The 55,834-nt window shown below is 70.0% G+C and carries 54 protein-coding genes and 1 riboswitch (2 of these 55 only partly in view); of the genes, 29 read left to right on the top strand and 25 right to left on the bottom strand.

The genetic code is table 11. The annotated features are described in order from the left end of the window. Nucleotides 1-1,538 carry the 3' portion of a methyl-accepting chemotaxis protein gene (locus J2W78_RS01250; RefSeq protein WP_253367309.1) on the top strand. 139 nt of this gene lie to the left of the window's left edge, so the window shows 1,538 of its 1,677 coding nt (coding positions 140-1,677); its start codon lies beyond the left edge, outside the window; it ends in the stop codon at nt 1,536-1,538. A gap of 254 nt (nt 1,539-1,792) precedes the next feature. Here J2W78_RS01250 and J2W78_RS01245 read toward each other — a convergent pair whose 3' ends face one another. From J2W78_RS01245 to fliI, 5 genes are all read right to left on the bottom strand, one after another. Then, a complete protein-coding gene (locus J2W78_RS01245; RefSeq protein WP_253367307.1) occupies nt 1,793-1,933 on the bottom strand; it encodes a hypothetical protein in 141 nt (46 codons plus the stop codon). Nucleotides 1,934-2,164: 231 nt separating this feature from the next. Further along, the gene (locus J2W78_RS01240) at nt 2,165-3,220 is read right to left on the bottom strand and encodes a lysylphosphatidylglycerol synthase domain-containing protein (protein ID WP_253367304.1); all 1,056 of its coding nucleotides are present in this window, start codon (nt 3,218-3,220) and stop codon (nt 2,165-2,167) included. A gap of 280 nt (nt 3,221-3,500) precedes the next feature. Beyond that, nucleotides 3,501-4,037 (bottom strand): hypothetical protein, encoded by a 537-nt coding sequence (locus tag J2W78_RS01235; protein WP_253367303.1) that lies wholly within the window; start codon nt 4,035-4,037, stop codon nt 3,501-3,503. Nucleotides 4,038-4,383: 346 nt separating this feature from the next. Next, a complete protein-coding gene (fliJ, locus tag J2W78_RS01230; RefSeq protein ID WP_003599595.1) occupies nt 4,384-4,788 on the bottom strand; it encodes a flagellar export protein FliJ in 405 nt (134 codons plus the stop codon). A gap of 95 nt (nt 4,789-4,883) precedes the next feature. After that, on the bottom strand, nt 4,884-6,239 hold the full coding sequence (fliI, locus tag J2W78_RS01225; protein WP_253367302.1) for a flagellar protein export ATPase FliI: 1,356 nt from the start codon (nt 6,237-6,239) through the stop codon (nt 4,884-4,886). Between the two features lie 438 nt (nt 6,240-6,677). Between fliI and ctrA the strand changes: the two genes are divergently transcribed. Further along, a complete protein-coding gene (ctrA, locus tag J2W78_RS01220; protein WP_003599593.1) occupies nt 6,678-7,379 on the top strand; it encodes a response regulator transcription factor CtrA in 702 nt (233 codons plus the stop codon). Between the two features lie 70 nt (nt 7,380-7,449). Here the strand turns inward: ctrA and J2W78_RS01215 are convergent, their stop codons facing one another. The 3 genes from J2W78_RS01215 to J2W78_RS01205 are packed head-to-tail and all read right to left on the bottom strand — an operon-like array spanning nt 7,450 to nt 8,681. Then, nucleotides 7,450-7,731: a hypothetical protein gene (locus tag J2W78_RS01215; RefSeq protein WP_253367297.1), complete on the bottom strand. Its 282-nt coding sequence runs from the start codon at nt 7,729-7,731 to the stop codon at nt 7,450-7,452. Between the two features lie 38 nt (nt 7,732-7,769). Continuing rightward, nucleotides 7,770-8,021 (bottom strand): DUF3297 family protein, encoded by a 252-nt coding sequence (locus J2W78_RS01210; RefSeq protein ID WP_253367295.1) that lies wholly within the window; start codon nt 8,019-8,021, stop codon nt 7,770-7,772. Nucleotides 8,022-8,054: 33 nt separating this feature from the next. Beyond that, nucleotides 8,055-8,681: a CatB-related O-acetyltransferase gene (locus tag J2W78_RS01205; protein ID WP_253367293.1), complete on the bottom strand. Its 627-nt coding sequence runs from the start codon at nt 8,679-8,681 to the stop codon at nt 8,055-8,057. A gap of 75 nt (nt 8,682-8,756) precedes the next feature. On the opposite strand from J2W78_RS01205, the gene J2W78_RS01200 reads away from it, so the two are divergent. Both J2W78_RS01200 and J2W78_RS01195 read left to right on the top strand, forming a co-directional pair. Beyond that, on the top strand, nt 8,757-11,090 hold the full coding sequence (locus J2W78_RS01200; protein WP_253367291.1) for an NADP-dependent malic enzyme: 2,334 nt from the start codon (nt 8,757-8,759) through the stop codon (nt 11,088-11,090). A 63-nt stretch (nt 11,091-11,153) separates the two neighbouring features. After that, nucleotides 11,154-12,593, top strand: a complete 1,440-nt coding sequence (locus J2W78_RS01195; RefSeq protein ID WP_253367289.1) for an acetamidase/formamidase family protein — start codon at nt 11,154-11,156, stop codon at nt 12,591-12,593. A 114-nt stretch (nt 12,594-12,707) separates the two neighbouring features. Here J2W78_RS01195 and J2W78_RS01190 read toward each other — a convergent pair whose 3' ends face one another. The 5 genes from J2W78_RS01190 to J2W78_RS01170 form a co-directional block, all read right to left on the bottom strand. After that, complete coding sequence (locus J2W78_RS01190; protein WP_253367287.1) at nt 12,708-13,592, bottom strand: hypothetical protein; 885 nt, start codon at nt 13,590-13,592, stop codon at nt 12,708-12,710. Beyond that, on the bottom strand, nt 13,589-15,664 hold the full coding sequence (locus J2W78_RS01185) for a glycosyltransferase (protein WP_253367285.1): 2,076 nt from the start codon (nt 15,662-15,664) through the stop codon (nt 13,589-13,591). The genes J2W78_RS01190 and J2W78_RS01185 overlap by 4 nt, the downstream gene beginning before the upstream one ends. Nucleotides 15,665-15,667: 3 nt before the next feature. Beyond that, the gene (locus tag J2W78_RS01180; protein WP_253367283.1) at nt 15,668-17,689 is read right to left on the bottom strand and encodes a glycosyltransferase; all 2,022 of its coding nucleotides are present in this window, start codon (nt 17,687-17,689) and stop codon (nt 15,668-15,670) included. Further along, nucleotides 17,689-18,375, bottom strand: a complete 687-nt coding sequence (locus J2W78_RS01175; RefSeq protein WP_253367281.1) for a hypothetical protein — start codon at nt 18,373-18,375, stop codon at nt 17,689-17,691. Before J2W78_RS01175 ends, J2W78_RS01180 begins: the two co-directional genes overlap by 1 nt. Before the next feature lie 185 nt (nt 18,376-18,560). Continuing rightward, nucleotides 18,561-19,946 (bottom strand): dipeptidase, encoded by a 1,386-nt coding sequence (locus tag J2W78_RS01170; protein WP_253367279.1) that lies wholly within the window; start codon nt 19,944-19,946, stop codon nt 18,561-18,563. 390 nt (nt 19,947-20,336) lie between these two features. Between J2W78_RS01170 and J2W78_RS01165 the strand changes: the two genes are divergently transcribed. From J2W78_RS01165 to crcB, 4 genes are all read left to right on the top strand, one after another. Further along, nucleotides 20,337-20,861 (top strand): (2Fe-2S)-binding protein, encoded by a 525-nt coding sequence (locus J2W78_RS01165; RefSeq protein WP_003599579.1) that lies wholly within the window; start codon nt 20,337-20,339, stop codon nt 20,859-20,861. After that, nucleotides 20,858-21,874: an FAD binding domain-containing protein gene (locus J2W78_RS01160; protein ID WP_253367277.1), complete on the top strand. Its 1,017-nt coding sequence runs from the start codon at nt 20,858-20,860 to the stop codon at nt 21,872-21,874. The genes J2W78_RS01165 and J2W78_RS01160 overlap by 4 nt, the downstream gene beginning before the upstream one ends. A gap of 9 nt (nt 21,875-21,883) precedes the next feature. Beyond that, nucleotides 21,884-24,145, top strand: a complete 2,262-nt coding sequence (locus J2W78_RS01155; protein ID WP_253367275.1) for a xanthine dehydrogenase family protein molybdopterin-binding subunit — start codon at nt 21,884-21,886, stop codon at nt 24,143-24,145. 188 nt (nt 24,146-24,333) lie between these two features. After that, a complete protein-coding gene (crcB, locus tag J2W78_RS01150; protein ID WP_301288498.1) occupies nt 24,334-24,702 on the top strand; it encodes a fluoride efflux transporter CrcB in 369 nt (122 codons plus the stop codon). A gap of 78 nt (nt 24,703-24,780) precedes the next feature. Here crcB and J2W78_RS01145 read toward each other — a convergent pair whose 3' ends face one another. After that, complete coding sequence (locus J2W78_RS01145) at nt 24,781-25,650, bottom strand: NAD-dependent epimerase/dehydratase family protein (RefSeq protein ID WP_253367273.1); 870 nt, start codon at nt 25,648-25,650, stop codon at nt 24,781-24,783. A gap of 199 nt (nt 25,651-25,849) precedes the next feature. On the opposite strand from J2W78_RS01145, the gene J2W78_RS01140 reads away from it, so the two are divergent. From J2W78_RS01140 to J2W78_RS01130, 3 genes are all read left to right on the top strand, one after another. Next, on the top strand, nt 25,850-26,500 hold the full coding sequence (locus J2W78_RS01140; protein ID WP_253367271.1) for a M15 family metallopeptidase: 651 nt from the start codon (nt 25,850-25,852) through the stop codon (nt 26,498-26,500). A gap of 158 nt (nt 26,501-26,658) precedes the next feature. Continuing rightward, nucleotides 26,659-26,946, top strand: coding sequence for a hypothetical protein (locus tag J2W78_RS01135; RefSeq protein ID WP_253367270.1), 288 nt, complete (start codon nt 26,659-26,661; stop codon nt 26,944-26,946). Then, the gene (locus J2W78_RS01130; RefSeq protein WP_253367268.1) at nt 26,943-27,269 is read left to right on the top strand and encodes a hypothetical protein; all 327 of its coding nucleotides are present in this window, start codon (nt 26,943-26,945) and stop codon (nt 27,267-27,269) included. The genes J2W78_RS01135 and J2W78_RS01130 overlap by 4 nt, the downstream gene beginning before the upstream one ends. Nucleotides 27,270-27,390: 121 nt before the next feature. On the opposite strand, the gene J2W78_RS01125 is transcribed toward J2W78_RS01130, so the two are convergent. Beyond that, entirely contained in the window at nt 27,391-28,050 is a 660-nt protein-coding gene (locus J2W78_RS01125) for a MarR family winged helix-turn-helix transcriptional regulator (RefSeq protein ID WP_253367266.1), read from the bottom strand. Nucleotides 28,051-28,296: 246 nt separating this feature from the next. On the opposite strand from J2W78_RS01125, the gene J2W78_RS01120 reads away from it, so the two are divergent. Genes J2W78_RS01120 through J2W78_RS01095 form a run of 6 tightly spaced genes read left to right on the top strand, consistent with a single transcriptional unit; the run spans nt 28,297 to nt 35,149 of the window. Continuing rightward, nucleotides 28,297-30,474, top strand: a complete 2,178-nt coding sequence (locus J2W78_RS01120) for a glycosyltransferase family 2 protein (RefSeq protein WP_253367264.1) — start codon at nt 28,297-28,299, stop codon at nt 30,472-30,474. A gap of 31 nt (nt 30,475-30,505) precedes the next feature. Beyond that, complete coding sequence (gene rfbF, locus J2W78_RS01115) at nt 30,506-31,273, top strand: glucose-1-phosphate cytidylyltransferase (protein WP_253367262.1); 768 nt, start codon at nt 30,506-30,508, stop codon at nt 31,271-31,273. Continuing rightward, nucleotides 31,273-32,367: a CDP-glucose 4,6-dehydratase gene (rfbG, locus tag J2W78_RS01110; protein ID WP_253367260.1), complete on the top strand. Its 1,095-nt coding sequence runs from the start codon at nt 31,273-31,275 to the stop codon at nt 32,365-32,367. The genes rfbF and rfbG overlap by 1 nt, the downstream gene beginning before the upstream one ends. Continuing rightward, nucleotides 32,364-33,593: a methyltransferase domain-containing protein gene (locus J2W78_RS01105; RefSeq protein WP_253367258.1), complete on the top strand. Its 1,230-nt coding sequence runs from the start codon at nt 32,364-32,366 to the stop codon at nt 33,591-33,593. The genes rfbG and J2W78_RS01105 overlap by 4 nt, the downstream gene beginning before the upstream one ends. 6 nt (nt 33,594-33,599) lie before the next feature. After that, nucleotides 33,600-34,133, top strand: a complete 534-nt coding sequence (locus J2W78_RS01100; protein ID WP_253367256.1) for a dTDP-4-dehydrorhamnose 3,5-epimerase family protein — start codon at nt 33,600-33,602, stop codon at nt 34,131-34,133. Then, nucleotides 34,130-35,149, top strand: a complete 1,020-nt coding sequence (locus J2W78_RS01095) for an NAD-dependent epimerase/dehydratase family protein (RefSeq protein WP_253367254.1) — start codon at nt 34,130-34,132, stop codon at nt 35,147-35,149. Before J2W78_RS01100 ends, J2W78_RS01095 begins: the two co-directional genes overlap by 4 nt. Here J2W78_RS01095 and J2W78_RS01090 read toward each other — a convergent pair. From J2W78_RS01090 to J2W78_RS01065, 6 genes are all read right to left on the bottom strand, one after another. Beyond that, nucleotides 35,124-35,522, bottom strand: coding sequence for a response regulator (locus J2W78_RS01090; protein WP_253367252.1), 399 nt, complete (start codon nt 35,520-35,522; stop codon nt 35,124-35,126). The two genes, J2W78_RS01095 and J2W78_RS01090, sit on opposite strands and share 26 nt — an antisense overlap. Nucleotides 35,523-35,746: 224 nt before the next feature. Next, the gene (locus tag J2W78_RS01085) at nt 35,747-36,997 is read right to left on the bottom strand and encodes an adenosylmethionine--8-amino-7-oxononanoate transaminase (protein ID WP_253367250.1); all 1,251 of its coding nucleotides are present in this window, start codon (nt 36,995-36,997) and stop codon (nt 35,747-35,749) included. Nucleotides 36,998-37,076: 79 nt separating this feature from the next. Continuing rightward, nucleotides 37,077-39,923 carry an aminomethyl-transferring glycine dehydrogenase gene (gcvP, locus tag J2W78_RS01080; protein ID WP_253367248.1) on the bottom strand — a complete coding sequence of 949 codons (2,847 nt, stop codon included), beginning with the start codon at nt 39,921-39,923 and terminating at the stop codon, nt 37,077-37,079. Nucleotides 39,924-40,115: 192 nt separating this feature from the next. After that, entirely contained in the window at nt 40,116-40,478 is a 363-nt protein-coding gene (gene gcvH / locus J2W78_RS01075; RefSeq protein WP_253367246.1) for a glycine cleavage system protein GcvH, read from the bottom strand. A 26-nt stretch (nt 40,479-40,504) separates the two neighbouring features. Next, entirely contained in the window at nt 40,505-41,683 is a 1,179-nt protein-coding gene (gene gcvT, locus J2W78_RS01070; RefSeq protein WP_253367244.1) for a glycine cleavage system aminomethyltransferase GcvT, read from the bottom strand. A gap of 147 nt (nt 41,684-41,830) precedes the next feature. Continuing rightward, nucleotides 41,831-41,932, bottom strand: a riboswitch (glycine riboswitch). Nucleotides 41,933-41,991: 59 nt separating this feature from the next. Further along, entirely contained in the window at nt 41,992-42,222 is a 231-nt protein-coding gene (locus J2W78_RS01065) for a hypothetical protein (RefSeq protein WP_253367243.1), read from the bottom strand. A gap of 107 nt (nt 42,223-42,329) precedes the next feature. Here J2W78_RS01065 and J2W78_RS01060 point away from each other — a divergent pair, with 107 nt between their 5' ends. Continuing rightward, nucleotides 42,330-43,481, top strand: a complete 1,152-nt coding sequence (locus J2W78_RS01060) for an aminotransferase class I/II-fold pyridoxal phosphate-dependent enzyme (RefSeq protein WP_253367242.1) — start codon at nt 42,330-42,332, stop codon at nt 43,479-43,481. 6 nt (nt 43,482-43,487) lie between these two features. Here the strand turns inward: J2W78_RS01060 and J2W78_RS01055 are convergent, their stop codons facing one another. Continuing rightward, entirely contained in the window at nt 43,488-44,348 is an 861-nt protein-coding gene (locus J2W78_RS01055; protein WP_253367241.1) for a C40 family peptidase, read from the bottom strand. 311 nt (nt 44,349-44,659) lie between these two features. Between J2W78_RS01055 and J2W78_RS01050 the strand changes: the two genes are divergently transcribed. Further along, on the top strand, nt 44,660-45,031 hold the full coding sequence (locus tag J2W78_RS01050) for a hypothetical protein (RefSeq protein ID WP_253367240.1): 372 nt from the start codon (nt 44,660-44,662) through the stop codon (nt 45,029-45,031). A 16-nt stretch (nt 45,032-45,047) separates the two neighbouring features. Here the strand turns inward: J2W78_RS01050 and J2W78_RS01045 are convergent, their stop codons facing one another. From J2W78_RS01045 to J2W78_RS01035, 3 genes are all read right to left on the bottom strand, one after another. Beyond that, the gene (locus tag J2W78_RS01045) at nt 45,048-45,734 is read right to left on the bottom strand and encodes an SDR family NAD(P)-dependent oxidoreductase (protein WP_253367239.1); all 687 of its coding nucleotides are present in this window, start codon (nt 45,732-45,734) and stop codon (nt 45,048-45,050) included. A gap of 200 nt (nt 45,735-45,934) precedes the next feature. Further along, entirely contained in the window at nt 45,935-46,120 is a 186-nt protein-coding gene (locus tag J2W78_RS01040; protein ID WP_253367238.1) for a hypothetical protein, read from the bottom strand. 62 nt (nt 46,121-46,182) lie between these two features. Continuing rightward, the gene (locus tag J2W78_RS01035; protein WP_253373938.1) at nt 46,183-46,899 is read right to left on the bottom strand and encodes an MgtC/SapB family protein; all 717 of its coding nucleotides are present in this window, start codon (nt 46,897-46,899) and stop codon (nt 46,183-46,185) included. A gap of 287 nt (nt 46,900-47,186) precedes the next feature. Between J2W78_RS01035 and J2W78_RS01030 the strand changes: the two genes are divergently transcribed. The 10 genes from J2W78_RS01030 to J2W78_RS00985 form a co-directional block, all read left to right on the top strand. Then, entirely contained in the window at nt 47,187-48,182 is a 996-nt protein-coding gene (locus tag J2W78_RS01030; protein WP_253367237.1) for an AAA family ATPase, read from the top strand. Nucleotides 48,183-48,187: 5 nt separating this feature from the next. Continuing rightward, complete coding sequence (locus J2W78_RS01025; protein WP_253367235.1) at nt 48,188-49,117, top strand: DUF58 domain-containing protein; 930 nt, start codon at nt 48,188-48,190, stop codon at nt 49,115-49,117. A gap of 123 nt (nt 49,118-49,240) precedes the next feature. Further along, nucleotides 49,241-49,702, top strand: a complete 462-nt coding sequence (locus J2W78_RS01020) for a DUF4381 domain-containing protein (RefSeq protein WP_253367233.1) — start codon at nt 49,241-49,243, stop codon at nt 49,700-49,702. 5 nt (nt 49,703-49,707) lie between these two features. Then, nucleotides 49,708-50,727, top strand: a complete 1,020-nt coding sequence (locus J2W78_RS01015) for a VWA domain-containing protein (RefSeq protein ID WP_253367231.1) — start codon at nt 49,708-49,710, stop codon at nt 50,725-50,727. Nucleotides 50,728-50,738: 11 nt separating this feature from the next. After that, nucleotides 50,739-51,662, top strand: coding sequence for a VWA domain-containing protein (locus J2W78_RS01010; protein WP_253367229.1), 924 nt, complete (start codon nt 50,739-50,741; stop codon nt 51,660-51,662). Then, nucleotides 51,662-52,612 carry a tetratricopeptide repeat protein gene (locus J2W78_RS01005; protein ID WP_253367227.1) on the top strand — a complete coding sequence of 317 codons (951 nt, stop codon included), beginning with the start codon at nt 51,662-51,664 and terminating at the stop codon, nt 52,610-52,612. Before J2W78_RS01010 ends, J2W78_RS01005 begins: the two co-directional genes overlap by 1 nt. Further along, nucleotides 52,612-53,928: a hypothetical protein gene (locus tag J2W78_RS01000; protein WP_253373937.1), complete on the top strand. Its 1,317-nt coding sequence runs from the start codon at nt 52,612-52,614 to the stop codon at nt 53,926-53,928. Before J2W78_RS01005 ends, J2W78_RS01000 begins: the two co-directional genes overlap by 1 nt. Before the next feature lie 88 nt (nt 53,929-54,016). Beyond that, on the top strand, nt 54,017-55,093 hold the full coding sequence (locus J2W78_RS00995; protein WP_253367225.1) for a catalase family protein: 1,077 nt from the start codon (nt 54,017-54,019) through the stop codon (nt 55,091-55,093). Nucleotides 55,094-55,217: 124 nt separating this feature from the next. After that, complete coding sequence (locus J2W78_RS00990; RefSeq protein ID WP_253367223.1) at nt 55,218-55,550, top strand: hypothetical protein; 333 nt, start codon at nt 55,218-55,220, stop codon at nt 55,548-55,550. A 50-nt stretch (nt 55,551-55,600) separates the two neighbouring features. Further along, nucleotides 55,601-55,834 carry the beginning of a DMT family transporter gene (locus J2W78_RS00985; protein WP_253367222.1) on the top strand. 747 nt of this gene lie beyond the right edge of the window, so 234 of the gene's 981 nt are visible here — the first part of the coding sequence; its start codon is at nt 55,601-55,603; its stop codon lies beyond the right edge, outside the window.

Below are 55,834 nucleotides of genomic sequence, written 5' to 3'. Positions count from 1 at the left end.
TGACGGAATCGGCCGTCAACCTGATCGACCACCATCGCCAGCGTGTCGAGAAAGGCGAGATGACGGAGGCTGCGGCCCGAGCCGCCGCCTATGCCGCCGTCACATCGATGCGGCACGGCAAGGACGGCTACTTCTTCGTCTACGACCGCGACATCAACGTCGTCGCCCATGCGACGTCGAAGCTCATCGGCCAGAGCTTCCGCGACCTGAAGGACACGACCGGCTTCGCCTTCATCGCCGACGTATTGCCGCGCGCCGTGCGCGATGGGGTCGCCTCCATCGTCTACACGTGGAAGCGCACGCCGGACGCCGAGGCGACGCCGAAACTCGGCGTGTTCCGGTTCTACGCGCCGTGGGGGCTCTACATCGGCACCGGCGTCCATATCGACGACCTGAAGGCGACGCTGTGGGAGCAGATCGAACGCCTCGGCGTCATCGCACTCGGCATCCTCCTCGTCCTCGGCGCGGTTTCCTGGGCGATCATCCGCTCGATCGTGCGCCCGATGAACGCGCTGCAGGCGACAATGGGCCGGCTCGCCGAGGGCCGTACCGACATCGCCCTGCCCGAGGCCGAGCGGAACGACGAGGTGGGCGCGATGGCGCGCGCCGTGGCGGTGTTCCGCGACAACGCCGTCGAGCGCGAACGGCTGCAGGGCGCCCAGGATGCCGATCAGGCGCTGAAGATGGAGCGTGGGGAGCGGCTCAATGCCCTGATCCAGGGTTTCGAGGGCACGATCACCGGCATCGTCACCACCATCGGCGGGGCCGCCTCGCAGCTGCAATCGACCGCGCAGGGCCTCGCCGGCACCGCGAACCAGACGGCCGAACAATCGACCGCCGTCGCCGCGGCCGCCGAGGAGGCGACCACGAACGTCAACACCGTGGCCGCCGCCGCCGAGGAACTCGGCACCTCCGTCCAGGAGATCGGCCGGCAGGTGGACGGGTCGGCCGCCCTCTCCCGCACCGCCGTGGACGAGGCCGGCCAGACCGGGCAGCTCGTCCAGGATCTGAGCGAGGCCGCCGCCCGCATCGGCGACGTCGTGGCGATGATCTCCGACATCGCCGGCCAGACCAATCTGCTGGCCCTCAACGCGACGATCGAGGCGGCGCGCGCCGGTGAAGCGGGCCGCGGCTTCGCCGTGGTGGCGGCGGAGGTGAAGGAGTTGGCAAGCCAGACGGCGCGGGCGACGACGGACATCTCAGAGCAGATCGCCCGCATCCAGCGCTCCACCGATACGGCCGTGAGCGCGATCGGCGACATCACCGGGCGAATCCGCGAGATCAGCAGCGTCTCCACCTCGATCGCGGCGGCGGTCGAGGAGCAGAGCGCGGCGACCCAGGAGATCGTCCGCAACGTGGCCCAGGCCGCGACGGGCACCAGCGAGGTCACGCACAACATCACCGGCGTCGCCCGCGCCTCGGAGGAGACCGGGACGGCCGCCGCACAGGTGCTCGGCGCCGCCTCGGAGCTGTCGCAGCAATCCGATCACCTGCGGGCCGAGGTCCGGCGCTTCCTGGCGACGGTGCGGGCCGCCTGAAGCCTGACGCGCTCGCCGACGGCCCTACGAAAAGAGCCGAGCCGACCCCGATAAGGTCGGCTCGGCTTTTCGATTCATGCGCGCGGTCCCCTCGGAGAGCCGGCATCGCCAGGGGGCAGGTAACCGCCTCGGCTCCGTGAGCATCGTCCTGGATACCGGATCCAGGACGATGCTCCAGCCTTTTGATTTTGCATCATCTTTTCCTGAAAAGCCGGAAGCCACCTTTCGGGATGATGCGCTAGGCCGGCCGCCGGTCAGGCATGCCCCTCGATGGCGCGCAGGACGGCGACCATCTGGTCGGCCTGCGAGCGGGTGAGCCCTTTGCTGATGATCGTGCCGTCCCGGCAGATCGAACAGGTGCCGTCTTCGGCGACCCGAATCTTGATCGAAGCCATGATACCCATCCGGAGCCGGAACGGCTCCTCATTCCGTCGAAGCTTAACCGTTCCTGAAAGGCCCGCAACCCTGCGCGTCCCACTCATCCACGGAAGCGGTGTGAGGTAAGGATCGGCGATCCTGCCGTCACTGCGACGAAATGTACTCGAAATCCAAAGCCAGTGACCCGAAACGCAACCGGCGGCTCGCTCCATGGAGCGGCCGCCGGCAGACGTTTCAAAGGTGGTGGATCAGACCGCCTTCTTCTCGAGCCGACGCTCGATCACATGGTTGTCGAGGCCCGGCGCGACGAGCGGCGGCTCCGGCGCGGCCTTGCCGTCCTTGCTGCCGAGCGCGTTCGTGAGGCGGGAGCGCTCGAACAGCAGCACCACGACGATGGCCACGGCGAAGGGGATGATCAGGTAGAACAGGCGGAAGATCAGGACCGCGGCGAGAACCGGCGCTTTCTCGGCATCGGTCTGAAGCTGCATGGCGGTGAAGAACACGAGCTCGAACACGCCGAGGCCGCCCGGCGCGTGCGAGGCGAGCGCGACGGAGAACGAGGCGAGGAAGATACCGAGCACCGGGATGAAGCCGGGGTTCAGGGCATCCGGCAGGGCGAAGTAGATGATGCCGGCGGCACCCAGCAGCTCCAGCGGCGCCGCGATGAGCTGGCGCACCATGATTCCGGGCCGCGGATACTCGATTTTGAAGTTGCGGATCGTCAGCGGGCGGAAGCGCAGCACCGAGCCGAGGACGTAGAGCGCGACGAAACCGAGCAGACCGAAGCCGACCAGCCGCGAGGTCGCAGGATTGGTCAACACCGCCGGCAGCAGGTTGTCGAGCCGCGCGAGGAGGTTCGGATCGTAGACCAGCACGAAGCCGCCGAGCAGGATCGTGCCGAGACCGAAGGTGAAGGAGCACAGGGCTACCAACACCGCGACCTGCGCCGCCGAGAGGCCTTTCGAGGTGTAGGCCCGGTAGCGCACTAGGGCGCCGGAGAAGACCGAGGCGCCGATGTTGTGCGAGAGGGCGTAGGTCGTGAACGAGCACAGCGATACGAACAGCCACGAGATGTGGCGCACACCCAGATGCAGCAGCGCAATCCGGTCGTACCAAGCGAGCGCGGCGTAGGCGACGAGGGTGGAGAGGGCGGCCAGCAGGAAGTGATGGAGCGGGATGGCAGCAAACGCCGCTTCGATGCTCGCCCAGGAGAGGGTCTTCAACTGTCCCCAGAGCAGGTAGCAGGACACCGCCACTGCGGCGAGGCCGATCAAGCCCCAGAAGACTTCACTGATTTTTTTCATGGATGTCCGCCGCCTCTCTCGGGAGCGGTCTCTCCTGCGCCACGACCGCGCGCATCGCAAGCGGGACTGGGCGACCGTCTCGATGGGGCCGGCTCTTGCCGTTAGATCATGACGCTTTCATGCCGAACAACGCGGCCCTGACCGATTCGGCGGGGCTGGCGTGCATCGTATCCAGTGCGGCTCGAGCGGTCGGGAATGGCCCCTCGATGGACGCGGCGATCGATCTGGCAGGAAAGCACGGCTCGGCGGGGAGCCGTGCGGATCGGGCTCGCCCCCTGCCCTACCGCGAAGGCGTGACCTGATCGATATAGGCCGCGTTGGATCCTCTCGAGGGCGGAGGGCTCACCCGTTCGCGGCGACCGGAGGATCGACCCCTGATCGACCCCGGGATCGGGCCTGCGGCGTCGAGCAGCTCCTCGTCCGTGATCAGGCCCGGGCGACGCGTGCTGGTGCGAGGCCCCGGTCCCAAACGCTGTCCCTCGTAGAGGTTGATACAATCGCGCAGGGCAATCGGGTCTCGAATGAAGGTGCAGTCATTCACATTCGGAACAGGCGCCGCCCCGTTCGGAGTGACGAGGTTCTGCGCTACCACGGCCGGCGATGCGGATGTCGGCCCGAGCGTATCGACCCGATAGGCGATGCCGTCCGGCGTGACGGTGTTTCGCGCCGTCGCAACGGATGGCGCGGCATCCCAATCCCACGCGATCGTCCGAGACCCGCTTCCATCCAGTGGGATGACGCGCTGCGCAAAGGCGGCGGAGGGGATGAGGCCGGCGACACAGACCGCGAGCAGGACCTTGGTTCCAGACTGCAGCATGTCGCACCTATGCAGGAGCGGCGCGCGCCAGAATGCGGTTCGCTGCCGACTACATCGGTAAAAACTTCGTTTCCTATTCGGGGTTCCCGCCCAGGCCGACAGGCCGGCACCGGCTGTCATCCGGGCCCGCCCGACAGGATCGTGGCATGCGGTTCCTAAGGGGTGACAGCGGGGAACCGTGGACGCGCCCGCATCACCGGCCTCGTGCCGCCGAGGCGCTCGACAATCCTGCCGACAGCCGTCTCCGACCCGATGGCATCAGGCCGGCGCCTCTCGGTCCTTGTTGACGCGCTTTCCCTCGACGAACCGGCACACTTCGTCGGAATGCGCCTGAGGATCTCGCCTCTCAGGCCCGAGCCCGAAGTCCGATCGCGTCCATCTCGGCCTGCTCGCGGGCGGCTTCGGCCGCACGCTCGGCGGAGCGCTCGCGATCCTCCAGGATCTCGACCTTCTTCAGTTCCTCGAACGCCTCGCCGAGCTCTGCCTTGGCCTCGGCGAGCTGCCCCTCGAGGGCGGCGGCCGACTGGCGCATGTTGTCCCGGCGGCCGGTGGCGGCGCGGGCATAGGTCGGATAGGCGAAATGGGCCGGATCGGAGATCCCGGCACGGGCCTCCTCCTGCGAGACTTCCCGGTCGAGTTCGGCCGCCATGCGGTTGAAGTCGGCCATCATCATCTCGATCTGCGCCACCCTGCGGCGCTTCTCATCCACCTGGAACCGACGCAACCGGATCAGCGTGTCACGCGATTTCATGTCGGGCCATCCACTCCACGCTACGCCGGGACGCAACCCGATCGGCGCGGGCGGTCCACACGGACCGTTATCCCGACGCGCTCCTCGAAGCCGCCTCACGCACCGCCGACAATGGCGGCCAACCGGTCGTAACCCTCGCCGATGGAGGTTGCTTCTTCCTTACCCTGCCCCAGAAAAGCCGTCAGATCGGGCATGAGAGCGACCGCCTCATCCACCTCCGGCGACGAGCCGGCGCGATAGGCTCCGAGCCGGATCAACTCTTCCATGTCGGCATAGGTCGCCAGCACCTTTCGCGCACGGCGGACGGTGGGAAGATGGGCCGGGTCGCAGGCTCGCGGCATGGTGCGCGAGACCGAGCGCAGCACGTTGATCGCCGGGTAGCGCCCCTGCTCGGCGATCCGCCGCTCCATGACGATGTGCCCGTCGAGGATGCCGCGCACCGCATCCGCCACCGGCTCGTTGTGGTCGTCGCCCTCCACCAGCACGGTGAACAGGCCGGAGATCGCCCCCTCCCCCACGCCCGGCCCGGCCCGTTCGAGCAGGCGCGGCAGTTCGGAGAAGACGGTGGGCGTGTAGCCCTTGGCCGTCGGCGGCTCGCCGCCGGCCAGTCCGATGTCGCGCTGGGCCATGGCGAAGCGGGTGATCGAATCGATCATGCACAGAACCTGTGCGCCCTGATCGCGAAAGTACTCGGCCACCGCCAGGGTCACGTAGGCGGCGTTGCGGCGCATCAGCACCGGCTCGTCCGAGGTCGCCACCACCACAACCGAACGGGCGAGCCCCGCCGCGCCGAGGTCGTCCTGGAGAAACTCCTGCACCTCGCGCCCGCGCTCGCCGACGAGGCCGATCACCGCCACGTCGGCGGCGGTGTAGCGGGCCAGCATCGACAGCAGCACCGACTTGCCGACCCCGGAGCCGGCGAAGATGCCCATGCGCTGCCCGCGGCACATGGTGAGGAAGGTGTTGATGCAGCGAACCCCGAGATCGAGCGGCGGCCCGACGCGCCGTCGTCCGTGCGCGGGAGGCGGATCGGCCCGCAGGGGATAGATTGCGGGCCCCTGCGCGAGAGGGCCGAGGCCGTCGATGGGCCGCCCGAGGGCATCGACGGTGCGGCCGAGCCAGGCGGCGGAGGGGCGGATCGCGCCGGCCGCCTCGTCGCGCACCAGGGCCGGGCAGCCGCGGCGCACGCCTTCGAGGGAGCCGAACGGCATGGCGAGCGCCCGGTCGCCGGCAAAGCCGATCACCTCGCACGGCACCGTCGAGGCCGCGACCCCGGCGCCTTCCACCAACACGTCGATGCGCCCGCCAAGCCGCATCGCGGAGACTGGCCCGGCCACCTCGACCAGAAGGCCGCGGATCGCCGTCACCCGTCCGAAGGTCTCCAGGGTCTCGACGGTCGAGAGCGCGGCGAGCGCCGCCGCCAGCCCCCCGGAGCCGCGCTCCTGCGTCATGTGCTCCGACCCCGTTAACCGCGTCCCGCCACCGAACCGGCCGATGTCTTAACACCGCCGGACCGCTCGCCAAGGCTCCCGGCCGGCTGACCGGATGGCGATGCCGCCGCTCGCGGGAATGGGAACGGCGACGAATGGCCTTCGTCACCTTTCCGCAACAGAAGGGCCAACCTCAGACAAATGAAGGGGTTAGCGGGGGAGGCTCACTCTCGGCTTCGGGAGAGCGCGCACCGCTGGAGAACAGATCGCCAACGATAGGGAGAATCGCTGCCGGACTCGAAAGAGACAGTGCTTGCAAGCGGGATTCGGGTTTTGTTAACGGTTAAGGAATAGCGTTTCGAAAGTGGGAATGAGGGAGCGTCCGCCGTGGCCGTCGGCGGACGACCGGCGGCGGCTTGTCTCAAGCGCCCCGAAACGGCTTGTCCGGTGGGGATCACGATGCGCGTACTTCTGATCGAGGACGACAGCGCCACGGCGCAGAGCATCGAATTGATGCTCAAGTCCGAGAACTTTAACACCTACACGACCGACCTCGGCGAAGAGGGTGTCGATCTCGGCAAACTCTACGATTACGACATCATCCTTTTGGATCTGAACCTGCCCGACATGTCGGGCTACGAGGTGCTGCGCTCGTTGCGTGTCGCCAAGGTGAAGACCCCGATCCTGATCCTGTCGGGCATGGCCGGCATCGAGGACAAGGTGAAGGGCCTCGGCTTCGGCGCCGACGACTACCTCACCAAACCCTTCCACAAGGACGAACTGGTGGCGCGCATCCACGCCATCGTCCGCCGCTCGAAGGGCCATGCTCAGTCGGTCATCACCACCGGCGACCTGATCGTGAACCTCGATCAGAAGACCGTCGAGGTCTCGGGCTCGCGGGTCCACCTCACCGGCAAGGAGTACCAGATGCTGGAACTCCTCAGCTTGCGGAAGGGCACCACGCTGACCAAGGAGATGTTCCTCAACCATCTCTACGGCGGCATGGACGAGCCGGAGCTGAAGATCATCGACGTGTTCATCTGTAAGCTGCGCAAGAAGCTGGCGAACGCTTCTGCCGGCAAGAACTACATCGAGACCGTGTGGGGCCGTGGCTACGTGCTGCGCGAGCCGGTCGAGGGTGAAGACCGCATGGCGGTCTGAGATCTATGGCGGTCTGAGATCTGTCGCCGGAACCGTACCGACGAACCCCGCTCCGGCGGGGTTCTTTCGTTCAGGGTCCGGCGATCCGCGGGCCGAGGGCCTGAACGAGGGATCGGGCGTTGCGGGAGGCGGTCGCCGCGTCGGCCGCCAGCGAGCGGATCGTCGGCAGGTCGCTCTCGCACGCGGTACAGAGAAGCGTCAGCCGATCCGTCTCGGCCCGCCCCGAGAAGCGACCGCCCGGCGCGGCCTTCGCCTCGGCAGCGAGCGTGCCGAGATCGCGGACAGCGAATCCTTCGGCGAAAGCCGGCAGGGGCGCGAGGCCGAGAAAGACGGCAACGGCCCGTCGCCGCATGCGCCCCCTTCCCCCGCGACCGCGAACGAACCGCCGAATCAGGCCTCGGCCGGCTCCTCGCGGAAATACGGCTCGACGGCACCCTTGAGCTTGACCGTCATCGGATTGCCGGCCCGGTCGAGTGCCTTGCCGGCCGAGAGCCGCACCCAGCCTTCGCTGACGCAGTACTCCTCGACATTGGTCTTCTCGGCACCCTTGAAGCGGATGCCGACGCCGCGGGCGAGGACCGCCTCGTCGTAATGGGGGCTGTTCGGATTGACCGAGAGGCGGTCGGGGGGCGTTTCGGACATGGATGGTGCGTTCCTGGAAATCGTGCCGGCCGGTTACGGCAATCGCGGCGCGCCCGCAACGGCACGCTCGGCCCGCGCCGCATCGATCAACTCCGCCACCCGCCCGCTTTGGAGGAGCGGAATCCACCGCATCACCGTCTCATGCGGAAAATCCCACCACGCCGCCTCGACGAGTGCGGCCGTCGTCGCCTCGTCGAAGCGGCGGCGCACGATCCGCGCCGGGTTGCCGGCGACGACCGCGTAGGGCGGTACATCCCGCGTGACGACGGCATGGGCCGCCACCACCGCGCCAGGCCCGACGGTCACGCCCGACAGAATCATGCAGCCCGATCCGAGCCAGACGTCGTGGCCGATGATCACGCCGCCGCGCGAGGAATGGTAATCCTGGGGTGCGTCCGCTCCCGGCCACAGGCCGGTCATCGCGGCGAACGGATAGGTCGAAACCCAGTCGAGCCGGTGGTCGCCGCCGAGCAGGATCTCGACCCGATCCGCGATGGAACAATACCGGCCGATCGTCAGCCGCTGGCCGGATTCGGGGAAGCGCACCTTCGGTCGGCCGTAAGAGTATGCGCCGATTGAGAAATTCCAGCGCCGGGCCAGCTTTTCCAGATGCAGCCGCGTCTCGTTGTGCGGGTTGCGCCCCCGCCGCAGCCGTTGCAACAGATGCCTCAACAGTGCCCCCCGCGAGAAGAGGGTGCGGGCGCGCAAAAACGAGCGGAAGAGGACGGCATCGCCATGGCCGACAATATGTCCGAGGATCTGAAGTCCGGGGCGCTCGTCTACCACCGACTGCCGAAACCCGGAAAGCTCGAGATCCAGGCCACCAAGCCGCTCGGCAACCAGCGCGATCTGGCCCTCGCCTATTCTCCCGGCGTGGCCGCCGCCTGCATGGCGATCTACGACGACCCGCAGGAGGCCGCCACCCTCACCATCCGCCAGAATCTCGTCGCCGTGCTCTCGAACGGCACGGCCGTGCTCGGCCTCGGCGATATCGGCCCGCTGGCCTCCAAGCCGGTGATGGAGGGCAAGGCGGTCCTGTTCAAGAAGTTCGCCGGCATCGACGTCTTCGACATCGAGGTGGACCAGAAGGACGTCGACAAGCTCGTCGACGTGGTCTGCTCCCTGGAGCCGACCTTCGGCGGCATCAACCTCGAAGACATCAAGGCGCCGGAATGCTTCGAGGTGGAGGAACGGTGCCGGGAGCGGATGAACATCCCGGTCTTCCACGACGACCAGCACGGCACGGCGATCATCGTCGCGGCCGCCGTCCTCAACGCACTCGAACTCGCGGGCAAGCAGCTCTCGGACGCCAAGATCGTCACCTCGGGTGCGGGTGCTGCGGCCCTGGCCTGCCTCAACCTCTTGGTCTCGCTCGGCGCGACCCGTGAAAACATCACCGTCACCGACATCAAGGGCGTGGTCTACAAGGGCCGCGCCGAGCTGATGGACCGCTGGAAGGACGTCTACGCGCAGGAGACCGAAGCGCGGACGCTCGCCGAGGTGATCCCCGGCGCCGACGTGTTCATCGGCCTCTCGGCGGGCGGGGTGCTCAAGCCCGAATATCTCGAGAAGATGGCCGAGAAGCCGCTCATCATGGCGCTCGCCAACCCCTATCCGGAGATCATGCCGGACTTGGCCGAGCAGGCGCGGCCGGACGCGATGATCTGCACGGGGCGCTCGGACTTCCCCAACCAGGTCAACAACGTCCTCTGCTTCCCCTACATCTTCCGCGGCGCGCTCGATGTCGGCGCCCACAAGATCAACGAGGAGATGAAGAAGGCCGCCGTGAAGGCGATCGCGGCGCTCGCCCGCGAGGCGCCTTCCGACGTGGTGGCCCGCGCCTATGGCGGCGAGGCCCGTCCGTTCGGGCCTCGCTCGCTGATCCCGAGCCCGTTCGATCCGCGCCTGATCCTGCGTATCGCCCCCGCGGTGGCCAAGGCGGCGATGGATTCGGGCGTCGCCGGGCGACCGGTGGAGAACATCGAAGCCTATGCGGAGTCGCTCGACCGCTTCGTGCACCGCTCCGGCTTCATCATGAAGCCGCTCTTCTCCAAGGCGAAGGCCGATCCGAAGCGTGTCATCTACGCCGAGGGCGAGGACGAACGCGTGCTGCGCGCCGCGCAGGCGGTCGTCGAGGACAAGGTGGCCCGGCCGATCCTCGTCGGTCGCCCGCGGGTGATCGAGACCCGCATCAAGCGCTTCGGCCTCGACCTCAAAGCCGGCGAGCATTTCGACCTGATCGATCCCGAGGACGATCCGCGCTACCGGGCCTATGTCGCCAGCTATCTCGAGATCGCCGGGCGGCGCGGCATCACCCCGGATCTCGCGCGGACGCTGGTGCGGACCAACACCACAGTGATCGCGGCCCTCGCGGTGCGCCGCGGCGAGGCCGACGCGCTGATCTGCGGCCTGGAAGGCCGGTTCGAGACGCGCCTGCGGGTCATCCGCGACATCATCGGGCTCTCGCCCGATTCGCTCGATTTCGCCGGCATGAGCCTGATCGTGACGAAGAAGGGTGCCTTCTTCCTCGCCGACACCCATGTCCGCCAGGATCCGAGTGCGGAAGAGATCGCCGACGTCGCCATCGCCTGCGCCAACCATGTCGGCCGCTTCGGTCTCACGCCGAAGATCGCGCTGTTGAGCCACTCCGATTTCGGCCAATCGGATTCCGCCTCGGCGAAGAAGATGCGGCGGGCGCTCGAACTGATCCAGGCGCGCGCGCCCGACGTTCAGGCCGACGGCGAGATGCAGGCGGATTCGGCTCTGTCCGAACTCGTGCGCGACCGGGTGCTGCCGAGTTCGAACTGGAAGGGCGCGGCCAACATCCTCGTCTTCCCGAACCTGGACGCGGCCAACATCGCCTTCCAGTTCGCCAAGGTGCTCGCCGACGCGCTGCCGGTCGGCCCACTGCTGATCGGCCCGGCCAAGCCGGCGCACATCCTCACACCCTCGGTCACCGCTCGCGGCATCGTCAATGTCACCGCCGCGGCGGTGGTGGAGGCGCAGGCCATGGCGCCGCTGCCGGTCGCGCCGGAGGCCGAACCCGGCGTGGGACCGATCTCGGAGTAACGCCCCGAGCTTGGCTGTGATTTTGCATTCAGTTCCGGGCGTTGAACGCGTCCGGAGTCTGCAATGTGCCTTGGTGATGATCCGACCTGTGCCGCCTTCGCCGAACATCGGCTGCGCTACCGGCGCGACATGGAGCCGGAGCGGCGTGCCTTCCTGAAGAGCAGCTTCGTCGCCACCGGAGGCGCTGCGGCACTGGCGGCGGGCGGTCTTTCGCTCGTGAGCCCGGCCCTGGCCCAGAGCAGCGCGCTCCGTCTGAAACAGACCGCCCATTACCACCTGCCGGCCAATGCCGAGACCATCCACTGGGGCTACTTCTCGAAGACCCTCAAACCCCAGGTCGAGATCGAGTCGGGCGACTTCGTCACCATCGAGACCCTGACCCACCACGCCAACGACGACGCCGAGCGGATGGTGACGGGTGATCCCGGCGCCGAGAGCGTGTTCCTCTGGACCAAAGAGAAGAAGGGCGTCGCGCGCCGCGGCGCCGGACCGGAGGATTCCAAGCTCGGTCCCGGCGGCGGGCTCGGCGTCCATATCTGCACCGGCCCGGTTGCGATCCGCGGCGCGGAGCCCGGCGACGTGCTGGAGGTGCGCATTCTCGATGTAGCCCCGCGCCCCTCGGCCAACCCGAAGTTCAAGGGCCGGACCTTCGGCAGCAACGCGGCGGCGTGGTGGGGCTACCACTACAACGACATGCTGGGGGGCAACAAACGCGAGGTGCTCACCATCTACGAGGTCGATGCCTCGGGCGAGCGCGACTGGGCCAAGGCCGTCTACAGCTTCCCCTGGCCGGGCGTGACCGACCCGGACGGCCGCGAGCACCCGACGATCGACTATCCCGGCCTGCCGGTCGATCACACGAAGACAAAGCGCAGCTTCGACGTCTTGAAGGGCATCCGCGTGCCGATCCGGCCGCATTTCGGCACGATGGGCGTGGCGCCGGCCGAGGCGGAAATGGTGAACTCGATCCCGCCGAGCTACACCGGCGGCAACATCGACAACTGGCGCATCGGCAAGGGCGCGACGATGTACTACCCGGTCGCCGTGCCGGGCGCGCTGTTCTCGGTGGGCGATCCCCATGCGAGCCAGGGCGATTCCGAACTCTGCGGCACGGCGATCGAGTGCTCGCTCACCGGTACCTTCCAGTTCGTCCTGCACAAACGGGCCGATCTCGCCGGCACCTCGCTGGAGGCCCTCGACTTCCCGATGATCGAAACCACCGACGATTGGGTGCTCTCGGGCTTCAGCTACCCGAACTACCTCAAGGATCTTGGGGCCGACGCGCAGAACGCGATCTTCCAAAAATCCTCCCTCGACCTCGCCATGCGCGACGCCTTCCGCAAGATGCGCCAGTTCTTGATGCAGGCGAAGGGGCTGACCGAGGACGAGGCGATCTCGCTGATGTCGGTCGCGGTCGATTTCGGCATCACCCAGGTGGTCGATGGCAACTGGGGCGTCCACGCCATCGTCAAGAAGGCGATCTTTTCGGAGCGGACGGTCTGACGGCAGCGCGGGGCCGCGCCTCCCATCCACCGCCCTCATCCTGAGGTGCGCGGATGGAGAAGGGGGGGCTCGTCGCCGGGTTATGACCTTTCGGAACGATGTCCCGAGCGGGGCTCAGACCGCTGGCCACCCCTCCCCTTTCGCCAGCGTCCGCGCGGAAAAATGGCCGCCGGGGAACACGGCCGCCACGCCGGGCCGCTTGAGGCGCAGGTCCCAGGCGCGCACTTCCGCGTAGCGCAGATGCAGCACCCGGCCGTAGCCAGAGCGCGAGACGAAGCAGCGCTCGAAGGCGAGGAGTTGCGTCGGCATCGGCGGGTGCGGGCCGGCGCCTGTGTCGATCTCCAGGGCGAGTGAGGCCTGCGCCCCCGCCTCGAAGGCGCGGAACGCGTCGAGCAGGGCGTCGTACTCGACGCCGTCGACGCAGAGCTGGAGGCAGAAGCGCGGCGCGAAATCCGCGGCGCGGTCGAGCGGGCTGTCGCGCAGCAGCGTCAGGGCGAAGCGCCCGCCCTCGGCCGCCGGCAGGGTGACGCTGTGATCCTCGGCCACGCCGTCGAGCGCCCGCAGGCGGTCGGGCTCGATCGGCGAAGGCGCCGCCTCCCGCCCCTCCGCCCGGCCATCGGTGCGGAAGTGCAGGAGTGGGTTGATCCCCGCCGCGACCACATCGGGATAGCGGGCGAGATAGAGGCTGGTGCTGAAGCCGGGGCTCGGGTCGAGGCCCTGCGCCGCGCCGACCTGCCCGTAGTGGCGCAGGGGGTCGAGCCGGGTCCGGCCGCTCTGCCGGCGATAGAAGGCTGTGTCGAAATCCGCGTTCGGGTTCCGGTCCCGGCGGGCACCGAACCACGCGTAGTGCAGGAACGGGTCAAGGCCGCTGCGTGCCACGCCCGGATTGCGCTCGCGGTAATAGGCGGCATCGAACAGCTTCGGGACGCGGCCGATCACGGCGCGGCGCAGGAGCCCGCTGGCAAGGCCGACGAGGCGGGCGATGGGGGATGCGCTCATGCCACCACCTGCGCCTCGCACAGGGCCCGGATCGCGGCTGTGAAGGCCTCGGTGTCGCAATCCTCGGCGATTTTTTCGCTGCCCTTCGCTCGGACGCCCTCCCACAGGGCGGCGTCCTCGTGCAGCGCCACCAGCGCTTCGGCGAAGGGTGTCGGGTCGCGCCAGTCGCGCACGAGGAAGCCGGCGCCGTCCGCCCAGCCGACCTGATCGGCGAGAATCGGCGTGACGACGCAGGGCAGACCGCGCGCCACCGCCTCGTGGACCTTGTGCGGAATGCCGGCGGCGAAGCGCGTCGGCGCCAGGAACACGCGGGCGGCGTCGAGATAGGGCTCGGTCTGCGGCACGCGGCCGGTGACCTGCACACCCGGCTCACGCGCATAGCGATCCCGGATCTCCGGCGCGATCCCACCGACGATTGTGAGTTGCGCCGCCGGCAACCGCGCACGCACGAGCGGCCAGACGCTCGCAAAAAACCAGTCGAGGGAATCCACGTTGGGCTGCCCCTCGCGGGCGAGCGCGCCGACGAAGACGAGGCCCGCGCGCCCGGCAAAACCCGGCGTCGGCGCCTCGGGCCGGGTCAGGGCGTGGCCGAGCACGGTCGCGTTGCAGGCGCTGTAGCGGGCGAGCACCCGCGCTTCTGCCGGAGAGACGCAGACCACCGCGTCGGCGAGCCCGAACAGGCGCGTCTCGCGCTCGGCCTGCCACGCCAGGTCGGCGGCGATCGCGCTGCCCGCCGTCGCGGCCTCCGTCACGAAGTCGCGCAGCGCGAACAGGGCCTCGGAATCGAAGATCACCTTTGATCGCACGAAGCCGCGCGGATCGAGCCCGGCGGCGTGGAGCGCCTGCGTCACGAACAGGATGTTGTGCGGCCGGCTCACCCAGAGCACGTCGTAATGGTCGCGCCGCTCGGCGATCAGGCGGGCGAACCCCTCGTCGCCGCTGGCGTAAGAAATCTCGATGCGCTCATCGAGGTCGCGGTAGCGCCGCGCCTCCTCCGCATCCGCCTCGTAGTTCGGGAAGAACGTCACCGCGTAGCCGAGCCCCGCCATGGCGTTGAGGATGGCGTTGGCCCGCGGCAGGCCGGCGCCGAGATCGAGATGCGGCACCCGATCATCGACATAGAGCACCCGCAGGCGCCAGGGATCGTGGTCGAGGAGGCCACCTCCCCGCGGCTGCGGCCCCTGCGCGAACAGGCTCTGCCGGTGGCGGTCGAGGAAGCGGGCGCGGTTGCGGTCGAGCAGCACCTCCACGTCCTCGCGGCGGGCGCTGGTGGCGTTCTCGTAGTGGATCGCCGTGGCGCGCGGCTGCACGATGACGCGACGCCCGGCCTGATGGCAGCGCAAGCAGAGGTCGGTGTCCTCGAAATAAGCCGGGGCAAAGAGCGGGTCGAAGCCGCCGAGCGCCTCGAACAGCGCCCGCTCGATCATCAGCACCGCGCCCGAGACGTAGCCGACATCGCGGGTCGCGGCGTGTTCGGGGGCGAAGGGGTCGGCGTTGCCGCGGCCGTGCGGGTGGGTGAGCTGCGCGTCGTCGCGAAAGCCCGCACCGGATTCCTGCAGTACGCCGCCGGGGAAGACGAGGCGGGCGCCGACGATGCCGGTGCCCTCGTGATCGCGGAAGGTCGCGACCATCGCCGCCAGCGCGCCGGGAAGGAGATCGACATCCGGATTGAGGAACAGGATGAACCGTCCCCGCGCCCGCGCCGCGCCGGCATTGCAGGCGGGCCCGAAGCCGGTGTTGGTGGCGTTCTCGATCAGCGTCACCCCGTCGAGATGCGGGTAGAGCGCGCGGGTCTCTGGGGCAGAGGCGTTGTCGACCAGCACGACCTCGAAGGTCACGCCCGCGAGCGCTTGGCTCGCGCAGAGGCGATAGAGGGTGAGCGCCAGGAGGTGGCGGGCATCGCGGGCGACGATGACGATGGAGACGTCCGGATCGGGCTGCGGCGCGAAGGCGAGGCGCACGCCGTTGCGCTGGATCGCCTCGACAATCAGCGCGGCCTCGGCCAGCGCGGCGCGGCGGCCCGTGCCGGGATCGACGGTGTCGAGCAGGGAAACGGCGGGGGTTTCGCTCATGGGTTAGGCCGCGCCCTCCGGCAGGATGATCCGGCCGATCCCGTCATCGCTGAGGAACAGGAGGCATCCGCCCGCCGGGGGCGTGGCCGCCGTGCGGAACGACAGGCTCACGGGAAGCGGTGCCGGCAGACGGCTGGTGAGGTCGGCATAGGTCTCGATCTTGCGCCGGTGGAGGGGCGTGACCCGCTCCAGGCGCCATTCGAAAGCGCCCTCCCCCGCGATCAGGAAGACGGCCGCCGGATGGGTGTCGTTGACGAGCACGCCGGGGAGCAGGGTTTCGATCTCGATTCGATCGCCTGTGCTGCCGACGATGCGGCCCTCCGTTTCCCAATCCGCCTGCATCCGGGCGAAGGCGCGGGCGAGCGCCGCGCGGGTCGCGGGCGGCAGCTTTCGGTCGCGCACCCATTCGGGTGACAAGGCGACGTCCAGCGCGTCGAGATCGGGTGGATTGCCCTCGGCGGACGCCTCGGCACGGGCGAACCAGCGCTGCCGCTGCGGCGCGTAGACAGCCGCTGTGCCGTGGCCCGGGCGCCGCTCGGTGGCCACCAGCACACCGAGATCGGGGTCGGCGGCGGGCCGGGAGCGGGCGGAGGTTTCACAAGTCAGGACGAGACCGCCGCCGCGGACGACAACCGACTCCGCATCCGGGTGAGCCTCCCCTCTCCGCACGCGTGGGGAGAGGGCTCTGCCGACCTCGTCGTCGGCAGAGCGAGCCGGCAGGCGAGGGTGAGGGGGCGTAGACGAACGAGGCTCACTCTGAACCGCCCCCTCACCTCCGCTACCGCTCGTCGCGACGACGACAGGGTCGTCGCGACCCTCTCCCCGCATGCGGGGAGAGGGGGATGCGCGTCCACGTTGGTGCTCTTCCAAGAGGTCAATCAACTCTGCCTCCGCCGCCAGCGCGGTCTCGGCGTAGCGCGTGAACAACCTCTCGCTCGCCCGCGTCAGCCGCGCCAGCGTGTCGGCATCGCCTGCAACCGCCAGCACCGCCTCCTTGACCGCCTCTGCATCCCGGCAGCGATGGGCCGGCTCGACCGGCTCGAAACCTTCGAGGCCGATCTCGGTGCCGATCACCGGGCGGCCGAAAGAGAGCGCCTCGCCAACCTTCATCTTCAGCCCGGAGCCCATCAGCATCGGCGCCACGACGAGATCGGCCTGGGCGTAGAAGTCTTCGAGACGGTCGAGATAGCCGAGCAGGCGCACGCCGGGTCCTTCGACACCGGGCAGGCTGCGGCAGATCTCGCCGGCGATGACGAGTTCGGGGCGATCCGGGGTCCAGCCGTCGCGCCAGGCCCGGATGAAGCGGCCGATCGAGAACAGGTTCGGATCGTTGCCGTGGCCGAGAAAGCCGATGCGCGCGACGCGCTCCGGCACGGCGAACGGCTTCTGGGCCGGGAAATGCGGCGGCAGCAGCAGGACGCGGCTGTCGGTCAGGTCCGCGAAAGAGGCGGCTTCCGCCGCTTGGATCGCCAGCACGACGTCGGCGCGGGCGAGACCCGCCGCCTCGCCGGCCGCGTCGGTGTAGAAGAAGTTCGGCTCGGCGCGGAACGGGCGGTACTGGTTCTGACGGCCGGCGAAGCGGTCGTGGGTGTCGATGAGCCGGAGCACGCCCGGCGGCACCCGCTCCAGGGCGCGCGACAGAAAGACGTAGTTCACCAGCACGGCGCCGGTCTCAGGGTAGGCAGAACCGTACCACGCCACGAAGTCGCCGACCTCGTCAGGGCACCATTCGTCGATCCCGAAGGCGCTGGAGCGCGTCTTGAGCGGGATCACGGTTCGCGCCTCGATCAGGAAGACGTTGCGGAACGTCTGCTCCATCGCCGAAAAGTCGGTCGGCGGGTGCTGGCCGAAGCGGCGGTAGATCTGATCCTCGTGGGCGTAATAGGCGAGATCGATGGCAAAGCCGCCGCGGGTCAGCGCCTCGCAGGTGGCTGCCAACCGGCGCCGGTTGCCGGCGCTTACGGGTGCCGCCGGCATCGGCGCGAGAACGAGGATCGCGGGCTTGTCCGCGCGGTCAGGTGACATCACGAGGCCCATGTCGTCAGCGCCGTGAAGCCGTGGGCGTGGAGCGCGAAAGAGCGCTCAGGCAGGCCCTCCGGCGCCGCGCCCCAGACGGGTTCGAGCGCGAGGTGCTGACGCGGGTGTTTGCCGAAGCGCAATCGTGCCCCGGCCACCCGCGCACAGCCCCAGCCGGCGCGGCCGCGAAACAGCAGGCCGTGCGGGATCGCAGTGCCGCCGAGGGTCCAGCCGTGATCCTCGTCAGCGAGGTCCGGCGCATCCTCGGCGACCGGTAACGCGGCGACCGCCGTCTCGATGAGGCCGAACAGGCGCCCGAGCGGCGCGAGGCCGGTCGTACCCGCCGAGAGCAGCGCCCGCGCGAGCAGGGTCCGCTCGGCCAGGGGTAGGACATCGTTCGCGGCCCGCTCGGGCCGCACCGAGAGATCATGAAAATGCGTGGCGACGCTCACGCTCTCGGGCAGCGCGGCGCTCTCGGCTTCGAGCGCCAGCAGGCAGATGGGCCCGTCCGGCGCGCCCGCGTCGAGGCCGGAGAAGACCCATGTCACCAGCCGCACATTCTCGGGCGCCCCGATATGCAGCGGAATCGGCAGCGAGGGCGGCAGGGGAAAGCGCAGCACGCAGGCACCGGGCGCGGCCTCGATGAGCCGGCCGGGAACGGGCTTCGCCAGCTGTGACAGCGCAACGCTGCTCATGCCGTCACGCCGTCGGCCGGGGAGACCATCGAGCCTTCCGCCCACGGCCTCATTCCGAGGTTCCGCACGGCCTCGAAGGAACGCCCAGGGATCACGCGGGATCTGAAGCCCCCTTCGATGCCCGCTGTCGCGGGCACCTCACGATGAGGGGAGCAGGCGGGAATCTCCGCGTGCATCGCCACCGCTTACGCCTGCGCCAGCGCCGAGAGGATCCGCGCCCAGGAGCGCGTGCCCTTGTGGAAGCTCGTCAGCTCGTACTTTTCGTTGGGCGAGTGGATGCGGTCGTCGTCGAGGCCGAAGCCGATCAACAGAGTGTCGAGGCCGAGGAGGCGCTTGAAGTCGCCAACGATCGGGATTGAGCCGCCGGCCCCCACCGCCACCGCCGCGCGGCCCCACTCGGCCGAGAGCGCGGCTTGCGCCGCAGCGAGTTGCGGCATGTCATAGGGCAGCGCCACCGCCCGCGAGCCCTTGTAGCAGATCACCTCCACCGAGCAGTCGGTGGGGATGCGCTCGCGCACGAAGGCCTCGAAGGTCTTCGAGAGCTGCTCCGGGTCCTGGTCGTCCACGAGGCGGAACGAGACTTTTGCCGAGGCTTGGCTCGCGATGACGGTCTTCGTCCCCTCCCCCGTGTAGCCGCCGATGATGCCGTTGACGTCGCAGGCCGGGCGCGACTGGATCAGCTCGATCGGCAGGCGCCCGCGCTCACCCGCCGGCTCCCTGAGGCCGATCGGGCCGAGAAACTTCTCGGGCGTCAGGCCGAGGCCGCGCCACTGCTCCAGCAGCTCGGGCGGAGGCTCGCGCACGCCGTCGTAGAAGCCCGGCAGGGTCACCCGGCCCTCGCTGTCGTGCAGGTCGGCGAGGATCCGCGACAGCACGTGGATCGGGTTCGCCGCCGCGCCACCGAAGAAGCCGGAATGGAGGTCGCGGTCGGCGCAGGTCACCTTCACTTCGTAATAAGCGAGCCCGCGCAGCGAGGTGGTGATCTGCGGCGTCTCGCGATCCCACATGCCGGTGTCGCAGACGAGCACCACGTCCGCCTTCAGCCGCTCGCGATTCGCCTCGACCCATTCGGGCAACCCCTGAGAGCCGTTCTCCTCGGCGCCCTCGATCAGGATGGTGACGCCGACGGGGAGGTCGCCGTTCATCGCGAGATGCGCCCGGCACGCCTCGACGAAGGTCATGACCTGACCCTTGTCGTCGGACGCGCCGCGGGCGACGATGCGCTTGGTGCCGTCCGCCTCCTCGATACGCGGCTCGAACGGCGAGGTGCGCCACAGGTTCAGCGGATCGACCGGCTGCACGTCGTAATGGCCGTAGAACAGCACGTGCGGCGCCCCCGGCTTCGGGCGGTGCGCCAGCACGACGGGATGCAGCGAGGTCTCCTCGACGCTGGTCTCGAAGCCGAGCGCCGTCAGGTTTCCTTCGAGCCACTGCGCCGCCTCGCGGCAATGGCCGGCATAGGCGGAATCCGTCGAGATCGAGGGGATGCGCAGCCACGCGAACAGCCGCTCCAGGCTGTTGTCCAGATCGCGGTCGATGTCATTGAGGACGGGGGCGAGTGCATCGGCCATGGCGGCTCCTCGAAGTCGGCGTGCGGGGCAAGCGTTAGCGCATCATCCCGAGAGGTGGCTTCCGGCTTTCGGAAAAAGATGATGCAAAAACAAAAGGCTAAAGCATCGTCCCGGATAGCGGATCCGGGACGATGCTTTAGCCGAGCTTCTCGCCCCGCGGAACCCCGGCCGTCCGCGAAGCGCGTCCAAGCCTCGCCGGTCCGTGATCGCGCGGCGGCACCCCTCCACAGGACGAGCGGAACAGGGCCACCTTGGAATGGTTATCGACACGACCCGGTGCGGGCCCCGAGCCCGCGCCCTTCCAAGACGCGCTCCCCGTCCGGCCCCTCGCGAAGCCTTCCGCCTCGCGTTCCGTCCGTGCGGAGCCCGTGCCTCATCACGGATGTAACTATGCTCATCGACAGCGGTTCGCCCGGCGCCGTCGGGACAATCGGCATCACGCTCACCATCAACGGTGAGCGGCGCGCGCTTCAGGTGGCGCCCTGGACCACGCTGCTCGACCTCCTGCGCGAGCGCCTCGACCTCACCGGCACGAAGAAGGGCTGCGACCACGGCCAGTGCGGCGCCTGCACCGTGCTGGTGAACGGCACCCGCATCAATTCCTGCCTCACGCTCGCGGTGATGAAGGACGGCGCCGAGATCACCACCGTCGAGGGGCTCGCGGGCCTCGCCCATCGCGAGGGCAAGAACAGCCTTCACCCGATCCAGGAGGCCTTCGTCGAGCACGACGCCTTCCAGTGCGGCTACTGCACGCCGGGCCAGCTTTGCTCGTCGGTCGGCCTTATGAACGAGGGCCACGCCAAGACGCGCGACGAGATCCGTGAGGCAATGAGCGGCAACATCTGCCGCTGCGGCGCCTACACCAATATCGTCGATGCGATCGAAGAGGTGATGCACCAGGGAGACGCCCGATGAACCGCTTCGATTACGTTCGCCCCAGCACGGTGGCGGAGGCGGTGCAGGCGCTGGGTAGCGATCCGGCGGCCCGCTTCATCGCCGGCGGCACCAACCTCATCGATCTGATGAAGTACGATGTCGAGCGGCCGGGCAAGCTCATCGACATCACCCGCCTGCCGCTGGCTGAGATCGAGGAGCGCGACGGCGGTCTGCGCATCGGCGCCCTCGTGACCAATGCGACGCTGGCCTACGACGCCCGCATCCGCGAGCGCTACCCGCTGCTCGCCGACGCGATCCTGGCCGGAGCCTCGGCGCAGCTGCGCAACGCGGCCTCGACCGGCGGCAACCTGTTGCAGCGCACCCGCTGCTACTACTTCTACGATACGGCCACGCCCTGCAACAAGCGCGAGCCCGGCACCGGCTGCTCGGCCATCGGCGGGGTCGATCGTATCCACGCGATCCTGGGCACCAGCGAGCACTGCATCGCCACCCACCCGTCCGATATGTGCGTGGCACTCGCCGCCCTGGAGGCGACGGTGCAGGTGAGCGGGCCGCAGGGCGACCGCGCGATCCCATTCGCCGAGTTCCACCGCCTGCCCGGCGACAATCCCGCCAAGGACACCAACCTCGCGGCCGGCGAGATCATCGTCGCCATCGATCTGCCGGCCAAGGGCTTTGCCGGCAAGCACCACACCTACCTGAAGCTGCGCGACCGGCTCTCCTACGCCTTCGCACTGGTCTCGGTCGCCGCCGCCCTCGAACTCGACGGTGAGACCATCCGCACCGCGCGCCTCGCGCTCGGCGGCGTCGCCCACAAGCCCTGGCGCAACACCGAGGCCGAGGCGCTGCTGCAGGGCAAGCCCGCCACCCGCGAGACCTTCAAGGCCGCGGCGGATCTCATCCTGCGCGAGGCCAAGCCGCAAACGACCAACGGCTTCAAGATCGAGCTGGCGCGCCGCGCCATCGTCCGCGGCCTTGAGCAGGCCGCCGCCGGCACGCCCCAGTCCCAGTCCGACAAGCGCATCCAGTAAGGAGCAGCCATGACCGTTCAGATCAGCCCGGCGGCTGGCCGCGACCGTTTCGTCGGCAGCGCCGTCAGCCGCGTCGATGGCCCGGCCAAGGTCACCGGCCTTGCCAAATATGCCGGCGAGTTCGCCGCGCCCGACCTCGCCTACGGCGTCGTCGTGTCGAGCGCCATCGCCAAGGGCAGCATCCGCAGCATCGACGCTTCCGCGGCCGAAGCGGTGCCCGGCGTCATCAAGGTGATCACCCACGAGAACCGCCCGGCCACCTCCGACAAACCGGAGGATTACCAGGACGCGGTGGCCCCCCCCGGCGCGCCGTTCCAGGCGCTGGCAACGAACCGCATCATGTTCTCCGGCCAGCCGGTGGCCCTCGTCGTCGCCGAGGATTTCGAGACGGCGCGCTACGCCGCCTCGCTGGTGCGGGTCGATTACGGGGTCGTGGCGCCGCGCACCGACCTCGAAGCGCAGGCGCCCGAAGCCTACGATCCGCCGATGAAGCGCTCCGGCATCAAGCCGCCTCCGGAGCCGTGGGGCGATGCTTCGACGGCGTTCGATGCGGCCGAGATCCGTGTCAACGGCCAGTACCGGATGGCCGACGAGCACCACAACCCGATGGAGCCACACGCTTCCACCGTCGTCGTGGAAAAGGACGGCACCTACACGGTCTACGACAAGATCCAGGGCGTCTCGAACACCCACGACTACATCGCGGGCGCCTTCGGCCTGAAGCCGGAGCAGGTGCGGGTGTTGAACCCCTATCTCGGCGGCGGCTTCGGCTCGGGCCTTCGGCCGCAATACCAACTCTTCCTGGCGATGCTGGCGGCCAAGGATCTCGGCCGCTCGGTGCGGGTAACGCTGACCCGCGACCAGATGTGGTCCTTCACCTACCGTTCGGAGGCGCTCCAGACCGTCTCGCTCGGCGCCGACCGCTCGGGCAAGCTCACCGCGCTCAAGCACGACGCCGTGCAGGGCACCTCGGCCTACGAGGATTATCAGGAGGTCGTCGTCAACTGGTCGGGCGTGCTCTACGATTGCGACAACGTCGCGCTCACCTACAGCATCGCCAAGCTCGACACCCCAACGCCCGGTGACATGCGCGCGCCGGGCGCCGTGACCGGCGTCTACGCCATCGAGACCGCGATGGACGAGCTGGCCTACGCCATCGGCCAGGACCCGATCGCGCTTCGCCTGAAGAACTACACCGAGAGCGATCCGACGGAAGAGAAGCCGTTCGGCTCGAAGGCGCTGAAGGACTGCTTCCGCCAGGGCGCCGAGCGCTTTGGCTGGAGCCGGCGCACCCCGGAGCCGCGCTCCATGCGCGAGGGCCGGGAACTGGTCGGCTGGGGCATGGCCACCGGCATCTGGGAATCGATGATGATGCAATCGAGCGCGCATGCCGTGCTCACCGCCGACGGCCGGCTCGAGGTCGGCAACCAGACGGGCGACATCGGCACCGGCACCTACACGATCCTGACCCAGATCGCCGCCGACACGCTGGGCCTGCCCCTCGACCACGTCACGACCAAGCTCGGCGACACCAAGCTCGCGTTGGCCCCCGTGGCGGGTGGCTCGTGGACGGCGGCCTCCTCCGGCACCGCCGTGATGAAGGCCTGCCGCGACATCGCCGAGCAGGCGTTCAAGCTGGCCCGCGGCATGGAGAACTCACCGCTCGCCAACGCCGATTTCGAGCGCGTGGTGTTCACGAACGGCCGCATCGAGGTGGCGGGCGATCCCTCCAAGAGCGTGGCGCTCACCGACGTGCTGAAGGCGACCGGAACGCAGAAGCTGGAGGCGACCGGCGAGGCCGCCCCGGACAAGGACTTCGCGAAAGAATACGAGGCCTACACCCACTCGGCGATCTTCGTGGAGGTGAAGATCGACGAGGAACTGGGCCAAGTGCGTTGCACCCGCGTGGTCTCGGCCATTGCGGCGGGCAAGATCCTCAACCCGAAGACGGCGCGCAGCCAGATCCTCGGCGGCGTCGTCATGGGCATCGGCTCGGCCCTTCACGAGGAATCGATGCTCGACCACCGCATCGGTCGGTTCATGAACCACAATCTGGGCGAGTACCACGTGCCGGTGCATGCCGACATCCACGACATCGACGTGATCTTCGTCGACGAGGAGGACAAGGCGAACCCCCTCGGCGTGAAGGGCCTCGGCGAGATCGGCATCGTCGGCGTGGCCGCCGCGATCGCGAACGCGGTCTACCACGCCACCGGCAAGCGCATCCGCCACCTGCCGATCACGCCCGATAAGATTTTGGGCGAGGGCTGAACCACCCCGTCGAATCGAAGACAGAAGCCCCGCCGGCCCCGTGCCGGTGGGGCTTTCTTTTGAGAGCCGGCTCCAACGGTCCGCGCACCGGGTTCTGATGAGGCGCGCCTCAGTCCGCCCAATGCGCTAGATCTGCACACGCCTTGCAAGCCCGCGCTGTTGCCGCTTTCGATCCCGAGCCCCAAGTCTTGAACAGTCTCCTCGTCTTCCTCGGTGCCGGCCTCGGCGGCGTGATGCGCCACGGGGTCAACTTCTGGGCCGTGCGGCTCGGGGCGAGTTTCCCGTGGGGCACGCTCGGCATCAACGTTTTCGGCTCGGTGCTGATGGGGGTCGTCACCGGCTGGTTCGCCCTGCGCGGCGGGCCGCCGCAGGCGCGGCTGTTCGTGGCCACCGGAATCCTCGGCGGCTTTACCACCTTCTCGACCTTTTCCCTCGAAGCCCTCACCCTGATAGAGCGCGGCGATTGGGTCGCGGCGCTCGCCTACGTGCTCGTCTCGGTGCTGGCGGGCATTGGCGGGCTGGCTCTGGCGCTGATCGTGATGCGGCAGGTGCTTTAGTGCTTCTCACAAAACGCCCGCTGCGCCGAGATGCCCAGAGGGGCGACGATCGGTGATCGGGCGTTTAGTGAGGCGCTTTCAACCACGGCGGGCGAGGGCTGCCATCGCCTCCGTCTCGTTCACGACGTCCGCGTAGCCGAGTTCCGAACGGATGCGGCTCGTATCCTGCACGATGGGCTGAGCGTAGTCGAAATCGGGCGGCGGCGGGTGGTTCTTCCGCGGCGTCAGGCGCGCCAGGCGCTCGCCCATGGTCGGCGTTCGGTCCTCTCCGATGTTGTAGATCGAACGGGCTGCCGCCGGATGGCACGCGGCCAGGGCGATGGCCGCCGCGACATTCCCCACATAGCCATGGGTCCATCGCCAGTTCGGCCGATCCGCGAAACCGTAGACGGTGGCGAGATCGGCGTTGTCCTCGGGGCCGTAGACCTTTGGCAACCGCAGCACCGTCCAGGGCAGCGCCGCGCCTCCCATGACCACCCGCTCGGCCAGGATCTTGTCGTAGTCGCGGACATAGTCACCGAGCGCCGCTTCCTGGTCGCGATAAGGGAACCGGGTCTCTCGCAGAGGTGCGTCCTCCTGCAGGGGAACGGGATCGGGTGGGCCCGGCTCCCTGCGCAGCAGGCGACCGAAGGCGCGGTAGACGTCGGCGCTCGAAATCATGACGAGGCGCCCGGCGCGGCCGGCGAAGGTCTCGACGGCACAGTGCGCATCGGCCTCGCCCATGAGCACCATGTCGATGACGATGTCCCAGTCGGCCGCCGCAGCGGCGCGGGGAAAGCGGATGATGGGATAAGCCGCGTCCGGATCGTGCAGGCGGCGCACCGGCGGCAGGATCGGATTGTCGGTCCGTCCGCGGTGAAGCAGCGTCACGTCCTCGCCCTGCTCGTGCAGTCTGCGCGCGAGGTGGGCACCGATGAACCGCGTGCCGCCGACGACGAGGATGCGCACGGTCCCTCCCGCGATCGGGCGTGACGGCCGTGTCACGCTGCTTCTCCCCTACAATCCTAGGGTGCCGGCGGACTTCCTCCACCGCTCCTCCTGCGCTCGACAGACCCGCAGCCGCACCGCTACCAAGTCGGTGTGCCTCATTCGTGGAAGTGGAGCCTTGAGCACCTCCCCTTGGTCCGGTCGATGCAGGGTTCTGCTCATGGCACTCCTCACCACCGTGCGACCAGTCCCCGCCAACTCGGGAGAAAACCCCTTCGTCGATGCCGCCCGGCACGTGCCGGGGCTCGCCCTCGACATGCGCTATGCCGGCTCCGACAACTTCGTCGGCCGGCCCATCGCCGGCTACAAGGCGCCGCGCTGCCTGCTGACTCCGCAGGCCGCCCGCGCGCTGGCTCGGGTGCAGGCCTCGCTCGCACCGGACGAACTCGGCCTCAAGGTGTTCGACTGCTACCGCCCGCGTCAGGCGGTGGCCGACTTCGCCGCCTGGGCGCGCGACCCCGCCGACACGCGCATGAAGGCGGCCTACTACCCGCGGACCGACAAGGCGGATCTGTTCCGCCTCGGCTACATCGCCGAGCGCTCCTCGCATTCCCGCGGCTCGACCGTGGACCTGACGCTGATACGCCTCGGCGGCGGCACCGAACTCGACATGGGCACGCCGTTCGACCTGTTCGATCCGGCCTCGGCGACGGATTTTCCCGGCGTCAGTTCCGTCCAGGCGCACAACCGCCACCGCCTGCGCGACGCGATGATTCGCGCCGGCTTCGCTCCCTACGCGCAGGAATGGTGGCACTTCACCCTCAAGGGCGAGCCCTACCCCGATACGGCCTTCGACCGCCCCGTTCGCTGATCGCCCGCACCAAGCCGAGATACCGCCGCGATTTTTTGGAGCGGGTTGAATTGTTCTAAATCGATAGTATGGCCCGCAAAAACAGAACCCAATTAAAGCATTTCCAATGTTTTGAAGATCACTTGCGTAATATCGACAGATAGAGCCATGATGAACGCATGGCACACCTTCTGACATTTCCGAACGCTTCACACGTCAGCACGTGGCCCTCGCGGGCCGATACGCTGTCCTCGGTCCGCGAGGGCTCCGGCGGCTTGGCCGGTTTGCTCGCGGCCCTCGACGCGCTGCTCGAATCCGTGCGCCTCGCGTGGTGGGACGGCTCCTCCCTCGGCTTGAGCCGGGGTGGGCTCGAATCCCTGGTCGGGCTGGAGCCGGGCGACGCGACACCGCCGCGGTTGGTGCCGATCGAAGCTCGGGCAAGGGCTCGGGGAAAGGTGCAGGCATGAGCGCCGGTCTCGTCACGGCCCCGCCCGACGCGGGCGAGCGGCACGCGCAAGGGTCGTTGGAGCGGGCGCTCACGACCGCGTTCTGGCAGGCGCTTCAGCGCGAGCCGATGCACGTCATGGCCGCGCTCGAAGCCGCGGCGCGCACCGTCGGCACGCTCTACCGGCAGGTCGCTGCCGCGCACGGCCCCGACGGGCACTGCCCCTGCGGCTGGGAGCCCGACCCGGAAACCGACCTCATCGTGCTGGAAGCAATGCTGGCCGCCGCCCTCTCCCACCCGGCCCATCGGGATCTCGCCGACATGGTGCCCGCCGGGCGGGCGTGAACCATCAAGCAAGGGGGACGTCGCTTCGAGAACCGGCCGTCGAACATAGGAGGCGGCTGGCCGTACTGTGAAGCGGCGAGGCGGCCACTCTCCACAGGTGCCGCGCGCAGTCGGCTGCGCCTTAGGACCGGACCACCACGCTCGCCGTGCCCGACTCCAGCAAAGCTTCGTCCTCGTCCTCGGCCTCGCCGTCGATCTCGGCATCGGCCTCCTCGTGGCCGGTGACGCCCGCGGCTTCCGCGAGGCTGCGAGCGACGCGGCGCAGGAGCTTGCGCAGGCGGCGGCGCTCCTTGTTGTCGAAGTCGTCGAGCAGTTCGGCTTCAACCTCGTCCCAGATCCGCTCGATCGCGGCGGCTTTTGCAAAGCCCGTCTCGGTGAGGCGCACGCGAACGATGCGCCCGTCGCCGGCCTCGGCCCGGCGCTCGACGAAGCCGAGGGCGGCAAGCCGCGAGATCGTCTTGGAGGCGGTCGGCGGGCGCACCCGCAGGGTCGCGGCAAGATCACCCATGGTCATGCTGCCGGCCGCTGCCAGCGCCTGCACCACCTGCTCCTGGCCGGCGAACAGGTCGAGTTCGGCGAGCCGATCGCCGATCCGGGCGCGGTGCAGCCGCGCTGCCTGGACCAGCGCCCAGCCGACACTCTTGGCCGCCGGGGGGCGCAGCCGCTTGACGGTCTTGTTGACGGTCTTGCCCGCCTTGTCCTTCGGTGCGCTTCGACCGCCCGGCTGAGCGGGGGCTTCATCGTGTGCCGCCACGGCGACCACTTCGTTTGCCGCCGACATGCTCCGGTTTCCCTTCACGGACATGCGGGCTCCTGAACGCTGCCCGAAAAGAGTGCCCTCCGGGCGGCCCGCAGGGCAAGCATCTGCCGATTGGCGATGAAACTTCGATGACAGAAACCCTTCGCTTTGCCGCCACGGGGCCGACAACACACCGCTTTTGCGAGAAACCGCTTCACGGCGCGGCCGATTTCGTGGATTCCCGCGCCGCATGAGCTTCGACCGGAACCGAGACGACGGGCTGTTCGCATGAAGCGCCGCGAGGCGCTCGGCCTCTATCCCCTACGCGACCTGCGCCGTTGTGCGGACGACGCTTGGAACGCGACCGGCCCCGATCCGGTCTTCGCGCTCGGCCCCGCGGACGCGGTGTCGGCCCTGTCGGGCCAGCGCATCCGCGTCCGCTGCCGGCCGGATTCGGTGCGGCCGGTGCTCGCGGTCGAGGCGCGGGGCGAGGCCGAGCCGCGCCGCTACCGGCTCACGGTGCGGGCGGACGGCACCGACGATCTGATCCGCCTGCCGCCCGGCACACGCGCGCTGCACCTGGAAGCCGCCGAGGCAGGCCCGCGCTTCCGCCTCGATGCGGTGCGGATCGCGCCGGCGGGCCGGATCGAGGCGGCGCTCCTGTCCGCCCAAAAGATCATCGAACGGTTGCCGCCGCAGGAGCGTCGGCCGCTGCGCCTCCTGCGCCGCGCCGTCGGCCTCCTGCGCAGCGTGCCGCCCGGCGAAATCTGGCGCCGCCTCACACGCGCCGCCCAGACCCACCGTCCGCCCGCCAGCTACGCCGCCTGGATTCAGGCGGTGGAAGCCAAGGCTCTGCCCTCCATTGAGACGATGCGCGCGCAGCTCGGAGCCCTGCGGGAGCGCCCCTTGATCTCCCTCCTCATGGTGGGCGGCGGCGATCCGATCCAGCTTGGGGAAACGGTCGCGAGCCTGCGGGCGCAGATCTACCCGGATTGGGAATTGTGCCTCGCGGCGGCGCCATCGGCCGCGCTCGACGCGCTGGCGGCGGAGGACGACCGCATCCGTCTGTTCCCACCCTCCGACGGCACAGCAGCCTCCCTTGATGCGGCTCTGGCGCAGGCGCGCGGCCCCACTCTCGCGACGTTGGAGCCCGGCACCCGGCTCGCGCCGCACGCCCTCCTCGCCCTCGTCCGGCGGCTCGCCCGCGAGCCCGATCTCGACCTGCTCTATTCCGACGAAGACCGGATCGGGCCGGACGGCGAGCGCTGCGATCCGTACTTCAAGCCGGACTGGTCGCCGGAGACCCTAGAGAGCAGCTTTTACATCGGCGGGCTTGCCCTCTATCGCACCGCCCTGGTGCGGGCGGTCGGCGGCTTTCCGGCGGACAGCGAGGGCGCGCACGACTACGACCTCGCACTCCGCGTGACTGAGCGGAGCGAGCGCATCGGCCACGTCGCCCAAGCGCTCTGCCATCGCCGCGTCGCCACGCCCGACTCGGAGGCCGCCGCCCGCGCGCTCGCCGGGCGCGCCCGGCGCACCGGCGGGCTCGAGACCGTTCGCGCGCTCGGCCCTGAGCGTTTCGCCCTGCGGCGCACCCTCGCGACGCGCCCGCTCGTCTCCGTCATCATCCCGACCGCCGGGCGCGACAGCGTCATCGGCGGGCGCAGCATCGATCTCCTCGCCGCCTGCCTCGCCAGCATCCGCGAGACGAGCACCTACGAAACCATCGAGATCGTGGCGGTCGACAACGGCGACCTGCGCCCGCAGACGCGCGCGGCGGTCGAGCGGTTCGGCGCGCGCACCGTGACCTGGGACAAGCCGGTCTTCAACGTCGCCGCCAAGATGAATCTCGGCGCGGGGGCGGCGAGCGGCGAAGTGCTGGTCTTCCTCAACGACGACATCAGCGTCATCACGCCGGACTGGATCGAGGCGATGCTGGCGCTGCGCGCCATACCCGGCGTCGGCGCGGTCGGCCCCAGGCTCCTGTTCGAGGACGGCAGCCTGCAGCATGCCGGCGTGGTCTTCGGCGAGGGCCTGCCGGACCATGTCCGCCGCGGATATCCCGGCGACGACGCCGGGTATCACGGCTCTACTCTGGCCAACCGCAACACTCTCGCCGTCACCGGTGCCTGCGTGATGGTGGCCCAAGCCGATTTCGAGGCGATTCGCGGCTTCGACGAGGGTTACGCCATCAACTACAACGACATCGACCTCTGCCTGCGCCTGCGCGAGCGGGGCCTGCGAACGGTCTATTGCGCCGAGGCGAGCCTGCACCACTACGAGAGCCGCAACCGCATCCCCACCGTCGATCCCGCCGAGCAGGCGCGCTTCCGCAAGCGCTGGGGCGGATCGCTCGCCCGCGATCCGTACTACCCGGAGCCGTTCGGCATCCGCCCGCCCGTTTTCGAACTCGACGCCGAGCGGTTTCCGGCAGCATGTCAGCGCATGGTAGAGGCGTGGCGATGATGGCGACGACGCAGACACTCGGAGGCCAACCGTGAAGGCCGTGATCCTCGCGGGCGGGCTCGGCACGCGGCTCTCGGAGGAGACCGTGGTGCGCCCCAAGCCGATGCTGGAGATCGGCGGACGGCCGATCCTCTGGCACATCATGCAGATCTTCGCCGCCCACGGCGTGAGCGAATTCGTGATCTGCCTCGGTTACAAAGGCTACGTCATCAAGGAGTTTTTTCTCAATTATCGCTTGCACCTGAGTGACGTGACGCTCGATCTCGGCCGGGGCGACGTGCAGTTCCACCGCTCGGCCGCCGAGGACTGGAAGGTCTCGCTGATCGAGACGGGCGACGCCACCATGACCGGCGGGCGGCTCAAGCGGGTGCGCGACTATCTCGGCGACGACGACTTCTTCATGACCTACGGCGACGGCGTCGCCGATATCGACCTCACCGCATTGGCCGCCTTCCACCGGGCGCATGGGCGCCTCGCGACGCTGACGGCGGTGGTGCCGCCCGGCCGCTTCGGCGCGCTCGACCTCGCGGGCGACGCGGTGCGCAGTTTTCGCGAGAAGCCGGCGGGCGACGGGGCGACCATCAACGGCGGCTTCTTCGTGCTCTCGCCCAAGGTCCTCGACCGGATCGAGGACGACGCCACCGTGTGGGAGAGCGGCCCCCTGGAAAGCCTCGCCCGCGACGGCCAGCTCCACGCCTACCACCATCACGGCTTCTGGCAGGCGATGGACACCCTGCGCGACAAGAAGCACCTCGAAGAACTCTGGGCCCGCGGCGACGCGCCCTGGAAGGTGTGGTGATGGGGGCGCTCAACCCCGATCCCACCTTCTGGGCGGGCAAGCGCGTGCTGCTCACCGGGCATACCGGCTTCAAGGGCGCGTGGCTGAGCCTGTGGCTCACCCGCCTCGGCGCCCACGTCACCGGCTTCGCCCTGGCGCCGGAGACGCAGCCGAACCTGTTCGATGCGATCGGATTTCCGGCCGAGGACTCGCACATCGCCGACATCCGCGACTTGCCGGCGCTCGCCGAGGCCGTGGCGGCGTCCGAGCCCGAGATCGTGATCCACATGGCCGCGCAGGCCCTGGTGCGGCCCTCCTATGCCGATCCGGTCGGCACCTTTGCGGTCAACACCATGGGCAGTGTCCACCTGCTGGAAGCGGTGCGGGCGGCGCCGAGCGTGCGCGCCGTCGTCGTCGTGACGAGCGACAAGGCCTACGAGAACCGCGAATGGCCCTACGCCTACCGCGAGACCGAGGCGATGGGCGGGCACGATCCCTACAGTGCCTCGAAGGGCTGCGCCGAACTCGTGACAAACGCCTACCGCGCCTCGTTCTTCGGGGCGGGCGGGCATCCGGCGCGGATCGCCAGCGCGCGGGCGGGCAACGTCATCGGCGGCGGCGACTGGTCCCTCGACCGGCTGATCCCCGACATCGTGCGCGCGTTCGAGGCGGGGGACTCGGTCGAGATCCGCGCGCCGCACGCGATCCGCCCGTGGCAGCACGTGCTGGAACCGCTCGCCGGCTATCTGCGGCTCGCCGAATGCCTCGCGGGCGCCGACGGCGCCGCCTTCGCCGAGGGCTGGAATCTCGGGCCGGCGGACGAGGATTGCCGCCCGGTCTCGTTCCTGGTGGAGCGGCTGGCCCGGGGCTGGGGCGGGGGGGCCGGCTGGCACCTCTCGCAGAAGACCCATCCGCACGAGGCGACCTATCTCAAGGTCGATGCCTCCAAGGCCCGCGCCCGCCTCGGCTGGGACCGGCGCCTGACCCTCGACACCGCGCTCGACTGGACCGCAGCGTGGTACCGGGCCGCCGCCTCCGGTGCCGATCCCCGCGCTCTGGCCGAGGCCGAGATCGCGCGCTACGAGGCGCTGGGCCAGCCTGGAGCACACGCGTGACCGCCCCGACCTGCCGCGCCTGCGGCGCCGCCCTCACCCGGACCTTCTGCGATCTCGGTCTGTCGCCGCTGGCGAATTCCTACGTCACGCCAGAGCGCCGCCACCGAGGCGAGACCTTCCATCCGCTCCACGCCTATGTCTGCGACGCCTGCTGGCTGGTGCAGCTCGAAGCCTTCGAGAGCCCCGAGGCGATCTTTTCGGATTATGCCTACTTCTCCGGGTTCTCCGCCGGCTGGCTGCGGCACGCCGAGGCTTACGTCGCCGCGATGATCGCGCGCTTCGGCCTCGGGCCGGACAGCAAGGTCGTCGAGGTCGCGAGCAACGACGGCTACCTGCTGCAATACTTCGTCGCCCGCGGCGTTCCGGTGCTCGGCGTCGAGCCGGCGGCCAACGTCGCCCGCGTGGCGGTGGAGCGCGGCGTGCCCACGCAGGTCGCCTTCTTCGGCCGCGACACCGCCCGGCGGCTCGCCGCGGAAGGGCACAAGGCGGATCTGACGGCGGCCAACAACGTGCTCGCCCACGTGCCCGACATCCTCGACTTCACGGCGGGCTTCGCCGAGATCCTGAAGCCGGAGGGCGTCGCGACCTTCGAGTTCCCGCACCTCCTGCGGATGATCGAGCAACGGCAGTTCGACACGATTTACCACGAGCACTTCTCCTACCTCTCGCTCGGCGTGGTGATCGGCATCCTGCGCCAGCAGGGCTTTCGGGTGTTCGACGTCGAGGAGTGGCCGACCCATGGCGGCTCGCTGCGCGTCTTCGCCTGCCACGAAGCTGCATCCCACCAGCCCACTCCGGAATTGGAGCGCGTGGTGCTGAGCGAATGGGGGGCGAACCTGTTCGACCCCTCCGGCTATGCCGGCTTCGGGCGGGCGGTGGCCGACATCAAATGCGCGGCGCTCCGCTTCCTGATCGAGGAGCGGGCGGCGGGGCGGACCGTCTGCGCCTACGGCGCGGCGGCCAAGGGCAACACCTTCCTCAACTATTGCGGGATCGGCCCGGAGTTGATCCGCGCGGTCGCCGACCGCTCGCCGCACAAGCAGGGCACGTGGCTGCCGGGCAGCCGCATCCCCGTGGTCCCGCCCGACGAACTCCTGTCCATGCGGCCCGACACGGTGCTGATCCTGCCCTGGAACCTCAAGGACGAGATCGCCGGGGAGATGGCCGCGATCCGCGAATGGGGTGGGCGCTTCACTGTCGCGATCCCCGAACTGACGGTGTTCTGAAGCCCGATGACCTTCGAGGAACTCGCGCTGCCCGGCCTGTTCCGCGTCGTGCCCGAACCGCACGCGGACGAGCGCGGCTTCTTCGCCCGCACCCAGTGCGAGAGCGAGTTCGCGGAGCGGGGGCTGATCGGGCGGTTCACGCAATCGAGCGTATCGTTCAATCATCGCCGCGGCACCGTGCGTGGAATGCACTTTTCGAAGCTTCCCCACGCCGAGACGAAGCTCGTGCGCTGCACGGGCGGCGCGATCCACGATGCGGTGATCGATCTGCGGCCCGATTCACCGACCTATCTCCAAACCGCATCCGTGACGCTCTCGGCCGTGAACCGCCACGGCCTCTACATCCCGGCGGGCCTCGCCCACGGCTTCCAGACGCTCAGCGACGACGCCGAGATCCTCTACATGATCGACCGGTCCTTCGTGGCCTCCGCCGCGGACGGCGTACGCTGGGACGATCCCGCCTTCGGGCTCGCATGGCCCGAGCCGGTCACCGTCATCGCACCGCGCGACCTCGCCTTCCCAGATTGGGCGGGGCGGTGAAGCGGGTTCTCGTCACCGGCGGAGCCGGCTTCGTCGGGCGCCACGCGGTCGCCGCTCTGGCCGCTCGTGGTTTCGAGGTCCACGCCCTCGGCCGGACCGCGCCGGCGGATGTCCACGCCTTCCACGCCGCCGACCTGCTCGACCCGGCTCAGAGACGCGCCGCCGTGCAGGCCGCCTCGGCGAGCCACCTGCTGCATCTCGCCTGGATCACCACACCCGGCCGCTACTGGCAGGCGCCGGACAACCTCGATTGGACGGCCGCGAGCCTTGACCTCGTGCGGACGTTCCGAGAGGCGGGCGGCACCCGCGCAGTCGTGGCAGGGACCTGTGCCGAGTACGATTGGACAGAAATCGCGAGCCTCCCCTCTCCCCGCATGCGGGGAGAGGGTCGCGACGACAGGGTCGCCGAAGCCCTCTCCCCGCGTGCGGGGAGAGGGGGTGAAGCGGAGGTCCAAGAGGGCCGCCTTGTTGAATCCGCTCCCTGCCACCCCGCGACGCTCTACGGCGCTGCCAAGGACGGCCTGCGCCGGATCCTGGAAGCCTACGCGGCGACCGCCGGCCTCTCCCTCGCTTGGGTAAGGCTGTTCTACCTCTACGGCCCCGGCGAGACGCCGGGCCGGCTCGTCGGCGATGCGGCGCGGGCACTGCTCACGGGGCAGCGCCTCGCCACCAGCGATGGCCGCCAGCAGCGCGACTTTCTCCATGTCGCCGATGCCGGCGCGGCCTTCGCAGCCCTACTCGACTCGAACGTGGTAGGTTCGGTCAATATCGGCTCTGGCAACGCCGTGCCGGTGCGTCGCATTCTAGAAACGATCGGTGCGCTCACCGGACGCCCCGACCTGATCGATTTCGGCGCCCGCCCCCTCGGCCCGACGGAGCCGGCCTGCATCCAGGCCGACATCCGGCGCCTGACGGACGAGGTGGGATTCTCGCCACGCTACGGCCTGGAACAGGGTTTGGCGCAAACCGTGGCGGCTTGGCGCGCTGCGCTCAGCAATGCGGCATCAGCCCCTTGAGGCGGGCCAGGATATCCTCACCCGCGCAAGGGCGAGCGATGAACTGCGCGCCCTCCGGCATGCGCTCGGGATCGGGCGAGGCGCGGCCGGACACGATCAGGATCGGCAGGTTCGGCCGCGCCTGAGCGACGGAACTGGCCAGATCGAACCCATCGACCCGGCCCGAGAGCTGCACATCCGTCACGAGGCCGCAGATGTCGGGCCGCGCCTGAAGGATGGACAGCGCGCGCTCGGCGGAAGCGCATTGCACGGTGTCGTAGCCGCCCTCTTCCAGCACGTCGCCGAGGTCCATGATGGTCAGGGCCTCGTCCTCGACGATGAGGATGACGGGACGGTCGGCTTCCGGATTCGTCGTCTCGGTCTGGCTCGCCACCTTACGCTCTCCCCGATTTGCTCCAGCGGCCCAAGTTGCTCGCAGACTTGTTGTTGACAGAATTAGCCTGCTCACAGACCTCGTCCACTCACAGACTTGACCGTTTCCCGTGCCGGGAAGCGCCGCGCTGCGATCATCCAACGAGTAACCCCGCTGCGGGTTGCAGGGTCCCGTGGTTCTCTGCGGACAAGCTCGCAAGCTTCACGCCGCGCGGCGAGCTTCCCTCATGCCACAGCCTCGGTCACCGCCGTCACCGCCGCGATCAGACGGTCGAGGTCACCCGCATCGATGGTGAGTGCGGGAGTGAGGTAGACGATGTCGCCGAACGGGCGCACCCAGACGCCGCGCTCGACGAAACGCCGCTTGAGGTCGGCAAGATCGGGCGCACTCGCGAATTGCACCGCGCCGATGGCGCCGAGCACCCGAACGTCCCGTATACCGGGCAACCGGGTCAGGGGGGCGAGCCCCTCCTGCAAGCGTGCGGCGATCGCTTGAGCCTGTGCGAGCCGTGGCTCGGCCTCGAACAAGTCGAGGCTGGCATTCGCCGCCGCGCAGGCGAGCGGGTTCGCCATGAAGGTCGGCCCGTGCATCAGGGCCGCCGAGGCGTCGTCCGACCAGAAGGCGGAAAAGATCTCGGTGGTGGCCACCGTGGCGGCGAGCGCCATCGTCCCGCCGGTCAGCGCCTTCGACAGGCAGAGGATGTCGGGCACGATGCCGGCCTGCACGCAGGCGAACATCGTTCCGGTCCGGCCGAACCCGGTGAAGATCTCGTCGGCGATGAGCGGCAGGCCGTGGCGGCGGGCGAGGCGGGCAACCGTGGCCAGAGTCTCCGGCGGATGCATCAACATCCCGCCCGCCCCCTGCACCAGGGGCTCGACGATCACCGCCGCGAGTTCGTGGCGGTGGCGGGCGAGCATCGCGTCGAGGGCCGCCTCCGCCTCGGCCGTGCGCGGCAGTTCCGCGAAGACCTGAGCCGGCAGGTAGGCGCCGAAGCGGCGGTGCATCCCCTCCTCGGGGTCGCAGGCCGACATCGCGCCCATCGTGTCGCCGTGATAGCCGCCGCGGAAGGCGAGCACGCGGGTGCGTCCGGTCTCGCCGCGGTTGAGCCAGAGCTGCACCGCCATCTTCAGCGCGACCTCGACGGCGACCGAGCCGGAATCGGTGAAGAAGACGTGGTTGAGATCGCCCGGCAGCAGCCCGGCGAGGCGCGCGCCCAATCGCTCGGCCGAGGCGTGGGTGAGGCCGCCGAACATCACGTGCGGCATCCGCAGGAGCTGGTCGGCCATGGCCGCGGCGATGTGCGGATGGTTGTAGCCGTGCACCGCCGTCCACCACGAGGCGATGCCGTCGATGAGTTCACGCCCGCCCTTCAGCGTGATGCGCGTGCCCCGCGTTGCGATCGCCTCCAGCGGCGGCGCGGCGGTCTTCATCTGGGTGTAGGGGCGCCAAAGGTGGTGGTGATCGAGCGCGGTCATGCGCGGGGATTGAGGGGTGGCGCTGACGGAGTCAAACGCGCACAGCCCCTCCCCTGATGGGGAGGGGCACGCGGCGGCTCTACTCCGCCGCCTCGCCGTAGGCCTCGGTCGGCGGGCAGGAGCAGACGAGGTTGCGGTCGCCGTAGGCGTTGTCGACGCGGTTCACCGGCGGCCAGTACTTGTCCATCCGCAGCGACCCCGACGGGAAGCAGGCGGCCTCCCGCGAATAGGGCCGCTCCCAGGCGCCGATCAGATCCTGCACCGTGTGCGGGGCGTTCTTGAGCGGGTTGTTCGCCCGGTCCATCCGCCCGTCCTCGATCGCCCGGATCTCCTCGCGGATCGCCAGCATGGCGTCGCAGAAGCGGTCGATCTCGGCCTTGGTCTCGGATTCCGTCGGCTCGATCATCAGCGTGCCCGCCACCGGCCAGCTCATGGTCGGCGGATGGAAGCCGCAATCGATCAGGCGCTTGGCGATGTCCTCGACGGTGACGCCCGCGCTCTTCTGGAAGGGCCGCACATCGACGATGCACTCGTGCGCGACGCGGCCGTTCCGCCCGGCGTAGAGGATGGCGTAGACCCCATCGAGCCGCCGGGCGATGTAGTTGGCGTTGAGGATCGCCACCCGCGTCGCCTGTGTCAGGCCGCGCCCGCCCATCATCAGGCAGTAGCTCCACGAGATCGGCAGGATCGACGCCGAACCGAAGGCGGCGGCCGAGACCGCGCCCTCCTCGCCCGAGCGCGAATCGGAGGGCAGGAACGGGATCAGGTGCGTCTTCACGCCGATCGGCCCCATGCCCGGCCCGCCGCCGCCGTGGGGAATGCAGAAGGTCTTGTGCAGGTTGAGATGGCTGACGTCGGCGCCGATGTCGCCGGGCCGGGCCAGCCCGACCATCGCGTTGAGGTTGGCCCCGTCGAGATAGACCTGTCCGCCGTGCCGGTGGACGATGTCGCAGAGTTCGCGCACCCGCGCCTCGAACACGCCGTGCGTGGACGGATAGGTGATCATGCAGGCGGCCAGCTTGTCGGCGTGCAGCTCGGCCTTCTTCGCAAAATCCTCGACATCGATGTTGCCGTGGGCGTCGGCGCCGACCACGACCACGCTCATGCCGCACATCTGGGCCGAGGCCGGGTTGGTGCCGTGGGCCGAGGACGGGATCAGGCAGACGGTGCGGTGCCCCTCCCCGCGCGCGAGGTGGTAGCGGCGGATGGCGAGCAGCCCCGCATACTCGCCCTGCGCGCCGGAATTCGGCTGCATCGAGATCGCGTCGTAGCCGGTGATCGCGCAGAGTTTCTGACTAAGATCGTCGATCAGCTCACGGTAGCCCAGCGCCTGATCCTCCGGCACGAAGGGGTGCAGCTCCGAGAATTCCGGCCAGGAGATCGGCAGCATCTCGGCGGTGGCGTTGAGCTTCATCGTGCAGGAGCCGAGCGGGATCATCGCCCGGTCGAGCGCCAGATCGCGATCGCTGAGCCGGCGCATGTAGCGCGTCATCTCGCTCTCGGCCCGGTTCATGTGGAAGATCGGGTGGGTCAGGTAGTCCGAGGTCCGCTCCAGCTCCGCCGGCAGGCGCGGCTCGGGATAGGCCTCGTCATAGGTCAGCTCGGTGCCCCCGAAGGCGCGCCACACCGCCTGGATGATGTCGGGCCGGGTGCGCTGATCGACGCTGATGCCGATGCGGTCCGTGCCGATGCGGCGCAGGTTCACTCCGTTCTCGACCGCGCTCTTCAGGATCACGCCCTGGAACGCGCCGACCCGCACGGTGACCGTGTCGAAGAAGTGCGCGGGCTCGACCGCGAAGCCGAGCCGTTCCAGCCCCGCGGCGAGGCGCACGGCGTCGCGGTGGACGCGCAGCGCAATGGCCTTCAGCCCGGCCGGCCCGTGATAGACCGCGAACATCGAGGCGATGACGGCGAGCAGCACTTGGCTGGTGCAGATGTTCGAGGTCGCCTTCTCGCGGCGGATGTGCTGCTCGCGGGTCTGGAGCGCGAGCCGGTACGAGCGGTTGCCGCGGGCATCGACCGAGACGCCGACGATGCGGCCGGGCAGCGCGCGCTTGTGGGCGTCGCGGGTGGCGAGATAGGCGGCATGCGGACCGCCATAGCCCATCGGAACGCCGTAGCGCTGCATCGAGCCCACGGCGATGTCGGCACCCATCTCGCCCGGCGCCTTCAGCAGCGTCAGCGCGAGCGGGTCGGCCGCGACCGCGGCGAGCGCGCCGGCTTCATGCAGCCCGGCGATGAGATCGGAAAAATCGTGAACCGCGCCGTTCACGCCGGGATACTGGAACAGCGCCCCGAACACCGCGGACGGGTCCAAATCGACAAAGGGGTCGCCGACGACGATCTCCCAGCCGAGCGGGGCCGCGCGTGTCTTCAGCACGGCGATGGTCTGGGGCAGGCAGTCGCGATCGACGAAGAAGGCGTTTTTCGCCGACTTCGCCACGCGCTTGGCCATGCCCATCGCCTCCGCCGCGGCGGTCGCCTCATCGAGCAGCGAGGCGTTGGCGACGTCGAGCGCGGTGAGATCGCAAACCAGGGTCTGGAAGTTGAGCAGCGCCTCGAGCCGGCCCTGGCTGATCTCGGGCTGGTAGGGCGAGTAGGCGGTGTACCAGGCCGGGTTCTCGAAGATGTTGCGCTGGATCGCCGGCGGCATCGTCGTGCCGTGGTAGCCCTGGCCGATCAGGGAGACGAGTAGGCGGTTCTTGTCGGCGGTGGCGCGCAGCTTTTCGAGTGAGCGCCGTTCGGTGAGCGAGACGCCGAAATCGATGTACTCGGCCTGCCGGATGTCGGGGGGCAGCGTCTCGTCGATCAGCGCGTGCAGCGACTTGGCGCCGACCGTCTCCAGCATCTGGTCGATCTCGGAGAGCTTCGGGCCGATATGGCGGCGGGCGGCGAAATCGAAGGGGTCGTGGCGATCGTATTTCATGGGGGGCAGCCTTTCGAAGGCGGATGCCGCGCGCCGAGCCACCCGCTCCGTCCCCTCTCCTGAGGTGCTGCGAAGGCAGCCTCGAACGAGGGCTCCAGGGATCACGGCGGGTTCTGGAGGTCTCCTTCGAGGCCTCCGCTGCGCTCCGGCACCTCAGGATGAGGGCGATGGGTGGGACAACTCGGGCTGGCGCTACTTTGCGAACGCCGCGTAGGCCGCCTCGTCCATCAGCCCGTCCATGGCCGACGGATCGTCGAGCTTGAGCCGGTAGAGCCAGCCGCCGCCCTGCGGGTCGGTGCCGACCGAGGCCGGGTCGCCGACCGCCGCCTCGTTGACCTCGGTGACTTCGCCGGAGAGCGGCGCGTAGACGTCCGAGGCCGCCTTGACGGACTCGACCACGGCGGCCGCCTCGCCCTTGTTCAGCGTCGCGCCGACCTTCGGCAACTCGATGAAGACGAGGTCGCCGAGCTGTTCGGCGGCGTGCGCGGTGATGCCGACCGTGGCGACGTCGCCATCAAGGCGCAGCCATTCGTGCTCGTCGGTGAAACGCAGCATGATCAAAACTCCTGACACGAGAGGGATCAGCCGCGCTTGAAGCCGGCTGGGACGAAGGGAAGCGGGGAGACGACGAGGGGGAGCCGCTGGCCGCGCACTTCGGCGAAGACGCGGGTGCCGGGGGCGGCGAGGGCCGCCGGCAGGAAGCCCATCGCGACGGGCGCCCCGAGGCTCGGGCCGAAGCCGCCGGAGGTGACGCGGCCGACCGGCTCGCCGCCGGCCTCCGCAGCGAAGAGCGGGGCGTCCGCCCGCACCGGCGCTCGGCCCTCGGGGCGCAGGCCAACGCGGCGGCGGGACGGCCCGGTCGCCACCGCGGGGAGGATCGTGTCCGCACCCGGAAAACCGCCTTCGCGGGCGCCGCCCCTCCGGCGGGCGGGCGAGATCGCCCAGGCGAGGCTCGCCTCGACCGGGCTGGTGCCGGGATCGATGTCCGCCCCGTGGAGCGGCAAGCCGGCTTCGAGGCGCAGGGAATCGCGGGCGCCGAGGCCGACCGGCAGCACCTCGGACTCCGCGAGCAGGGCTTCAGCCACGGCCTCCGCGCGCTCGGCCGGCACGGAAATCTCGAAGCCGTCCTCACCCGTATAGCCGGAGCGGCTGACAAGGCAGGGCGCGCCGAGGATCGCGACCGTGCGCACATCCATGAAGCGCATCGCCTCGGCCTCGGGCGCCAGCCGCGCCAGCACCTCGGCCGCCTTCGGGCCTTGCAGCGCGATCAGCGCATCCGGCACGAGCCTCAGATCGATGCCGTCCGGCAGATGGGCGCGCAGATGCGCGAAACCGGCGGCCTTGTTGGCGGCGTTGACGACGATCTGGAGCCGGCCGGGCAGGCGCGCGACCATGAGGTCGTCGAGGATGCCGCCGGCCGCGTCGGTGAGGAAACCGTAGCGCTGGCGGCCTTCGGGAAGCCCGAGGATATCGATGGGGATCAGCGCCTCGAGCGCGCGGGCCGCCTCCGCGACGTCGCCGGAGCGGGGCGTCAGCGCGATCTGGCCCATATGCGACACGTCGAACAGGCCGGCGGCCGCCCGCGTGTGCAGATGCTCCTTCAAGAGCCCAGCGGGGTATTGCAGCGGCATCGCGTAGCCCGCGAACGGCACCATCTTGGCGCCGAGGCGCCGATGGAGCGCGTGCAGCGGCGTCTGTGCCAGCGGATCAGCGGAAACGGGGGCGGCAGGACTCAAGGCCCCGGCAGCTTGCAGACTCATCGGGCACTCCGCGACAGACGGATCTTGCCCGCCGGCCGGCTGGCAAGTTGCCCCCATCTGTCACGCTTACCTGAGAGCTTCCCTCACTCAATATTCGAGCGAGGTTTCTCCTTCGGTGGGCGCCGGACGGCGCCTCTCTCCAGATTGTCCAACGATACGGTGATTGTGCCTGAGAGTTTCCGGGGGTGGTTGCTCCGTCGGCGCCATGACTCATCTTTCGATGGGCCTGGGCTCTCCCGTATCGTCTGTATCGGACACCGGAAGGCTCGCACTTTGCGCCCCCTCGCGCAAGCCAAGTCAGGTGACGATCAGCGCATCATGTTGCGCAGCCGGCAATAGCCGCGGAAGCTTTCGTAACCCGCCGGGCAGCGGCGGAGGCAGGCCCCGGCCGCGTATTTCAGCGGCGGGCGGCAGGCAGTGCGGAAGCGCTGCTCGCCGAACAGGTAGGATTGAGCCGGGCCGGCCGAGGTTGGCACCGGGCTGACCAGGTAACCGGCAAAGACCATCAGCAGAAGGACGACGCAGCGAAGGCGCGGCATGGCGGGGGTTCCGGCAGAGCCTGTGCAACGCGCCGCCCCGCACGGGGTTCGCCGCGCCCGTCCCCGTCGGCTTGACATCCCCCGAGCGCCGTCGCCTTCAACGTGCCATGTCGCCGAACCCCTCTCACAGCCTCGACGCCTTCGCCGGAGAGAAGCTCGCCAGCCTCGAAGCCGCCGCCCTGCGCCGCCGTCTGGCCGTGACCGCCCGCGGCCCCGAGGCGGCGGCCGAGCGGGGGGGCCGTGCGCTCATCTCATTCTCCTGCAACGATTATCTCGGCCTCGCCCACGATCCGCGTGTGATCGCGGCAGCCACCGAAGCGCTGGCCCGCTACGGCGCGGGCGCGGGCGCCTCGCGGCTGGTGACCGGCAATTCCCCCCCGCTCGCGGCGCTGGAGGAGCGGCTCGCCCGGCACAAGGGCAAGGAAGCCGCGCTGGTCTTCGGCTCGGGCTATCTCGCCAATCTCGGCATCGCCCCGGCCCTCGTCGGCGCGGGCGACCTGATCCTGATCGACGAACTCGGCCATTCCTGCCTGTTCGCCGGAGCAAGGATGTCGGGCGCGCGGACCGTGCGCTTCGCCCACAACGACATGGCGCAGTTGCGCGCGCTTCTCGCCGAGCATCGCGGCGCGGCGCGGCGGGCGCTGATCCTGACCGAGCGGGTGTTCAGCATGGATGGCGACCGTGCGCCGCTCCCCGAGATCCTGGCCATCGCGGAAGAGTACGACGCCTGGACGCTGGTGGACGACGCCCACGGCCTCGGCGTGGTCGAGCCTGGCCAGCGGGCGCCGCTCGAAATGGGCACGCTGTCGAAGACGCTGGGCTCCTATGGCGGCTATCTCTGCGCCTCACGGCCCGTGATCGACCTGCTGACGAGCCGGGCGCGCAGCCTCGTCTACACCACCGGCCTGCCGCCGGCCTCCGCTGCCGCCGCGCTCAAAGCGCTGGAGATCGTTGGAGCCGAGCCGGATCGCGCCGCCCGGCCGCTGGCGCTCGCCCGCCGCTTCACCGCCCGCCTCGGCCTGCCCGAAGCGATGAGCCCGATCGTGCCGGTTCTCATCGGCGCGGCGGAGGCAGCACTCGCCCTCTCTGCGGCATTGGAGGCACGCGGCTTCCTCGTGGTGGCGATCCGTCCGCCGACGGTGGCGCCGGGCACCGCCCGGCTTCGGGTCGCCTTCTCAGCGGCCCATGACGAGGGGCAGGTCGATGCCCTGGCCGAGGCTTTGGCCGCACTGGCGCCGGAGAGCGTCCGCGCCGGCTGAACGCCCTCAGGTGATCGGATCGAGCCGGCGGATCGAGGTGACGGCGCCAAAACTCTTGGCCGAGATGCGCTCGACCGCCTCGCGCAAAGGCTCCACCGCCACCGCCATGTGATGGCCGTTGGCGTGGATGAGCCGGTCGGCGTCGAGCATCAGCCCGACATGGCCCTTCCAAAACACGAGGTCGCCGCGCCGCAGCTCTTCGAGCCCCGGCGGGAGGGCGTCGCCGAGGGCCCGCTCCTGCTGGTCCGCATCGCGGGGGCAGGCAAGACCCGCGGTTTCCAGGCAGAGCTGGACGAGGCCCGAGCAATCGAGGCCGAGGCTGGTGCGCCCGCCCCAGAGATAGGGCGTGCCGACAAGCCGCTCGGCGGTGGCCGGAAAATCGGGCACGGCGGTCCCAATCGGCACGGCATGGCCGGCAAAGACGTAGCCGCCGCTGGCAAGCCGCCAATACTCGCCCTCCTGCGCCTGCACCGCGAAGGCGGCGCCGAGGCTGAGATGGGCGACATGCGGGCGCTTCAGGTCCGGCGCCGGGTAGACGAAGGTGCGCAGAGCCGCGACCCGGTGGGTCGGCGCCGGATCGATGGCCCCGAGTGCGGCCTCCGGCAGGTAGCCGACATAGCCGTCGCGGGCGATCTGACCCCAGGCGAACCCGTCACGGCGCTCGAACACCGTCACGGCGTCGCCCATCACCGCCTCGGTTTCAAGCCCGGCTTCGAGGCGCGGCGCGCGGCGTAAGGGGGCTGAGGGCACGACGATCCGTGCCGGCTCGCCCGCGACGTAGCGCTCCGCCGTCACGACGCCTTTCAGGCGGATGTCGGCGAGGTCGGACCGGGCCGGGGTGAGGCGGGGATCGCGTGTGTCTGGCATCGTGGAGCGTGCGTGACGCAGGATCGGGGCGGGATTCGGGATGTGCGATCACAAAGCCACCGATTTTCGCGCGGCCCGTCGATCTCCGGATTCGGGAACCCATTTGCTGCGCTGCCGCGACACTATGACCGCCACGGGTTGTATCCGCCGGATGGCCCCGTCAACGAATGTGCTGGCGCCGACTCACATCGGCGCGCATCCTGCATGCTCGACGAGCGGGGCGTCCGCCCGGCAAGCCATGCGGCCGGCGGTCCGTCACGTCCGATTTGTGTGCAATGCACAAACCAGACGGGCCGTCCTATGATCGGTGCATGAAGACCGCGAGTCGTGCCGTGAAAAAATCTCCGAAGAGCTTTCAGGATCTGCCTCCGATCCGGGTGCGGCGCGAGCCGCCCACGGTCGCCGAGGCGGTCGCCGCCGCCCAGGATCTGGCCGACGACGTCGAGCAGCAGGTGGAGATCGCCTGCGGGCTGATCGGCCTCGCCCCGGACGAGGTGCGCCCCCATGTGGTCGCCGCCGCCAAGGCCGCGGCGGCGCGCCCGGCGCACCGGCCGCTGGAGCAGCGCATTCTCGCGCCAACGAGCCCGAACCGCGCCCCGCCGCGGGCGGTGATCGTCGAACGCCGCAGCCGCCCGACCGTGGTGGTCGAGCGCCGCAGCCGGCCCCTCGACCCGCGCCGCTGACGAACCACCGGACGATTCACCAGGGCAGCGTCTCGCCCCGGTGGTCGAGAAAGGCGAGATCCGGCCGGCCGGCTCTCGCCTCGATCACGTCCGCCAGCCCGGCCGCGCTCGTCGCCACGTCGAGGTCTGCGCCCTCACCGCCCATATCGGTGGCGACCCAGCCCGGATGCAGCAGCAGCACGCCGAACGCGCGGTCGGCGTGGCGCGCCGCGAAGCTCCGGGCGTTGGTGTTCAGCGCCGCCTTGCTCGCCCGATAGTTCTCCCAGCCGCCCTCTGTGTTGAGGCCGACGCTGCCGAGCACCGAGGACATGAAGGCGAGCGTGCCGCCGGGCGCAAGAGTCTCGGCAAAGGCGTCCGCGAACAGGATCGGGCTCACCGCATTGGTCAGGTAGACCTGTGCGTGGACCGCCCGCGACACCGCGTTGAGCGGCTTGTCCGCCTCGATCAGCACGCCGGCCACCACGAAGACGAGATCGAATTGTTCGTGCCGCGTCCGTTCGTGCAGGGCGGCAACGGACGCGTCGTCGTCGATATCGACCGTTTCGACCCGCACACCCTCCGCCGCCAGCCGTTCGAGACCGGGCGCGGCCCCGCGCCGGGTCGCGGTGACCTGCCAGCCGCGCCGCAGGAAGGTCTCGGTCAGCCCGAGCCCGAGGCCGCGGGAGGCACCGACGATCAGGGCGTGTTTCCGGGGATAGCTCATGGTGATGATCCAGCAGTCCTGACTTCAAGCTTTGTTCGCGTTGCCGAGAGACAGGTCTCGTCCAATCCCTCCCCTCATCCTGAGGTGCGGAGCGAAGCCTCGAAGGATCTTCCCGTCATCGCGCGGGATCTGGAACACCCTTCGAGGCCGGCTCGCGCGGGCACCTCAGGACGAGGGCGCGGATTGGATACGAAGGCCGATCAGCCGAGTTCCGCGCCGACAGAGGGACCGTCGAGGGCGCTCTTCAAGCCCTCATGAAACTTCGGAAGTTGCTCGGCACCGACGAGAAGATCCGAGAGTGTGAAGCGCCGCGGCTTGGCCGGTGGTTCGGTGGGCCGTGTCGAGCGTGCCTTGCCCGTGTCACCATCCCTTACGAGCTTCGCCATGCCATGCTTCCCTCGGCTGTGGCGACCACGGTGGCATGGTCCGGCCGCCCGAGCGAGCCGCCTCAATCCCCCGTCTGCACCGACCACGTCGCGTGGCGTACCTCCGGCCGCTTCTCCAGATCGGCCACCACGGCGTCGAGATCCTTGGCGTGGACCGTGGTGGCGGTGAGCGTCGCGATGACGTCGACGGTGGTCTCGCCGCGCTCCTCCACCTCGGTCGAGCCGACGGGGTAATCCGCCGCTTCCAGGCGCTCCACCAGCAGGTCGCGGGCGAGGCCGGCGGTCTCGGCCGGCACCGTCACCTGCACGGCGTAGGTCGCCTCGGTCGCGCTCTCGTCGATGGGGATGCGGTCGATGAGGTTGACGAGCGGGCGCAGCAGCGTGTTGCCGGCCAGCACGGCGATGGTGACGAAGCAGGCCTCCAAGGGCAGGTCGGCCCCGGCGAAGGCCCCGACGGCCGCCGCGCACCAGAGGGTCGCGGCGGTGTTGAGGCCGCGCACGTTCATCCCCTCCTTCATGATCACGCCCGCGCCGAGGAAGCCGATGCCGGAGACGACGTAGGCGACGACGCGGGTCGCCCCCTCGCCGCCGGTCAGCCGCATGCCGAGATCGACGAAGGCGGACGCGCCCAGTGCCACCAGCACGGCAGTGCGCAAGCCCGCGCTGCGCTGCCGATACTGCCGCTCGACCCCGATCAGGGTGCCGAGGCCGAAGGCGACCGCGAGGCTGATGCCGGAATTCACGGCTTCGGGCGTGGGGAAGGGAAAGGGGCCGGGCATGGAGCGTTCGGTGACCATTTTGGTGTCGCGCGGTTTCCCCGCTGTCGCACGAGCGTGACGGTTGCGTGACGAAACGTCACCGATCCGAACGCACACCCGGTCGCGTGCGGTCAATTTGCCCATGGCCAGGGCCGCCGCGCGGGATTGACGCGGCGACCGGGCAGCGGGCACACCGGCAGGATTGTGGGAGCCTTAAGAAAAACCCACGCTGAGGAGACGCGCATGCGGCAGGATCTTTCTCCTGCGACGAGGGTCGAGGCTCGACCGGCATCGGCGACGGTGATCGTATGAGCGTCGAGGCACTCGCCCGGCCCGCAGTCGGGGCAACGCCCGTCCGCGACCGCATCCTCCAGCTCCGCGACGGGCTGAGCCACGGGCTGATCGGCGCCGACAAGCTGGTCGAGCGCCTGCTGATCGGGCTGCTGACCGGCGGCCACCTGCTGATCGAGGGTGCACCGGGGCTCGCCAAGACCCGCGCGGTCAAGCGCCTGTCGGACGGGCTCGACGGCTCCTTCGCCCGCGTGCAATGCACGCCGGACCTGATGCCCGCCGACCTCACCGGCACCACCGTCTGGCGCCAGGATGCCGGCACCTTCGAGTTCCTGCCGGGACCGCTGTTCCACTCGCTGATCCTCGTCGACGAGGTGAACCGCGCGCCGCCCAAGGTGCAGTCGGCTCTACTGGAATCCATGGCCGAGGGGCAGATCACGGTGTCGGGCCACACCCACCGCCTGCCCGACCCGTTCATGGTGGTGGCGACGCAGAACCCGATCGAGCATGCGGGCACCTTCCCACTGCCCGAGGCGCAGCTCGACCGCTTCCTGCTCCACGTCGTCGTCGAGATGCCGGACGAGGCCTCCGAGCGCCGCATCCTCGATCTCGTCGAAGGCGAATTGAACCACCACGCCGAGGCGATGCCGGTAAAGCTCTCGGTCGCCGAGGTGATCGCTGCCCGGGAGGCCGCACTCGCGACCTACGTCTCGCCCGCCCTCAAGGATTATCTCGTGCGGCTCGTGGCCGGCACCCGCGGCGACAGCGTCGCGCCGGAGCTGCGCGCGGCGATCGAGCACCCGGCCTCGCCCCGCGGGACGCTCGCGCTGATGGTCGCCGGCAAGGCCCGCGCCTACCTGCACGGCCGCGACCACGTCGTGCCCGAGGACATTTCGGAGCTGGCCGCCGACGCCCTGGCGCACCGCATCGGCCTGACATGGCGCGCGGCGGCCGAGGGGCGCACCACGCGGGGCATCATCGGCGGGTTGGTCGAGCGGACGCGGGCGCTGTAGCCGTCATGACCGCGACTGCGGCGCCTGCCAGCGACCTGACCGACGCCCCCGGCATCCATCTTTCGGGCGCCGGGCTCATGAGCCTGCGCCATCTCGCGCGGCGCGGCGTCTCACCCGCGACCCGCACCATCGCCGGGCTGCCCGGCGGCATCGTCACGCGCAAGCGCGGGCGCGGCTCGGAGCCGGACGACGTGCGGCCCTGGTCCGAGGGCGACGACCGCCGCTTCATCGACCGCAACGCCACCGCCCGCACCGGCGAACTGCATGTGCGCACCCACCACGACGAGCGCGACCGCGCCGTGGTGCTGCTTGCCGACTTCCGGCCCTCGATGCTGTTCGGCACCCGGCGGGCACTGCGCTCCGTGGCGGCGGCGGAGGCGCTGACGCTGCTCGGCTGGCGCATCGTCGGCGATGGCGGGCGCATCGGCTTGATCGTGGCGGGAAGGGCCGAGCCCGCCGTGATACGACCGGCCGGCGGCGAGCGGGCGATGACCGCCGTCACCGGTGCGCTGGCCCATGCCCACGCCGAAGCCCTCGCCGGCCCGGCGGCGGACGACCCGCCGCTCACCGACACGCTGGCGCTCGCCCGCTCGCTCCTGCCCTCGGGCGGACACCTCGTCGTGGCGAGTGCGCTGGATGCGCCGGGGCCGGATTTCGAGAGCCTGATCACCGCGCTGGCCGAGCGGCTCTCGATCCGCCTTCTGCTGGTCAGCGACGCCTTCGAGCGGGCACGCCCGGCCGGCCTCTACCCCTACGCTCTGCCGGGCGGACAGCGCGGCACCGTCCAGGCCGACCGCAGGGCCCAGCCCGCCGACGCGATCGACCCGCGCCTCGCCCGCCTCCATGCCTGCGGTGTCGAGGGCCTGCGCATCGACGTCGAGGCCGGGCCGGAGAGCTACGCCCCCCTGATGGAGCGGCTCGATGCGGTGTTGTGAGGTCGGGAGCGAATCCCCCTCTTCCCGGACGCGGACAGAGAGGGCGGCTCGCTCTGTCGACGACGAGGTCGGCAGAGCCCTCTCCCCGCGTGCGGGGAGAGGCGATGCGCGGAAGGGAGAGGCATGACGGCCCCGACCCCCGATCTCTCGACCCTGCGCGGCCTGCATCTCCCCACCGCCGGCACCAGCGCGGTGCAGCCCGAGATGGTGGCCGCCCTGGCCCTCGGCTTCGGCCTCGCGCTGCTCGTCGGACTGATCCGCATCGTTCGCGCACGGCGCGGCGCGTCGGTGCGCCGGGCGGCCCTGCGCGAGCTGGCGCTGGCCGGAAACCTCGAACCGCAAGCCCGCCGCGTCGCGCAGGCCCGGCTGCTGCGCCGTGTGGTGCGCACCCTGAAGGGCGAAGAGGCGGCGCGCACCCGCGGATCGGACTGGGCCGCGACGCTCGACACCACCTTCGCCACCGACTTTTTCCGCTCCGGTCCCGGCCGCGTCTTCGCCGACGACCTCTACCGGCGTCCTGAAGCGACCGATCCCGCCGCCATCGATGTCGGCCTCGGCCGCCTGCTCTCACAGATCCGGGCCTGATCCGAATGCCCGCCTGGTTCACGGCCCTCGCCTCCGCCTTCGACTTCGCGGCGCCGCTCGCCCTGCTGCTCCTGCCCCTGCCGCTCGCCGCCCGGCTGATCCCGCCGGAGCGCCAGGGCGGCAGCGGCGCCTTGCGCGTCCCGCCTTCTCTCGTCGGCACGGCGGAGCACGCCGAAACCATCGCAGCCCGCGGCCGGCGCCGCCTCTGGCTCGTCGGAACGCTCTGGGCGGCGCTGGTCGTCGCGCTCGCCGGTCCCCGCCTCATCCTGCCCGCGACCGCGCTGCCGGCCTCGGCCCGGGAGATCGTGCTCGCCCTCGACCTCTCGGGCAGCATGGAGCGCAAGGACTTCTCCCTCGACGGCGAGACCGTCAGCCGGCTCGCGGCGGTGAAACGCGTCGGCGCCGAGTTCATCCGCCGCCGGGCCGGCGACCGCATCGGCCTCGTCGAGTTCGCCGATCAGGCCTACGTCGCCGCAGCCCCCACCTTCGACACCGCCACCGTCGCCCGCACCCTGGAGGAGGCGACCATCGGCCTCGTCGGGCGCTCCACCGGCATCGGCGACGGGCTCGGCCTCGCGCTCAAGCGCCTCGCTCCGGCGCAAGTCGCGGCGGCCGACGGCGAAGGGCCGTCCCCCGCCCGTGACAAGGTCGTCGTGCTGCTCTCTGACGGGGCCAACAATGCCGGCCAGACCGCGCCGAAGGACGTCGCGGCCCTGGCCAAGGAACTCGGCGTGCGCGTCTACACCATCGCGCTCGGACCGATCGACATGGCCGACAACCCCAACAACGAGCAGGACGTGGTCGATGTCGAGACCCTGCGGACCATGGCCGAGACCAGCGGCGGCCGGGCGTTCCGCGTGAAGACCACCGACGACTTAGAGAATGTCGCCAACGCCATCGACGAATTGGAGGGCGGGCGCGCCAAGGCACCGCCGCTGCCCCTGCGGCGCGACCTCTGGCCCTGGCCGGCAGCGCTCGCCTTCCTCTGCGCCTGCGGGCTCCTGGCGACGCGGCGCAGGATCTGAGCGGGAATCGCATGATCGAATCCCTCACCCTGCTGCGCCCGCTCTGGTTCCTGGCGGTTCCCATCGTGGCTCTGCTCGCGCTGCGCGCGGCGTGGCGCTCGGCGCCGCTGGGCGACTGGAACAAGGCGGTCGATCCGCACCTGATGGCGCTGTTCGCGCGCCGCGGCGCGGTGCTCGGCGGGCGGCGGCAGGCCAACCTCGCCGCCGCGCTCGCCGCCGGCATCCTGGCGCTGGCGCTCACCGGCCCGGCCATCGAGCGCCCGGAGGCCGCGACCTTCCGCAACCTCGACGCCACGGTGATCGTGCTCGACCTGTCCCGCTCGGTCACCGAGGGCGGGCGCTTTAAGGAGGCGCGGCAGGCGGCGGAAGCGGTGGCGGAGGCCGCGGGCACCCGCTCGCTGGCGCTGATCGTCTTTGCGGGCGACGCCTACACCGCGCTTTCGCCGACCAACGACCGCGAGAGCCTCGCCACCACCCTGTTCGCGCTCGATGCCGACACCGTGCCCGACCGGGGCAGCCATCCGGAGCGTGGGCTCGCGCTGGCCCGCCGGACGCTGGCCGAGGCCAACGTCGTCGCCGCCGACGTGGTGCTGATCTCCGACGGTGACGGGATCGGGCAGGCCGCCGAGCGCGAGGCCGCGGCGATCCGGGACCGGGGCTGGCAGCTCCACGCCCTGTTCGTGCCGGCCGGCAAAGCGCTGCCGCCCGGCGCGCCGCGCCCCGACCGGACCGCCCTCGACCGGCTTGCGGGCACGGGCGGCGGACGGGCCGCCGACATCGACGCCTCCGGGGCGGTGCTCGACCGCGTCGGCGCCTCGACCGCCCAGCACCTCGCCGCGAACGGCTACGGCGTGCTCGCCTTCGCCGATCTCGGCCGCTGGCTGCTGCTGCTGGCGCTTTTGCCCGCCCTCCTCTTGTTCCGCCGGAGCGCGTGATGCTGGCGTCTTTCTCGCCTCGCCCCTCTGCTCGCCCCTTCGTCCGATCGACACCGCTGCGGCGGATGCTGCCCGTCGCCTTCCCGCGCCACTGGCGGCGGCTGGCGCGCATCGCGGGACTGGCGCTCGCGGGCGGCGGCCTCCTCGGATTGCTGCTTGTGTCGGAACCGCGCACGACGCTGGGCCGCTTCCTGATGGCGGCCGGCCTGCCCGGCGCGGCGCTTCACGTGTTCGACACCCCCGCATGGCGCGCCGCCGCCCTCTACGAGGCCGGGCGCTACAATGAAGCGATCACGCTGTTCCGGGCGCAGGGCAAGCGCGGCGCCTACAACCTCGGCAACGCGCTCGCCCGCTCCGGCGACCTGCAAGGCGCGCTGGAAGCCTACGACGAGGCTTTGACCTACAACCCGCGCGACGCTGACGCGCAGGCCAACCGCTCGCTGATCGCCAAGGCCCTGGAAGAGGAGATCGACCGCGGCAAGGGCGGCGGCATCGCCAATGCCTCGGCGCAGTACGGCGCCCGCTACAACAACACCGCCAACCAGGACCAGAACGACGACATCCGCGCCACCGCCAGCGGCGAGGGTCTGGCCGGCAACAAGGAGGGCGGCTCCTCCGCCTCGCTGCCGGGCACGAGCCCGGTGGCCCGCCGTGGCAAGGCCGAGCAGCAGGCGGTCGATTCCGGCAAGGGGCAGGCTCGCGGCTCGGCCAGCGACGCCGCCGGCCGCGGACGCCAGGGCGCCGGCTCGGCCATGGTCGCCGCCGCGCCCGAGCGCGAGGCGCGCCGGGTCACCAAGAGCTTCGAGGCGCACGCGATCCACCCCGACCGGCTCTGGCTCCAGACCCTGCCGGACGAGCCCGGCCGCTATCTGAAGCTGCGCCTCAAGGCCGAGCAGGCCCGCCGCATCGAGGCCGGCACCGCCATCCCGGGAGGCAGCAACCCGTGGTAATTCTTTTCGACGTCTTCAGGCGCGTCACCCGATCCCGCAAGGGAGAGAGGGGACCGTTGGCGACCCTCCTCATCCTGCTGGCCTTCGCCGCCCCCGCTCACGCCATCGAGCCCGGCGACCTCACGCTGACCGTGACGCCCGATCTCCCCGGCGGCGTACAGCCCTTTGCCCGCGAGATGGTGCTGCTGCGCCTGCGCGGGGTCTACCGCACGCAGATCCTGCTGGAGGAGGTGCGCCAGCCCGCCCTCGTCAACTTCTCCTGGACCCAGCTCGGCCGCGATAGCTGGGGCCGCACGCGGATGCCCGACGGGCAGATGGCCCTGGAATTCGAGCGCACCATCGCGGTCTTCCCGCAGCATACGGGAACCTTCACCGTCGATCCGTTCGTCCACCGCCTGACGATCAACGACGGCGGCGAGCGCAAGCAGATCGACGTGCGCTCCGAGCCCGTCCCCTTCCCCGTGGCGGCCTGGACCGGCGCGAGCGGCGGCCCCGACACGGCCGAACCGTGGTGGCTGCCGGCGCGGGACGTGGCGATCACCGATTCCTGGGATCCCGACCCCGAGACGCTGAACCAGGGCGAGACCGCCCGCCGGATCGTGACGCTCGAAGCGCAGGGCATGCTCGCCGAGGGGCTGCCGCCGCGCCCCGTCATGCGCACCCGCGGCATCATCACCTTCGCCGGCCCGGTGAAGCGCGAGTTGATCATCACGCCCTCCGGTCCGGTGGCGCGGGCGACCTACCAGTGGGACATCAAGAAGGGCGTGGCCGAGGTGATCCCGCTCGATGCGATCAAGATCCTCTGGTTCGACACGCTGACGCGCACGATGCGCGAGACTGAGATTCCCGCGCGCCAGATCGGCGGCGGCCTCACCGACCGGGCGGAGGATCTCAAGGCCGCGGGGCCCGCCGCGTGGTCCGCGCTGGCCGCGGCGGCGCTCGCCGCCTTCGGCCTCGGGCTGGCCTTGATCGGCTTCCGCACCGGTCCGGGCTGGCTGCAACTCGACCGCGGGCAGGCCCGTGCCCTCCGGCTTGCGGCGGCCGCGGGCGACGCGTCGGCGTTCCGGACGGTGCTCGGCCGTGCCGCGCAGGCGCAGCCGGATCTTGCCGCGCTCTGGCAGGCGGAGCCGGATCTGGCGCGCGACCTCGCCGCCCTCGACGGCCACGTGTTCGGCCGGGCTGCGTCCGGCGCGGAGCCCGTCGATCTGCCCGGCCTTGCTCGGCGGCTCGGCCGGCGCCGGAGGCGCGGCACTTCGGCAGGGCTCGCGCCCGCTCCCCGGCTGGCTCCCCTCGACGGCCCGGTCGCGCAAGCGTGACCGGGTTAGCGGTGAACAGCTGCGACCGGCCTTGGTTTGGTTCCAGACCGGCCCTGTGAGGGCCGGCGGATCCACCACGAGGCCGGACGTGAGCCCTGCGATTCCCTATCATCCCTCCGTCGAGCAGCCGCGCACCGACGAGGCCGACATCCACGCGCAGATGCTCGCGACCTTCGCGAAGATCCAGGAGACCACGTTCGAGGATTACGGCCGGGCGGTGCGGGGCGTTCACGCCAAGGCGCATGGTCTGCTCACCGGTCGGCTCGAAATCCTCAACGATTTGCCGCCCGAACTGGCGCAGGGCCTGTGCGAGAAGCCCGGCACCTACGAGGCTGTGTTGCGCTTCTCCACCAATCCCGGCGACATCCTCGATGACAGCGTCTCGACGCCGCGCGGCCTCGCGCTGAAGATCGTCGGCGTCGAGGGCGAGCGCCTGGAAGGGGCTGAAGGCACGAGCCAGGATTTCGTGATGGCCAACGCCCCCGCCTTCACGGCGCCGGACGATGCGGCCTTCCTCAAGAGCCTGAAGCTCCTGGCTGCGACCACCGACACGCCGCAGGTGTTCAAGAAGGCGTTCTCGGCGGTCCTGCGCGGCGTCGAAACGGTGCTCGAAGGCTTGGGTACCAAGAGCCCGACCCTGATCGCGATGGGCGGCCATCCGGAGACGCACATCCTCGGCGAGACGTTCTACAGCCAGGTCCCCCTGCGCTGGGGCGCCTACGTCGCCAAGGTCGCTGTGGCACCGGTCTCGCCCGAACTGACGACGCTGACGGGCGCGAGCCTCAACGTCAACGGCCGGCCCAATGGCCTGCGCGAAGCGGTGACCGCGTTCTTCGCCGAGAATGAAGGCGTGTGGGAGCTGCGCGCGCAACTGCGCACCGACGAGGAGACGATGCCGGTCGAGGACGCCTCGAAACCCTGGCCGGAGGAAGCGAGCCCCTACATCGCCGTAGCGCGTCTCACCGTTCCGCGGCAGGACGCGTGGAGCGAGGAGAAGGTGCGCCGGATCGACGACGGGCTCGCCTTCAATCCCTGGCACGCGCTGGCCGCGCACCGGCCGCTCGGCGCGGTCATGCGTGCCCGCCGGGCCGCCTACCCGGCCTCCGCCGGCTTCCGGGCCGCGCATAACGGCTGCCCGATCCACGAGCCGGGCGCGCGAGGGTGAACGACAGCGGCGCGCCCTCCGTCCCGTCTTCCCGCGATCCGCGGCCGGACACGCCTTTCTCGGCATCCCGCCAAGCACCGGCGGAGTGATACGGTTTTCGCGGGGCGCGCGGGAAGGAGGCTGGATGCGAGGGATTCCAGCACTTCTCGCGCTGCCGGCTCTGATTGTCCTGGACGCTCTGCTCGTCGGCGGGATGTTCCTCTACCAACCGGCCGGCGGCGAAGTCTTCACCGTCGTGCTGCTGGCCGGTGCATTGGCCGCCGCCGTCACGCGGCGGCGCTGGCTCCTGTTGGCGACGCAGAACCTCGTGACGGCGTTGGCGGCTGTGCGTCTGGTGCAGTTGACCGATCCCATCGCGCCGGGGGAGAGCATTCCGGTCCTGGTCGCCCTGTTGCTCGGCAACCTCCTGGCGTGGCTGGTGGCAGGCGCCTTCCCACAGCGGCCCGGCTGGATTTGAGGCTCGCTCGGACACGTCCGCCACCGCGCAGCAAAGGAACCGACGTGACCGTGAGACAGCCCGCGGCGGCACCGACGCCTGTCCGCGATCCGCGTCGCCTCGTCGGCATCGCCCTGATGTGCGTCGCACCGGTATTCTTCGCCAGCCTCGATGCCACGGGCAAGGTCTTGGCGGGCGCGGGCGTCGATCCGCTGCTCACCACCTTCATGCGCTACGCGGTGAACGTCGCGCTGGTGACCGCCTTGATCAATCCGGTGACGCGGCCGGGCGTGGCCCACTCGCGG

This window comes from Methylorubrum extorquens (assembly GCF_024169925.1).
Classification (GTDB): domain Bacteria; phylum Pseudomonadota; class Alphaproteobacteria; order Rhizobiales; family Beijerinckiaceae; genus Methylobacterium; species Methylobacterium extorquens_A.
The sequence above is the reverse complement of the archived record's forward strand: the minus strand, read 5'-3'. Positions and strand labels throughout refer to the sequence as shown.

What these genes read in the sequence shown, in the direction of transcription:
- J2W78_RS01245 (WP_253367307.1), bottom strand. Translation starts at nt 1,933, where the DNA reads ATGGCTTCGATCAAGATTCGGGTCGCCGAAGACGGCACCTGTTCGATC.
- J2W78_RS01240 (WP_253367304.1), bottom strand. Translation starts at nt 3,220, where the DNA reads ATGAAAAAAATCAGTGAAGTCTTCTGGGGCTTGATCGGCCTCGCCGCA.
- J2W78_RS01235 (WP_253367303.1), bottom strand. Translation starts at nt 4,037, where the DNA reads ATGCTGCAGTCTGGAACCAAGGTCCTGCTCGCGGTCTGTGTCGCCGGC.
- fliJ (WP_003599595.1), bottom strand. Translation starts at nt 4,788, where the DNA reads ATGAAATCGCGTGACACGCTGATCCGGTTGCGTCGGTTCCAGGTGGAT.
- fliI (WP_253367302.1), bottom strand. Translation starts at nt 6,239, where the DNA reads ATGACGCAGGAGCGCGGCTCCGGGGGGCTGGCGGCGGCGCTCGCCGCG.
- ctrA (WP_003599593.1), top strand. Translation starts at nt 6,678, where the DNA reads ATGCGCGTACTTCTGATCGAGGACGACAGCGCCACGGCGCAGAGCATC.
- J2W78_RS01215 (WP_253367297.1), bottom strand. Translation starts at nt 7,731, where the DNA reads ATGCGGCGACGGGCCGTTGCCGTCTTTCTCGGCCTCGCGCCCCTGCCG.
- J2W78_RS01210 (WP_253367295.1), bottom strand. Translation starts at nt 8,021, where the DNA reads ATGTCCGAAACGCCCCCCGACCGCCTCTCGGTCAATCCGAACAGCCCC.
- J2W78_RS01200 (WP_253367291.1), top strand. Translation starts at nt 8,757, where the DNA reads ATGGCCGACAATATGTCCGAGGATCTGAAGTCCGGGGCGCTCGTCTAC.
- J2W78_RS01195 (WP_253367289.1), top strand. Translation starts at nt 11,154, where the DNA reads ATGTGCCTTGGTGATGATCCGACCTGTGCCGCCTTCGCCGAACATCGG.
- J2W78_RS01190 (WP_253367287.1), bottom strand. Translation starts at nt 13,592, where the DNA reads ATGAGCGCATCCCCCATCGCCCGCCTCGTCGGCCTTGCCAGCGGGCTC.
- J2W78_RS01185 (WP_253367285.1), bottom strand. Translation starts at nt 15,664, where the DNA reads ATGAGCGAAACCCCCGCCGTTTCCCTGCTCGACACCGTCGATCCCGGC.
- J2W78_RS01180 (WP_253367283.1), bottom strand. Translation starts at nt 17,689, where the DNA reads ATGTCACCTGACCGCGCGGACAAGCCCGCGATCCTCGTTCTCGCGCCG.
- J2W78_RS01175 (WP_253367281.1), bottom strand. Translation starts at nt 18,375, where the DNA reads ATGAGCAGCGTTGCGCTGTCACAGCTGGCGAAGCCCGTTCCCGGCCGG.
- J2W78_RS01170 (WP_253367279.1), bottom strand. Translation starts at nt 19,946, where the DNA reads ATGGCCGATGCACTCGCCCCCGTCCTCAATGACATCGACCGCGATCTG.
- J2W78_RS01165 (WP_003599579.1), top strand. Translation starts at nt 20,337, where the DNA reads ATGCTCATCGACAGCGGTTCGCCCGGCGCCGTCGGGACAATCGGCATC.
- J2W78_RS01160 (WP_253367277.1), top strand. Translation starts at nt 20,858, where the DNA reads ATGAACCGCTTCGATTACGTTCGCCCCAGCACGGTGGCGGAGGCGGTG.
- J2W78_RS01155 (WP_253367275.1), top strand. Translation starts at nt 21,884, where the DNA reads ATGACCGTTCAGATCAGCCCGGCGGCTGGCCGCGACCGTTTCGTCGGC.
- J2W78_RS01140 (WP_253367271.1), top strand. Translation starts at nt 25,850, where the DNA reads ATGGCACTCCTCACCACCGTGCGACCAGTCCCCGCCAACTCGGGAGAA.
- J2W78_RS01135 (WP_253367270.1), top strand. Translation starts at nt 26,659, where the DNA reads ATGGCACACCTTCTGACATTTCCGAACGCTTCACACGTCAGCACGTGG.
- J2W78_RS01130 (WP_253367268.1), top strand. Translation starts at nt 26,943, where the DNA reads ATGAGCGCCGGTCTCGTCACGGCCCCGCCCGACGCGGGCGAGCGGCAC.
- J2W78_RS01125 (WP_253367266.1), bottom strand. Translation starts at nt 28,050, where the DNA reads ATGTCGGCGGCAAACGAAGTGGTCGCCGTGGCGGCACACGATGAAGCC.
- J2W78_RS01120 (WP_253367264.1), top strand. Translation starts at nt 28,297, where the DNA reads ATGAAGCGCCGCGAGGCGCTCGGCCTCTATCCCCTACGCGACCTGCGC.
- rfbG (WP_253367260.1), top strand. Translation starts at nt 31,273, where the DNA reads ATGGGGGCGCTCAACCCCGATCCCACCTTCTGGGCGGGCAAGCGCGTG.
- J2W78_RS01100 (WP_253367256.1), top strand. Translation starts at nt 33,600, where the DNA reads ATGACCTTCGAGGAACTCGCGCTGCCCGGCCTGTTCCGCGTCGTGCCC.
- J2W78_RS01085 (WP_253367250.1), bottom strand. Translation starts at nt 36,997, where the DNA reads ATGACCGCGCTCGATCACCACCACCTTTGGCGCCCCTACACCCAGATG.
- gcvP (WP_253367248.1), bottom strand. Translation starts at nt 39,923, where the DNA reads ATGAAATACGATCGCCACGACCCCTTCGATTTCGCCGCCCGCCGCCAT.
- gcvH (WP_253367246.1), bottom strand. Translation starts at nt 40,478, where the DNA reads ATGCTGCGTTTCACCGACGAGCACGAATGGCTGCGCCTTGATGGCGAC.
- gcvT (WP_253367244.1), bottom strand. Translation starts at nt 41,683, where the DNA reads ATGAGTCTGCAAGCTGCCGGGGCCTTGAGTCCTGCCGCCCCCGTTTCC.
- J2W78_RS01065 (WP_253367243.1), bottom strand. Translation starts at nt 42,222, where the DNA reads ATGCCGCGCCTTCGCTGCGTCGTCCTTCTGCTGATGGTCTTTGCCGGT.
- J2W78_RS01060 (WP_253367242.1), top strand. Translation starts at nt 42,330, where the DNA reads ATGTCGCCGAACCCCTCTCACAGCCTCGACGCCTTCGCCGGAGAGAAG.
- J2W78_RS01055 (WP_253367241.1), bottom strand. Translation starts at nt 44,348, where the DNA reads ATGCCAGACACACGCGATCCCCGCCTCACCCCGGCCCGGTCCGACCTC.
- J2W78_RS01050 (WP_253367240.1), top strand. Translation starts at nt 44,660, where the DNA reads ATGAAGACCGCGAGTCGTGCCGTGAAAAAATCTCCGAAGAGCTTTCAG.
- J2W78_RS01045 (WP_253367239.1), bottom strand. Translation starts at nt 45,734, where the DNA reads ATGAGCTATCCCCGGAAACACGCCCTGATCGTCGGTGCCTCCCGCGGC.
- J2W78_RS01040 (WP_253367238.1), bottom strand. Translation starts at nt 46,120, where the DNA reads ATGGCGAAGCTCGTAAGGGATGGTGACACGGGCAAGGCACGCTCGACA.
- J2W78_RS01035 (WP_253373938.1), bottom strand. Translation starts at nt 46,899, where the DNA reads ATGCCCGGCCCCTTTCCCTTCCCCACGCCCGAAGCCGTGAATTCCGGC.
- J2W78_RS01030 (WP_253367237.1), top strand. Translation starts at nt 47,187, where the DNA reads ATGAGCGTCGAGGCACTCGCCCGGCCCGCAGTCGGGGCAACGCCCGTC.
- J2W78_RS01025 (WP_253367235.1), top strand. Translation starts at nt 48,188, where the DNA reads ATGACCGCGACTGCGGCGCCTGCCAGCGACCTGACCGACGCCCCCGGC.
- J2W78_RS01020 (WP_253367233.1), top strand. Translation starts at nt 49,241, where the DNA reads ATGACGGCCCCGACCCCCGATCTCTCGACCCTGCGCGGCCTGCATCTC.
- J2W78_RS01015 (WP_253367231.1), top strand. Translation starts at nt 49,708, where the DNA reads ATGCCCGCCTGGTTCACGGCCCTCGCCTCCGCCTTCGACTTCGCGGCG.
- J2W78_RS01010 (WP_253367229.1), top strand. Translation starts at nt 50,739, where the DNA reads ATGATCGAATCCCTCACCCTGCTGCGCCCGCTCTGGTTCCTGGCGGTT.
- J2W78_RS01005 (WP_253367227.1), top strand. Translation starts at nt 51,662, where the DNA reads ATGCTGGCGTCTTTCTCGCCTCGCCCCTCTGCTCGCCCCTTCGTCCGA.
- J2W78_RS00990 (WP_253367223.1), top strand. Translation starts at nt 55,218, where the DNA reads ATGCGAGGGATTCCAGCACTTCTCGCGCTGCCGGCTCTGATTGTCCTG.